General features: G+C 43.9%; 51 protein-coding genes, 1 pseudogene and 1 riboswitch. Of the genes and pseudogenes, 12 read left to right on the top strand and 40 right to left on the bottom strand.

Features of this window, described 5'->3' with window-relative positions; genetic code table 11:
* The 16 genes from AAC978_RS14210 to AAC978_RS14135 form a co-directional block, all read right to left on the bottom strand.
* A partial coding sequence (locus AAC978_RS14210; RefSeq protein ID WP_445900310.1) for a collagen-like triple helix repeat-containing protein occupies window positions 1–707 on the bottom strand: 707 nt, incomplete at its 3' end.
* A gap of 24 nt (window positions 708–731) precedes the next feature.
* Window positions 732–1,082 carry a hypothetical protein gene (locus AAC978_RS14205; RefSeq protein WP_341548731.1) on the bottom strand — a complete coding sequence of 117 codons (351 nt, stop codon included), beginning with the start codon at window positions 1,080–1,082 and terminating at the stop codon, window positions 732–734.
* Between the two features lie 76 nt (window positions 1,083–1,158).
* Window positions 1,159–1,845: a sugar phosphate nucleotidyltransferase gene (locus tag AAC978_RS14200; RefSeq protein ID WP_341548730.1), complete on the bottom strand. Its 687-nt coding sequence runs from the start codon at window positions 1,843–1,845 to the stop codon at window positions 1,159–1,161.
* A 19-nt stretch (window positions 1,846–1,864) separates the two neighbouring features.
* Complete coding sequence (locus AAC978_RS14195) at window positions 1,865–2,851, bottom strand: SDR family NAD(P)-dependent oxidoreductase (protein ID WP_341548729.1); 987 nt, start codon at window positions 2,849–2,851, stop codon at window positions 1,865–1,867.
* A gap of 182 nt (window positions 2,852–3,033) precedes the next feature.
* Window positions 3,034–4,299: an NAD(P)/FAD-dependent oxidoreductase gene (locus AAC978_RS14190; RefSeq protein ID WP_341548728.1), complete on the bottom strand. Its 1,266-nt coding sequence runs from the start codon at window positions 4,297–4,299 to the stop codon at window positions 3,034–3,036.
* 18 nt (window positions 4,300–4,317) lie between these two features.
* Entirely contained in the window at window positions 4,318–6,225 is a 1,908-nt protein-coding gene (gene cooS, locus AAC978_RS14185; RefSeq protein WP_341548727.1) for an anaerobic carbon-monoxide dehydrogenase catalytic subunit, read from the bottom strand.
* A complete protein-coding gene (locus AAC978_RS14180; protein WP_341548726.1) occupies window positions 6,218–6,718 on the bottom strand; it encodes a 4Fe-4S dicluster domain-containing protein in 501 nt (166 codons plus the stop codon). The genes cooS and AAC978_RS14180 overlap by 8 nt, the downstream gene beginning before the upstream one ends.
* Before the next feature lie 219 nt (window positions 6,719–6,937).
* On the bottom strand, window positions 6,938–7,642 hold the full coding sequence (locus AAC978_RS14175; RefSeq protein WP_341548725.1) for a Crp/Fnr family transcriptional regulator: 705 nt from the start codon (window positions 7,640–7,642) through the stop codon (window positions 6,938–6,940).
* 115 nt (window positions 7,643–7,757) lie between these two features.
* On the bottom strand, window positions 7,758–8,504 hold the full coding sequence (locus AAC978_RS14170) for an ABC transporter ATP-binding protein (protein WP_341548724.1): 747 nt from the start codon (window positions 8,502–8,504) through the stop codon (window positions 7,758–7,760).
* 58 nt (window positions 8,505–8,562) lie between these two features.
* Complete coding sequence (locus AAC978_RS14165; protein WP_341548723.1) at window positions 8,563–9,582, bottom strand: ABC transporter substrate-binding protein; 1,020 nt, start codon at window positions 9,580–9,582, stop codon at window positions 8,563–8,565.
* A 74-nt stretch (window positions 9,583–9,656) separates the two neighbouring features.
* Window positions 9,657–10,436 (bottom strand): ABC transporter permease, encoded by a 780-nt coding sequence (locus AAC978_RS14160; RefSeq protein ID WP_341548722.1) that lies wholly within the window; start codon window positions 10,434–10,436, stop codon window positions 9,657–9,659.
* The gene (locus AAC978_RS14155; protein ID WP_341548721.1) at window positions 10,408–10,704 is read right to left on the bottom strand and encodes a thiamine-binding protein; all 297 of its coding nucleotides are present in this window, start codon (window positions 10,702–10,704) and stop codon (window positions 10,408–10,410) included. Before AAC978_RS14155 ends, AAC978_RS14160 begins: the two co-directional genes overlap by 29 nt.
* A gap of 89 nt (window positions 10,705–10,793) precedes the next feature.
* A riboswitch (TPP riboswitch) is annotated at window positions 10,794–10,899 on the bottom strand.
* Window positions 10,900–10,952: 53 nt separating this feature from the next.
* Window positions 10,953–11,732, bottom strand: coding sequence for a TPM domain-containing protein (locus tag AAC978_RS14150; protein ID WP_341548720.1), 780 nt, complete (start codon window positions 11,730–11,732; stop codon window positions 10,953–10,955).
* 86 nt (window positions 11,733–11,818) lie between these two features.
* Window positions 11,819–12,376 (bottom strand): LemA family protein, encoded by a 558-nt coding sequence (locus tag AAC978_RS14145; protein WP_341548719.1) that lies wholly within the window; start codon window positions 12,374–12,376, stop codon window positions 11,819–11,821.
* Window positions 12,377–12,493: 117 nt separating this feature from the next.
* Entirely contained in the window at window positions 12,494–13,339 is an 846-nt protein-coding gene (locus AAC978_RS14140; protein WP_341548718.1) for an undecaprenyl-diphosphate phosphatase, read from the bottom strand.
* Between the two features lie 135 nt (window positions 13,340–13,474).
* Window positions 13,475–14,347 carry an MBL fold metallo-hydrolase gene (locus AAC978_RS14135; RefSeq protein WP_341548717.1) on the bottom strand — a complete coding sequence of 291 codons (873 nt, stop codon included), beginning with the start codon at window positions 14,345–14,347 and terminating at the stop codon, window positions 13,475–13,477.
* 122 nt (window positions 14,348–14,469) lie between these two features.
* Here AAC978_RS14135 and AAC978_RS14130 point away from each other — a divergent pair, with 122 nt between their 5' ends.
* The 5 genes from AAC978_RS14130 to AAC978_RS14110 all read left to right on the top strand — a co-directional run bounded on the left by AAC978_RS14130 (window position 14,470) and on the right by AAC978_RS14110 (window position 17,621).
* On the top strand, window positions 14,470–14,892 hold the full coding sequence (locus AAC978_RS14130; RefSeq protein WP_341548716.1) for a universal stress protein: 423 nt from the start codon (window positions 14,470–14,472) through the stop codon (window positions 14,890–14,892).
* A gap of 12 nt (window positions 14,893–14,904) precedes the next feature.
* Complete coding sequence (locus AAC978_RS14125; RefSeq protein WP_341548715.1) at window positions 14,905–15,828, top strand: diacylglycerol/lipid kinase family protein; 924 nt, start codon at window positions 14,905–14,907, stop codon at window positions 15,826–15,828.
* A gap of 159 nt (window positions 15,829–15,987) precedes the next feature.
* On the top strand, window positions 15,988–16,374 hold the full coding sequence (locus AAC978_RS14120; RefSeq protein ID WP_341548714.1) for a nitrite reductase: 387 nt from the start codon (window positions 15,988–15,990) through the stop codon (window positions 16,372–16,374).
* Between the two features lie 36 nt (window positions 16,375–16,410).
* Window positions 16,411–17,118: a sulfite reductase subunit beta (hemoprotein) gene (locus AAC978_RS14115; protein WP_341548713.1), complete on the top strand. Its 708-nt coding sequence runs from the start codon at window positions 16,411–16,413 to the stop codon at window positions 17,116–17,118.
* 89 nt (window positions 17,119–17,207) lie between these two features.
* Entirely contained in the window at window positions 17,208–17,621 is a 414-nt protein-coding gene (locus AAC978_RS14110; RefSeq protein WP_341548712.1) for a YkvA family protein, read from the top strand.
* A gap of 133 nt (window positions 17,622–17,754) precedes the next feature.
* Here AAC978_RS14110 and AAC978_RS14105 read toward each other — a convergent pair whose 3' ends face one another.
* The 4 genes from AAC978_RS14105 to AAC978_RS14090 form a co-directional block, all read right to left on the bottom strand.
* The gene (locus tag AAC978_RS14105; protein ID WP_341548734.1) at window positions 17,755–19,080 is read right to left on the bottom strand and encodes a PhoH family protein; all 1,326 of its coding nucleotides are present in this window, start codon (window positions 19,078–19,080) and stop codon (window positions 17,755–17,757) included.
* Window positions 19,081–19,703: 623 nt separating this feature from the next.
* Window positions 19,704–20,174, bottom strand: a complete 471-nt coding sequence (gene sixA, locus AAC978_RS14100) for a phosphohistidine phosphatase SixA (protein WP_341548711.1) — start codon at window positions 20,172–20,174, stop codon at window positions 19,704–19,706.
* A 19-nt stretch (window positions 20,175–20,193) separates the two neighbouring features.
* The gene (locus tag AAC978_RS14095; protein WP_445900311.1) at window positions 20,194–22,311 is read right to left on the bottom strand and encodes an RNA degradosome polyphosphate kinase; all 2,118 of its coding nucleotides are present in this window, start codon (window positions 22,309–22,311) and stop codon (window positions 20,194–20,196) included.
* 2 nt (window positions 22,312–22,313) lie between these two features.
* The gene (locus AAC978_RS14090) at window positions 22,314–23,843 is read right to left on the bottom strand and encodes a Ppx/GppA phosphatase family protein (RefSeq protein ID WP_341548709.1); all 1,530 of its coding nucleotides are present in this window, start codon (window positions 23,841–23,843) and stop codon (window positions 22,314–22,316) included.
* Window positions 23,844–24,083: 240 nt separating this feature from the next.
* On the opposite strand from AAC978_RS14090, the gene AAC978_RS14085 reads away from it, so the two are divergent.
* Window positions 24,084–25,577: a Ppx/GppA phosphatase family protein gene (locus tag AAC978_RS14085; protein ID WP_341548708.1), complete on the top strand. Its 1,494-nt coding sequence runs from the start codon at window positions 24,084–24,086 to the stop codon at window positions 25,575–25,577.
* On the opposite strand, the gene AAC978_RS14080 is transcribed toward AAC978_RS14085, so the two are convergent.
* The 13 genes from AAC978_RS14080 to cdaA form a co-directional block, all read right to left on the bottom strand.
* On the bottom strand, window positions 25,574–26,734 hold the full coding sequence (locus tag AAC978_RS14080) for a DUF2974 domain-containing protein (protein ID WP_341548707.1): 1,161 nt from the start codon (window positions 26,732–26,734) through the stop codon (window positions 25,574–25,576). The two genes, AAC978_RS14085 and AAC978_RS14080, sit on opposite strands and share 4 nt — an antisense overlap.
* A 29-nt stretch (window positions 26,735–26,763) precedes the next feature.
* Complete coding sequence (locus AAC978_RS14075; RefSeq protein WP_341548706.1) at window positions 26,764–27,402, bottom strand: PrsW family glutamic-type intramembrane protease; 639 nt, start codon at window positions 27,400–27,402, stop codon at window positions 26,764–26,766.
* Window positions 27,395–28,162 carry a hypothetical protein gene (locus AAC978_RS14070; RefSeq protein ID WP_341548705.1) on the bottom strand — a complete coding sequence of 256 codons (768 nt, stop codon included), beginning with the start codon at window positions 28,160–28,162 and terminating at the stop codon, window positions 27,395–27,397. Before AAC978_RS14070 ends, AAC978_RS14075 begins: the two co-directional genes overlap by 8 nt.
* Window positions 28,163–28,437: 275 nt before the next feature.
* Window positions 28,438–28,692: a hypothetical protein gene (locus AAC978_RS14065; RefSeq protein ID WP_341548704.1), complete on the bottom strand. Its 255-nt coding sequence runs from the start codon at window positions 28,690–28,692 to the stop codon at window positions 28,438–28,440.
* A gap of 155 nt (window positions 28,693–28,847) precedes the next feature.
* The gene (locus AAC978_RS14060; RefSeq protein ID WP_341548703.1) at window positions 28,848–29,357 is read right to left on the bottom strand and encodes a hypothetical protein; all 510 of its coding nucleotides are present in this window, start codon (window positions 29,355–29,357) and stop codon (window positions 28,848–28,850) included.
* A 107-nt stretch (window positions 29,358–29,464) separates the two neighbouring features.
* Window positions 29,465–29,896, bottom strand: a complete 432-nt coding sequence (locus tag AAC978_RS14055) for a hypothetical protein (RefSeq protein ID WP_341548702.1) — start codon at window positions 29,894–29,896, stop codon at window positions 29,465–29,467.
* A gap of 140 nt (window positions 29,897–30,036) precedes the next feature.
* On the bottom strand, window positions 30,037–31,080 hold the full coding sequence (locus tag AAC978_RS14050) for a GGDEF domain-containing protein (protein WP_341548701.1): 1,044 nt from the start codon (window positions 31,078–31,080) through the stop codon (window positions 30,037–30,039).
* A 180-nt stretch (window positions 31,081–31,260) separates the two neighbouring features.
* Window positions 31,261–33,132 (bottom strand): LTA synthase family protein, encoded by a 1,872-nt coding sequence (locus tag AAC978_RS14045; protein ID WP_341548700.1) that lies wholly within the window; start codon window positions 33,130–33,132, stop codon window positions 31,261–31,263.
* A 535-nt stretch (window positions 33,133–33,667) separates the two neighbouring features.
* Entirely contained in the window at window positions 33,668–35,491 is a 1,824-nt protein-coding gene (gene glmS, locus AAC978_RS14040) for a glutamine--fructose-6-phosphate transaminase (isomerizing) (protein WP_341548699.1), read from the bottom strand.
* Window positions 35,492–36,179: 688 nt separating this feature from the next.
* Window positions 36,180–37,517 carry a phosphoglucosamine mutase gene (glmM, locus tag AAC978_RS14035; RefSeq protein WP_341548698.1) on the bottom strand — a complete coding sequence of 446 codons (1,338 nt, stop codon included), beginning with the start codon at window positions 37,515–37,517 and terminating at the stop codon, window positions 36,180–36,182.
* Between the two features lie 202 nt (window positions 37,518–37,719).
* The gene (locus tag AAC978_RS14030) at window positions 37,720–39,324 is read right to left on the bottom strand and encodes an NAD(P)/FAD-dependent oxidoreductase (protein ID WP_341548697.1); all 1,605 of its coding nucleotides are present in this window, start codon (window positions 39,322–39,324) and stop codon (window positions 37,720–37,722) included.
* Between the two features lie 61 nt (window positions 39,325–39,385).
* Window positions 39,386–40,690 carry a CdaR family protein gene (locus AAC978_RS14025; protein ID WP_341548696.1) on the bottom strand — a complete coding sequence of 435 codons (1,305 nt, stop codon included), beginning with the start codon at window positions 40,688–40,690 and terminating at the stop codon, window positions 39,386–39,388.
* A 3-nt stretch (window positions 40,691–40,693) separates the two neighbouring features.
* Window positions 40,694–41,509 (bottom strand): diadenylate cyclase CdaA, encoded by an 816-nt coding sequence (gene cdaA, locus AAC978_RS14020; RefSeq protein ID WP_341548695.1) that lies wholly within the window; start codon window positions 41,507–41,509, stop codon window positions 40,694–40,696.
* 172 nt (window positions 41,510–41,681) lie between these two features.
* On the opposite strand from cdaA, the gene AAC978_RS14015 reads away from it, so the two are divergent.
* On the top strand, window positions 41,682–42,014 hold the full coding sequence (locus AAC978_RS14015; RefSeq protein WP_341548694.1) for a nucleotide pyrophosphohydrolase: 333 nt from the start codon (window positions 41,682–41,684) through the stop codon (window positions 42,012–42,014).
* A 16-nt stretch (window positions 42,015–42,030) separates the two neighbouring features.
* On the opposite strand, the gene AAC978_RS14010 is transcribed toward AAC978_RS14015, so the two are convergent.
* Window positions 42,031–43,179, bottom strand: a complete 1,149-nt coding sequence (locus AAC978_RS14010; protein ID WP_341548733.1) for a DUF362 domain-containing protein — start codon at window positions 43,177–43,179, stop codon at window positions 42,031–42,033.
* A 339-nt stretch (window positions 43,180–43,518) separates the two neighbouring features.
* On the opposite strand from AAC978_RS14010, the gene AAC978_RS14005 reads away from it, so the two are divergent.
* From AAC978_RS14005 to AAC978_RS13985, 5 genes are all read left to right on the top strand, one after another.
* Window positions 43,519–44,352 carry a CAP domain-containing protein gene (locus AAC978_RS14005; protein ID WP_341548693.1) on the top strand — a complete coding sequence of 278 codons (834 nt, stop codon included), beginning with the start codon at window positions 43,519–43,521 and terminating at the stop codon, window positions 44,350–44,352.
* Window positions 44,353–44,513: 161 nt separating this feature from the next.
* Complete coding sequence (locus AAC978_RS14000; protein ID WP_341548692.1) at window positions 44,514–45,215, top strand: hypothetical protein; 702 nt, start codon at window positions 44,514–44,516, stop codon at window positions 45,213–45,215.
* Between the two features lie 75 nt (window positions 45,216–45,290).
* Window positions 45,291–46,679: a hypothetical protein gene (locus AAC978_RS13995; RefSeq protein WP_341548691.1), complete on the top strand. Its 1,389-nt coding sequence runs from the start codon at window positions 45,291–45,293 to the stop codon at window positions 46,677–46,679.
* 8 nt (window positions 46,680–46,687) lie between these two features.
* Window positions 46,688–46,864 carry a hypothetical protein gene (locus tag AAC978_RS13990; protein ID WP_341548690.1) on the top strand — a complete coding sequence of 59 codons (177 nt, stop codon included), beginning with the start codon at window positions 46,688–46,690 and terminating at the stop codon, window positions 46,862–46,864.
* 4 nt (window positions 46,865–46,868) lie between these two features.
* The gene (locus tag AAC978_RS13985) at window positions 46,869–47,867 is read left to right on the top strand and encodes a glycosyltransferase family 4 protein (RefSeq protein WP_341548689.1); all 999 of its coding nucleotides are present in this window, start codon (window positions 46,869–46,871) and stop codon (window positions 47,865–47,867) included.
* On the opposite strand, the gene AAC978_RS13980 is transcribed toward AAC978_RS13985, so the two are convergent.
* From AAC978_RS13980 to AAC978_RS13955, 6 genes and pseudogenes are all read right to left on the bottom strand, one after another.
* On the bottom strand, window positions 47,864–48,628 hold the full coding sequence (locus tag AAC978_RS13980; protein WP_341548688.1) for an energy-coupling factor ABC transporter ATP-binding protein: 765 nt from the start codon (window positions 48,626–48,628) through the stop codon (window positions 47,864–47,866). The two genes, AAC978_RS13985 and AAC978_RS13980, sit on opposite strands and share 4 nt — an antisense overlap.
* Before the next feature lie 114 nt (window positions 48,629–48,742).
* Window positions 48,743–49,540, bottom strand: coding sequence for a cobalt ECF transporter T component CbiQ (gene cbiQ, locus AAC978_RS13975; protein ID WP_341548687.1), 798 nt, complete (start codon window positions 49,538–49,540; stop codon window positions 48,743–48,745).
* Window positions 49,541–49,602: 62 nt separating this feature from the next.
* Window positions 49,603–50,655, bottom strand: a complete 1,053-nt coding sequence (locus AAC978_RS13970) for an energy-coupling factor ABC transporter permease (RefSeq protein ID WP_341548732.1) — start codon at window positions 50,653–50,655, stop codon at window positions 49,603–49,605.
* A 292-nt stretch (window positions 50,656–50,947) separates the two neighbouring features.
* Complete coding sequence (locus AAC978_RS13965) at window positions 50,948–52,231, bottom strand: CapA family protein (RefSeq protein WP_341548686.1); 1,284 nt, start codon at window positions 52,229–52,231, stop codon at window positions 50,948–50,950.
* Window positions 52,232–52,301: 70 nt separating this feature from the next.
* Window positions 52,302–53,624, bottom strand: a complete 1,323-nt coding sequence (locus AAC978_RS13960) for a hemolysin family protein (RefSeq protein WP_341548685.1) — start codon at window positions 53,622–53,624, stop codon at window positions 52,302–52,304.
* A 176-nt stretch (window positions 53,625–53,800) separates the two neighbouring features.
* Window positions 53,801–54,498: pseudogene (locus AAC978_RS13955) on the bottom strand (collagen-like protein); the annotation flags it as partial.

Genomic DNA, 54,498 nt, shown 5'->3' with positions numbered 1-54,498 from the left:
CCTGTTGCCCCGGTCGATCCTGTCGGACCCACCGCTCCTGTTGCCCCGGTCGATCCTGTTGGACCCACCGCTCCTGTTGCCCCGGTCGATCCTGTCGGACCCACCGCTCCTGTTGCCCCGGTCGATCCTGTTGGACCCACCGCTCCTGTTGCCCCGGTCGATCCTGTCGGACCCACCGCTCCTGTTGCCCCGGTCGGGCCTGTCGGACCCACCTCACCTGTTGCTCCGGTCGGGCCTGTCGGACCCACCTCACCTGTTGCTCCGGTCGGGCCTGTCGGACCCACCTCACCTGTTGCCCCGGTCGATCCTGTCGGACCCACCGCTCCTGTTGCCCCGGTCGATCCTGTTGGACCGACTACGGGTTCCAGCGAATCGAGTTCAGCAGGGAGTACCCGATGGGCATCCACCAAATTCCCTGCAGCATCCTTACCCCAAGCAGAAATGACTACAGCTTCGGAGCTTGTAGAAAAAACAAACTCGAAGGCATTCAAATCTGCAAAGTATTCCCTGAGCACAACCTCGCCGGGATTGACACTGATGAGTTCCAAAACATATACATCTTTAAAAAGGCCATTGAGAGCATAGCCGATTATTTCAACCGTCTCCACAGAATCTCCATCATTGGTGATTCTGACTGATACCGATACCGAGGGGCGCACCCCATTCACTGGAAAATTTTCAATCAATCCAGTCGTTAATTCTGCCATTCAGTCATCTCCTTATTTCTGCTATTAAATACTCAGTTCATCAAATTCTTGTGCAACAACTCTGTGTGCTGTCTGTAAATTACTTTCCCCGTCTTTCCCCCATAGGGTCACATTAACTCCAGGCGAACTGACAAGAAACTGGAATTCAATACCATCAAATTCCCCAAAAAAGTCCCTTATCTTGACTTCACCCGATCCAATGCTGAACAACTCTTCCACGTACTGTATTTTCGTATTTCCATTCTGAAAAAATCCCTTCACCTCTACTGATTCTATAGTGTCCTCGTTATTGGTTACTAGAACACGAAGGGAGGTACTTGGCCGAACTCCGAAAACAGGAGTATTATCCAGCAAACCCGTAGTTAAAAAAGCCATGTTACACCTCCTTAATATCACTACACTCCATTCTATGACCCTTGTCCTAAAAGAGTTACACTTTATTGGTACCTTTTTACTTATACTGTCCTAATTGTTCTTTTGCTTTTTCCAGGTCACTTAAGGTTCCGATATCAAACCAGAGTTCTCGGCACTCGTAACCAATCACCTTTGCCCCTTTTTGGAGAAGGCACTGGACGAGATTCGGCATATCAAACCGTCCATTGTCTGGGATATAGGAAAGAACATTTTTATTGACAACATAGATGCCCATACTCGCCCAGTAATTATGGGTGGGCTTTTCCGCATAGGAAACAACCTGACCTTCTTGGATCTCTAGGACGCCGAAGGAGGAGTGAGTTGTCTTCATCTGAACTGCTACAGTCATATCAGCCTTTGAGGCTAAATGGTGCTCATAGAGGTCACCAAAGTCTAAAGCAGTTAACTCATCCCCATTGACCACCAGAAAATTATCTCTTAAGCCTTCCACTTTCTTCAAAGGCCCTGCGGTACCCAAAGGCTCTGACTCTATTGAGTAACGAATGGACAATCCAAACTCGCGGCCATCCCGGAAATAAGTCATCAATAAATCTGAAAGGTACCCTAAGCACATAATTACCTCATCTGCCCCTGCCTCTTTAAGCTGTTGAAGCAGAATGGCTGCTATGGGCTTATCCCCGATCGGAAAAAGGGGCTTGGGTAAAACTCGGCTATAAGGATCTAATCGCGATCCTCTTCCACCGGCCAATAATATGCTTTGCATGGCATCCCCTTCTTCATTGTTAAATTTGGTATTTCCCTATCTGAAAACGGTCCAAATGCTCTCCGATCCAGAGTCTTGTTCTTCCTATTCCTTCTTCTAAAGAAACATGGGGCTCCCACCCAAGAACGTCCTTTGCTAAACGATTGTCTGCTAAAAGACGGTTGACCTCACTCTTGCTCGGACGAACCCTCTCTTCATCAATAACCAACTGGGCAGTGCTACTAGTTGTCTTAAGAATAATCTCAGCTAGCTCCCCGATGGAAATCTCCTGACCCGATCCCACATTAATGACTTTACCCACAGCCTCAGTTGCCGTAGCGGCAGCCATAAAACCTGCTACTGTATCGGAGACAAAAGTAAAATCTCTTTTCGCATCTAGGTTGCCAAGTTTTATTACTTGGCTTACAAGGGCCTGAGTAATTAGAGTAGGAATGATAGCACGAGCGGATTGTCTTGGTCCATAACAGTTAAAGGGTCGAATCGTGACCACTGGAAGATTATAGGACGCATAAAAGCTCTCAGCTAATTTATCTGCCCCAATTTTGCTCGCCGAATAAGGCGACTGCCCTTGCAAAGGATGCTGTTCATCAATAGGGACATACTGGGCGGAACCATATACTTCACTAGTCGAGGTGCTGACAACTCGGCTAACCTCATGATCCCTTCCCGCGATGAGAATATTAAAGGTACCCAAAACATTGGTCTCCACCACTTCACGGGGGTTTTTATAAGAGTAGGGAATGCCCACTAAAGCAGCTAAGTGAAAAACCACTTCATTCCCTTTGACAGCTCGATCAATCACATCGGCATCGCGTAAATCTCCCGTAATGATTTCAATCTGATCCAAGACCGAAGATTTTAAGTCGTCCAGATTTCCTCGTCCATCTCGGGAATTATACCTTATAAATACGCGAACATCGGCTCCGGCCTGAACTAAAGCCTCTGTCAAATGACTACCGATAAAGCCACCCGCCCCGGTAACTAAAACTTTCTTTCCTTTCCACATCAGTCCTACCAATCTCCCTTCTATCGTATCCCTATATCCTATGTCCACCTCTTGAAGACTGACACAATTTTCCTATTTTTTGAAGAGAGGTACTGACAGGGAAGTCATTAAACAAAAAAAGTGACACCCACCATCATGAGTGTCACTTAAAAATTCTGCAGTTTTATATTAATATGCAACTTTCAGAGTACAAACCGCACTCGACCCCTTTTTCCTGCGCGAATTTGCTCACGTACCCGCAGAGAAAGCGGCTCGCGGGCTTGAACTAAGGCAGTGAGGATTCCTGCCTGCAGAGGATGACCAATTAGGACATACCCCTTCAAATAATCCCCTTGCAAGATCAGTGATTGATAGGTAGGTTGCTGAGAAGAGGGGTCCTGATAGAAATCTTCAGTCACCTGCCAAGTGAAGCTATCCCCACAACCTTCATTTCCTTGAGGGGGTTTGATGATTCCGGCTGAGATGATTCTGAGGCCAAAGAAATCTACCGAATTCATCCCCATGGAACCTTTATAGAACGTTCTCTTACCCGTCATATTCAAGGCCGCGATACGCCCTTGTTCCGTGGCATTTGGCCAGATAGCATTGATGCGCGGACCCTCGTGCAGAAAATCCCAGGCTTCCGCGACATCCCCTGCTGCATATACACCAGGAAGATTCGTCTCCAGATAGTCGTTAACAAGAATTCCATGCTTCATCTTGAGGCCTGTATCCAGAAAAGGCTCAGTATTGGGCCGAACGCCCTTGCCAATGATAACTAGGTCCGCTTCCAGCCTTTTGCCGCACTTTAGTTGAACGCCTTCGACACGGTCCTGACCTTCAATAGTAGTTACATCTGAGTTAAGGATAATGTCAATGCCATGATCACTCAGGTGTTGCTCCAACCTTTGCGCAGCAAGTGGATTGAGCATTTGGGAGAGGATATAGCCTGAGGATACGACCACATGGACCTCTAATCCCTGCTTCCTTAGTGCATATGCAGATTTTAAACTAACTAAACCACCACCGATGATGACCGCTTTCCCCCCCGGCTTGAGCAAGTGTCTTATGCCCTTAGCATTTTCTAAATGGCGGAGGGTGAACACTTCCGGCAAAGTGGTACCGGGAAGATCCAAAGTAACCGCGGAAGCACCAGTGGCAATTAAGCATCGATCAAAGTCAAAGGACCTACCGTCTGCCGTACTAACTCTTTGCTGCTCCGGGTTAAGTCCCGTCACTCGACAGCCATAATGGATATCTAAATTCAGCTTCGCCAATTCTTCCGGCGTGCGTAGAAAGATTTGCTCCTCCTCGATATCCCCGGCTAAGTAATAAGTAGTTAGGCAGCGGGAATAGGAAGGATAGTGATCGGCCGTGAGAACTGTTATCGCCCCCTGGGGATCAGCTTCTCTTATCCCTTCGGCAGCAAAAAGTCCTGCCGCACTGTTTCCAATGATGATATAGTTCATAGAGGTTCCCCCCAGTGCTTATTGGTCCAAACCCAGTGCCTGTCTTTTCTTGCGGATATCCTCTATAAGCCCATGGGCTGCTGTTTGGGGATCTGTTTCCACATAGAACTTTCCGCCAATGACGTCAGTGAGCCCAGCTGTAAGAAGCTCGCTCACCTGCTTGCTCCCTAAGACGGGAGGCACAACACCTAAGTGGGTGGTAAATCCCATGGTAACAGCCCAGGTCCCGATACTGAGGGCCTTTTCGTGCTGGGGTTCCGGAGCGCTGGCGGCTACAGGCAGAGCGGCAGTGTCTACCCCAAGGTAACCGGCTAATGCCGTCACTAAATCTCCGATCCGTGAGTTATCCACGCAGCTCCCCATATGCAATACCGGTGGCAGTGGAGCACCTAAGCCGGCAGCTTCACCAATCGCCGTAAGCACCGCCTTTAGGGACTCACCGGCATATTTCTCTGCTCCCTCCGAGTTCATCATTCCTGCTTTCGCCAAAGCATGAGCAGAGCAACCGGTAGCCACGACCAAAACATTGTTCTTTAAAAGCTCCTTGACCATTTCCACATGGAAGATATCTTGGGCTACTTTGACATTGTTACAGCCTACAGTGGCTACAACGCCGACTATATTACCGTTGACGATATTATCTACTAGGGGTTTTAAGGGCTGGTCTGCATCCAGCTTGGACAAGGCGCCGACAATGGCTTCCACGCTAAAGCCAGCCATAATCTTGGCCCGATAATCGGGGATATGAACCTTGTTGGGATCCCGTTTAGCATAGGCAGCGATGGCTTTTCTGACGATCTCTTGAGCGGCTTCATCGGCATGTTCTAGGGTAAAAGGTATATGAGTGGCGCCGGGAATTTTCACTATGGGCATGGTAGTAATCAATTCAGTATGGTAACAAGAAGCAATCTGCCCTAAGGAAGGCATAATGCATTGGACATCAACGACCATGGTATCTACAGCTCCGGTGACAATGGCTAATTCTTGGGCGAGGTAATTGGTTGCTAAAGGAACACCTTGACGCATAAGAACTTCATTACCGGTGCAGCAGATTCCGGCCACTTGTACCCCCTTAGCTCCTACTGCTTCTGCTTCAGGGGAGAGGGTCTTCGCCCATTGAACAATTTTCTCTGACAGAAGTGGCACATGACCGTGGACAATCAGATTCACATAATCTTCTTTTAGTACTCCTAAGTTTGCTTCAGTCACCACGGGTGCCGGTGTCCCAAACAAAATGTCCTGCATATCTGTGGCGAGCTTCAGTCCGGCATAGCCGTCCACCAATCCCTGCTTAGCAGTTGCTAAAATAAGGTTGACGGGGTCTGCATCCATACCCATGGTGGTCTGGTGCATCGCTTCCCGAATTTCTCGATCGGGATTGCGCGGAAGTATCCCCAAGGACTCCCAAACCTCTAGCCGCTGCTTTGGCGCATGGGCACTCACCCATTTCATGGGCTGTTTCTGATGGTTGCCCATATCCTCATAGGCTACTTGAACCACCTCTAAGGCCAATTCATTGGGCTCTTTGTTTTCCGTCTCTATGCCTAAACCAGTAGCGATGGCTTTTAATTTATTGAGATCTGCAATAGGGTAGTCGATCTTGCCTTCCGCGGCCAACTTTAAGGCCTCCACAGCCTCATAGGCGTGATCCACATGGGCTGCAGCACCGGCGGCTACCTGGCGCAGCAAATTTCGAGCAACGATTACGTCAGCTGTAGCACCGCAAATTCCCTTGTCCGGTCCCTTCCCAAAGGGGTCAATCCGGCAGGGCCCTTGAATACAGTGACGACAGCAGAGTCCTAAACTTCCGAACCCACACTGAGGCTGTTGCTTTTCGTAGCGATCCCATACGGTTTCAATACCATCCCTATCAGCCTTTTTTGCTAGATCCAAGGCCGCTGGATCAATACTGCGGATATTAAGCATGATGACTAACCTCCTTCAGTTGATTCATCCATGATTTACGGGTACCACTGGCAAACCCGTCTACTTCAACGAATTGGATTGCCTTCGTCGGGCAGGCCGAGACACAAGCCGGCTCATAGTCCAGCTCCTGGCAACGATCGCATTTCACTACCTGGCGGGATGACCCTTGGCTGATGACACCAAAAGGACAAACCATGACGCACATCCAGCACCCGACACATTTCTCCGACTTGACCTGTACCAAACCGGTAGCAGGATCAACTCGCATAGCCCCAGCCATGCAGGCGTGAACACAGGGTGTGTCAGAGCATTGGCGACACTGCAGGGGCATATTCACGACTCCGTCTGTCTCCACAAAGACACGCTTGTGAGGAAGCTCTCGTTCAAAGATAGCTGCAAACAACTGCTTCGATTGGGAATGGGCTACGGCACACGCCAGTTCACAGCTTTTGCATCCCACACAACTCTCTGAGCGTATCAGTAACTGTTTCACATTATCCCTCCTTACCAAAACATGCACTATTTTATTCTAATAAGTCCATACTATTATAATTTTCAGATAATTACTGTCGGCTTAGCGACATTACTTCAAATTGCAGGGATATTATCTGAGAAAAGCGAGGGCAAACAAAAAAGGCACTTTTACAGTACCTTTACAATCCAACTACTTTATAACGCCTACAATAAGATTCCGCTCCCTTACAGCGCTACCTTACGCATGGTCGTGGCTTACTTTTACCCATAGTTTTTCAGGTTTTAATAGTACCACATACCCTCGATGTAGTTCAAGAATACCCTGCTGTTCCCAATGACGCAATATTTCATTGATAGTTTGGCGAGTACTTCCACTTAATGAAGCTAATTCCTCATGGGTGAGATGAATGGTATCACGCTGTTGTTTCATTGTTATATTCTTGGCCTGCAAAGTTCGCCAAAACACGCGGGCCAAACGCGATGCTGTTTCACGAAATGCCAAGTCGGCAATCAAGTCATTGGTCAAGCGCAGTATCGTTCCCAGCAATCGAACTAAGCGTCGGGCAACTTCAGGTGATTCATCCATTATGCTACGAAAATCCGCCATATTAAGATAAAGAACCTCTGTTTTTTCAATTGCAGTTGCCATGGCTAAAGAATGTTCACTATAAACTTCCCCAGCTGAAAGAATAGTAATCGTAAACTCTTTACCATCCTCAGATGAATAAGCGATCTTCACCTCACCTGAGAGAACAAAAAAAATCACATCGGAGCCAGTAGAAGGAAAAACTAATCTCTGTCGCTTGGCAAAACTTTTCCGGTTAAAGTACTCTTTCCAAGACTCCAGCAAAGCTGGTGACAGTCCATTAAAAAAGGGGAATATTCCTAAATCAGGTATGTTCTTCGGGTTGGGCATGGCTCCACATCCCTTCTTGGCTGGCATACCAAAATGCACTTAATAATCTGACAATAATATATCTAGTTTTCTATGAAAATATAAAAAGTCCTTTATTAAAAAAACACCCAGACACTACATGTAGTACCTGGGTAATATAACATTATAGGCTCAAAAGCTTTATGATTTGTCGTTTGTATGCCATGAACTCATCAGATAATAGAAACTCATCCCCACGAGGTCGGGGAGTATCGATAAGAATTTCATGAGCAATGATGCCGGGGGGCCCAGTCATGATATAGACTCGGTCGGAAAGCAAGATGGCCTCATCAATATCGTGGGTGATGAACAAGGTGGACATATTAATGCGATCCATGAGGTCCAAGTACCAACGATGCATTGCACTCTTCGTGATAGCATCTAAAGCGGAAAAAGGTTCATCGAAAAGAGCTACTTCCTGCGAGAACAAATACGTTCTCAGCAAAGCTGCTCGTTGTCGCATCCCCCCGGATAACTGGGTAGGATACTTCTTAGCGGTCCCCTCGAGGCCGAAATCCCGGAAGTGGCTGGCAGCCTCTTCCCGAGCCAGGCTCTTCTTCACGCCCCGTATGAAAAGGGGTAAAGCCACATTATCCAAGACAGTTAAGTGAGGCTGCATGAGGTCCTTTTGCTGCATATAACTGACTTTACCTGTCTGCCCCGCGATGTCCTCCCCCTCCATCAGCACTTGACCAGAGTCGGGGACCTGCACACCAGCAATCACATTAAAGAGTGTGCTTTTGCCAATGCCGCTTACGCCGAGCAAGCTCACTAATTCGTTTTCACCCAAGCGAATATTAATATTTTTAATGGTTAACTCACCCGCATAACTTTTCGAAATGTTACGCGTTTCCAGCTTTATCTTACTCATTATAACTCCCGACTTTTTACGCGTTTTTCGCACCTACAATCTTACCTGAAAGAGCTGTCTACTTAGGCAGATAAGCATTAGTAAAGCCTTGGCCAGTCTCAATTTTCTTTGGAATGAGCTTGTTATCATACATCCAAGCATAGAAGTTATCCCAACGGCTCTGATCGATAAAGCCCCATTGCTCTATTTCAGCTTTATACTCCTCCGCTAAATACTCTTGGCTGGCGGTGACGAGTTCCGGATCCAATTCCGGTGCGTATTTAACAAGAATGTCTGCCGCTTCTTTAGGCTGAGCAATTGCATATTCATACCCTTTAGCAACAGCAGCTAGAAAGGCTTTAGCCGTTTCTTGGTTTCCTTCTAAGTACTGAGGGCTTGCTGCAATGACTGGTGTGTAAAAGTCCAGAACAGGATCGATATCCTTGAACGCGAAGTAGTTAGTTTCTAAGCCTTTAACCTGTGTAGCTACTCCGTCCCAACCATAATAAACCCAAATGGCATCTACATCGGTTTGTAAAGCTGAAATGACATCGGTTACTGTACTGGGAATCATGTTGATCTCATCAAAGTTGCCGCCATCTTTCGTGACAACTTGTTTAATAATGGCTTTTTCAACAGGGGAATCCCAGGTCGCGTAAACCTTGTTCTCCATACCTTTGGGGCTAGCAATGTTATCTTCTTTTAAGGAGATAATACCTGAGGTATTATGCTGTAAAATGGTCCCTACAGCCACCACATCGAGGGGACTGTCCGAGGTAAGTGCAGAGGCCAGTTCTTCTTGGAAGCTGACACCGAATTCCGCCTTTCCAGCAGCTACTAAAGATAAGGCTCCGCCCTCGGGTGGTTGCACAATTTCTACCTCTAAGCCTGCATCTTGGAAATATCCTAATTCTTTAGCTACATAGACACCGGTGTGGTTCGTGTTGGGCGTCCAATCAAGGACAAAGGTAATCTTCTTATTTTCTGCTGCCCCTTGTTGGTTACTCCCGGTGTTTTCCGCATTATTCTGAGAGCCACACCCGGCTAACCCAAAAACCATTAAAACACTGATCATAGTAGCAATAATATTCTTCTTCATCTCAAAATTCTCTCCTTAGCTTGGTTTAATAAACGATTACCTCGTTCAGAGGAGGATTAGACCCCTCTGAATGGTTATGCTTCTTTTTGTGCATCCTCTGTCTGCAGCCAAGGCATGACTCTTCGTTCGATGAGTTCCACGCATTTCATAAGCACTAAGCTCAAGATAATAATAAGAAAGATCACGGCGAACATTTTGTCAAAGGAATAGGATTTCCTGACCCGAGTCATATAAACTCCCAGACCACTATTCCCCCCAAGCCACTCGGCAATAACCGCTCCCACAATGGAATAAGACACAGATATGCGCAAGCCCGAAAAAAAACCAGGCAGAGCATTGGGCAGCTTAATATAGCGGTAGATGTGCCACTTCTTCGCCCCCATTGCTCGCATAAGATTCATGGCATTTTGATCCGACGACTTAAATCCTCCCAAAAGAGCGATCGTCATAGGGAAAAAGCAAGTCATAACGATCAAGGTAATCTTCGGCGCCATATCGTAGCCCATCCACAGCACCAACAGGGGCGCAATGGCTACCGTGGGAATGGTTTGAGTGATAACTAAAAGGGGATGAAGGGCTTTATAAAGGCCTTCGAAGCGATCCATCAATAAGGCAATCCAAAAAGCTAGCAGAATACTAATAGTTAATCCCACAAAGGCTTCAGTCAAGGTGATTCGTGCATGCTGCATCAAATCAGGAAAAGAGCGTAGCAGAGCCCGGACAACATCCCCGGGGGAGGGCAGCATGAATTTAGGCACGACTTCCAAAAAGGTCACCGCGTACCAAATTAAGAGTAAACCAATCAGTACCGCCGCGGGATACAGTTTATTGGTGATGCTTTGTAACCTTTTCATCGATGGTCAATATCCCGCCTTCCGGCCTATAGCTAATTTTTACATAGGACATGACGCTGGGTGCCCCTTCCTCGATGCAGATCAGTTGACAGCGTTTAACCATTTCCATCAATTGATCATACTCACCTTCAATGGTAGTCTCAAAAGGGCCCACATAAACGTTTAATCCCGAGGACTTTAAGTATTCAATCACCTTATCCACCACGCGGATCACATCTTTTCCTTCTACAGCGGGCAGCACTTGAATAGCAACACTGGCATTAATCATTTCACATTCTCCTTCTATAAATAATTTGTTAAATAAAAAACCTTCTGCAAGCAGAAGGTTTAATTAATAAATCATAAGTGCATAAGCGATACCTCATACATCTTAGTCCCTCCGCTAGCATTACCTAGATCAGGTCTACGGGTCGGAAACACTTGTTTCCCTCTCAGCCGTTCTCCAGCTCCCCTATACATATTCTCTTATTCACCATCATAGCACCTTGAGGACAAAAGTGTCAAGAAGCATCTATCCTACCAACGCCTAGTACTACCTCCGCCACCGCCGGAACCACCGCCGCCTCCGAAGCCTCCTCCGCCCCCACCGCCACCACGGCCGCCTCTCATCAGCATGCCGATAATCATGCCGAAGATGAAGCCGTCGAAATAACGATGATCAAGGTAGAAGAGTAAAATAAGCCCGATGATACCGAGGACTTTGACCCACAGGGGCAAGGCAGCTAATTGATCGAACTCATCTCCCGATGAGGATGAAGATGCGTAAAGAGCTTGGGGTGAGCCGCTATCCATCACAACCTGGTACTCCGCAGCCACTTCCTGAACGAAGGCAAGATACCCGTTCAGTATCCCCTGGTCATAATCATTCTCTTGAAAATACGGAATCATATATTCATCTTGGATCCGACCCGTCTTAGCATCAGGAAGAGCTCCTTCTAAGCCATAACCGACCTCAATTCGCGAAACCCGTTCCTTGGGAGATACTAAAATCAACAAGCCGTTGTTGAGCTGTTTATCCCCGATACCCCATTCCCTTAAGATGGCCAAGGCGTACTCCTCCGGCTCATACCCATCCAGATCATTCGTGGTAACCACCACAACCTGGGCTTTGGTCTTTTGCGCTAAGGCTGCTGAATTTTGGACAATGGTCTGTTCGGTACCGGGATTCAATACATTAGCTTGATCCAATACAAAAAAGTCACGAGTAGGTTGAGGGATAGAAGGGGCAGCTTGTAATGGAGCTACTAAGGAAAGGAAGAATAATACCAATCCGGCAAGCAGCTGTTTTCTCTTCATGTGCTTCAATCCCTTCCTCTAAGCTATATCAATCTCAAACCTATACCTGTTGCACACGTTGCCAATACCCTATAGGACATAGGACTCTATTTCGAAAAATCTACGGTCGGTGTTTCTTGGGCACTAGCATCTGCCTTGAAGTACTCACGTTCATCAAAGCCAAGGATTCCGGCGTAGAAGGCCGTTGGTAAGCGTTTAATCTTCGTATTGTAGGTTTGGACCACATTATTATAATCCATACGAGTTGTTGCAATTCGGTTTTCTGTTCCGGCCAATTCATCCTGCAGCCCCCGGAAATTTGCGTCAGCCTTGAGCTGTGGATAGCTCTCCGATATGGCTAATAAACGGCTTAAAGCACTGCTCAGTTCAGCGTCCGCTTCGGCAGCCTCACCCACGCTACCTGCACCAATCAAGCGTGATCTAGCATCCGCTATGTCAGTAAATACTTCACTTTCGTGTTCAGCATACCCTTTAACCGTGTTCACCAAATTCGGAATCAAATCTGCTCTGCGCTGCAGCTGGTTTTCCACTTGGCTCCAACTATTATCCACCGTCTCATTAAGAGTAACTAAGTTATTGTAACCCGACCCAAGAATCATAGCCAGAATGAGAATAATCCCCACTGGAATTAGCCATTTTTTCATTATGTTTCCTCCATTTCTATGTTTGCACTTTCAATTTCTTTTGTAATTACACTTTATTTTCATCTACACTCTATTATACCATTTTAAGGATACATTACCTATAGGACAGCAGGAGTCCTATCCTAACAGCGTTTGCATGGAAAAATATAAGATAACGATGATACCCAAGATAATTCGATACCACCCGAAGGCCTTAAAGTCATTCTTCTTGATGTAGCCCATTAAGAATTTTATGGACAGAATGGATACAATGAAGGCTACGACCATGCCAATCAACAGAATCATCATCTCTTGTCCGGTAAAGTTGAATCCAAATTTAACTAATTTAAGAGCACTGGCGCCAAACATCACAGGTACAGCTAAGAAGAAGGTGAATTCAGTGGCAACTGTACGGGATACCCCTAACATGAGCCCCCCCACGATGGTCGCACCGGAACGAGAAGTCCCTGGGAAAACTGCAGCGATAAGCTGGAAAAGCCCGATCATTAGGGCAACAGAATAAGTAATCTGCTCAAGATGATTGATGCGGGATCGTTTGCCCTTGTTCATATTTTCAATCATAATAAAGAAAATTCCAAACAAAATCAGCATAATAGCAACGGTCTGGTAATTGTAAAAGAGGGCATTCATCTCATCATCAAATAATAAACCAATCACCGCAGCAGGGATGCAGGACACGATAATCTTCATCCACATCTCGATCGTCTCTCGTTTTACTGAAACTCTATTCCCTGCAGCTCCCTTTTGAATCGAAAAGGGATTGAGCTTATGCCAATATAACAGCACAACAGCTAGGATAGCTCCTAATTGTATGACCACTAAAAACATCTCCATAAAAGCATCAGACATATTCAGCTTAATAAATTCATCTACCAATATCATGTGCCCGGTGCTGCTGATGGGCAGCCATTCGGTAACTCCCTCAACAATACCTAAAATAATAGCCTTCAAAATCTCGATCAATTCCGCTTATCCTCCCTAATCTAATTATTCCCTGCTCTCTAGGCAAATCTTAACCCTATTATAACTGATGAAATCTAGATATAACCCTGGTGCATTTCTTAAATTTTTCTTAAGTCATGATACTCTGAAAACATTCTAGTCCACTTTCTCAGCCTGAGACTTTAATATTGCACTAATCATACCTCGAGAATTAATCTGAAACGCAAACAGAGGTTGTTCTACATAGTATTCTTTACTGCGGAAAACGTTTTCATATTCCACTAAAATCTCTTCGAGAGTATAGCCTAAATTTGAGTAATGGAGAACTACTTTTCGAGAGTATTCTGCAACATCAAGGCATTCCTGCCAATAGTCCGGTTTAAGCTCTTGGTCGATGATTCCATAATGAGGAGAATAAATTACCGTCGGCTTGAGTGCTTGGCATTTAATAATTGACTCGATCGCTTGAAAATAATCAACGATAAAGGCCGGAACAATCCTTCCTGACTGGCTTACAACACCTAAGGATTCGCTCCCATAGAAAATCTCATTATCAATTAAAAAGGATAATGTACAACGGGTGTGTCCTGGTGTTTCTATGACCTTGATTTGTGTATCTCCTAGATCAATACAACTCCCCTCATAAATCACTGTATCGATCTTCATAAGTTCATCCTTGTATTCCTCGATTGGTTCTCCCGAATACATGTGGGCAGCTTCATTACTTAATTTTCGAATAGACTCGAGTGCACTTGGTCGTTCTAATATCCTTAAATCGTATTCAGAGCCCATAGCTTCTAGATTTGGCCATTCCTCTTTCAAATAGGGCAAAGCTCCCACATGGTCGTAGTGAGAATGAGTTATTAAAACATAGTCCAACTGACGCCCTTGAAGGACATCCTTTATATTATCAATTAGATTCGCAGCACTAAAAGCCATACCGCACTCAAGCAATGCCGTCTTTTTATCCCCTACAATAAGGTAAGAATCTCCACCGGTTCCACCCTTAACATCATATATATTATTCATCTTACAATCACTTCCATTTGAGATTTCATCCATTAGTATAGCAAAGATGACTTAACTTTCCCATGAGTTAATGTTAAAATGAAATGAAGTGGACAACTTAATGATAAGGAAGTGAAGTACATATGACCAAATTCTTAGTACCCGTTGATGGATCCGCTAATTCAGACAAAGCCATTCGCTATGCCCTTTCTCTAGCTGAAGGGAAGGCCGATTTACTTATCTTCATAAACATACAACCCAATTACAATACACCTAATGTAAAGCGTTTTGCAACCCAAGAGCAAATCAAGGCGATGCAGGAAGAAGCTAGCAAGGAAGTCCTCGATCACGCTCTGGAAATTGCCAAAGATTCCACGGTCCCCATCCAAACTATCATGCGCACTGGAGATCCTGGTCGGGAGATTTGTGCCGAAGCTGAAGAAAGCGCAGTAGATAATATTGTGATGGGTTATCGTGGTTTAGGTGCCGTTAAACGTGCCATTTTAGGAAGTGTCGCAACCCACGTACTTCATGAAACCCCTTGCCCAGTTACTATTGTCCCATAAGAGGCTATTGACATGAACAAAAGCCCCTGGTTTGCCATTGTGAATCCAGCATCCGCAAACGGCCAAACCCGCAAGATTTGGCCCAAAGTATACAAACGTCTTCTCGATCAAAAAATCGATCTCGACTATGCTTATACGAGTGGTCCAGGGGAAGCCACTACTTTAACTCGACAAGCCTTACATAACTATACACGAATCCTATCTGTTGGTGGAGACGGTACCCTTAATGAGGTAATAAACGGCTTTTTCGAGAATCAAGTGCCCATTAATCCGGAGGCTAGTCTCGCGATTTTCTCCCATGGGACTGGGGGAGATTTTCTCCGCTCTCTTAACCAAAAACGCGGGCTTCCTTCTCTTTTGGAGGTTCTTAACCGAGAGCAAATAACCCCGGTGGACTGTGGACTTGCTCAATACCAAGATGCTTCCGACATGTTGCACCACCGTTATTTTCTTAACGTAGCTGATGTGGGCCTTGGCGGAGAAACAGCTGATCGTGTCAATAGGCGCAGTAAGTTCTTAGGGGGAAAACTATCTTTCCTCCTCGGCAGTCTTATCAGTATTTTTGCTTATAAAAATAAACATATGAAGTGCGTTATTGATGGGAAAGTTGTCGTGAATGGTCCCACTAATAGCATTATGATCGCTAATGGCCGTTTCTTCGGTGGTGGGATGATGATTGCTCCCCATGCCGATTTAACCGATGGCCTCTTTAATGTTACAGTACTTGGAGACCTCCCCATTCACAAGGTTTTACGACATTTGCCCAAAATTTATCAAGGGAACCATCTTGATGTGTCTGGGGTCTCTGTCTATCAAGGCAAAGAAATCTCCATTATCGCTCAGCCTTCCGCTTTCCTAGAACTCGATGGAGAACATCCCGGATTTACACCCGTGCATTTTTCCCTGATTCCCCAAGGAATCAGACTCTGGACCTAACTGACATGAATGGCACACTTACTCAAGTGTGTCATCTTTTTATTTTGTGTTCCCTATCTTTGCTCTATTTTAGAATATTCGAAATAAATCCTAAAAAACATCCCCCTAGCTTCTTGTTGTATAATAAGTCTTGTAAAAAATTACATAAGAGGTGCAATCATGTCTTTATCTACCGCCGAAAAAGAGAAGATGATTAAAACTTGTCAAGAAATCATAGAGCTTTGTGATCAGCCCTTTGTTTGGGAAGATGATGGCATCTATGAATCCGAACAGGCCAAGCAACCCTTTAATCTTTTCTTACCCCATGAGCAGATAGCCCAAGAGTTAAGTACCCTTTTTGAAAACTTCTCAGGTACACCCTATATTTATGACCAAGTAAAAGCCGTCTGCAATTTAGAAGCGGAATGGTATGAATATGGAACCTACGGCTTAGATCGTGATTTTACAAGAGTATTAAGTCGCTATAGCCTCAAGCCCGAATACGTAGAACCTGTTAAAACATACTTCAGCAAGAGACTCCGCGAGCTTGAAACCAAAAGCAACTAACTCAATATTATAGAAAGCAAAGGAGATATTGCAGCGATGGTTGATATTTCTCAAATAAAGGAACAGGCCGCCTTTTTAAAAGGAAAGGGCTTTATTCTTAACAAGGATGGGGAGCATTTTTCCTGTAGAGTGGTCATTCCCGGTGGAAAAATGAGTGCCAAGCAATCTCAAAAAGTAAGTGAAGTCTGTGAGCAATATGGACAAGGTAACTTTTACTTTACCCAGAGACTGAATATCGAAATTCCCGGCATAGATTACTCCAATCTAGAAGCAGTTGCCGAAGCTCTTCGCGAAGTTGGACTAAGTATTGGCTCCACTGGTCCTAGACCTAGACCTATTACCACCTGTAAAGGTGCTGTTTGCAAATTTAGCCTCTATGATACGGAAGCCTTAACTAACCTCTTAAACGAAAAAATCTATCAGGGTTATTACGATATAACCCTGCCTAGCAAACTCCGGATTGTCATCAGTGGTTGTTCAAACAATTGCTCCATGCCCCATATTGGCTGCATCGGTATCATCGGTAAGAAAACAAACCAAGTTGCCATCACCCTCGGGGGTATGTCCGCTCGCAAACAGTATTTGGGTCGAGAAATCCAGGGATTATATACAGTAGATGAAGCTATCGCGCTTATTGAAAAAGCCATTAATTATTACAGGGATCATGGGAATAAGGGTGAACGTTTCGCTCAAATGATTGAGCGCCTTGGCTTTGAAACTGTAGAAAAAGCCTTAGTCAGCTAAAATGTAGAGATAGACCTCAGCAACTGCTGAGGTTTTTTCTATGTATTATAATCATGATATAATTACATAAAGCAAAGGAGGACACGTCGATGCATATTGGACAAAATCTTAAGGATCAGATTATGGAAAAGTTTAATACATTTCAAGATGAAGCCAAAAAGACACTCCTCAATGGCGAGGCAACCCAAGAAAAACTTAATGCTGTCTTTGCCAAAGCCGAGAAGCTCAACATTAACACCGGTCCCATCAATAAAGTCTACCAAGACATCCTCCTTCTCATCCAAATTGTCAAAGCTTATATTACCAAAGAGTATCGAGAGATTCCGATCGGTTCAATCGTCGCTATCTTTGCGGCTCTAATTTACTTTCTATCCCCCATCGATATCATTTTTGATTATATCCCCGGCGTGGGCTATGTAGATGACATGTTCGTTTTGGGCTTAGTACTCAAACAGCTGGACTCTGATCTGCAGAAATTTCGGGATTGGCAGGATAATCATTAACACAAGCCTTACAAACACTACGTTTTACATTAACACTGCTACGGTATAGTAAGGGTTTCCCTTTTTCCTGCCTCGTTTTGTATTGATAAGGATATCCTTATCGCCTTAAACCGCCATTTATGGCGGTGTTTTTTTAGAGTAGCTTTGCAGCGAGGGCTGCCAGTTCACTTCGTTCCCCTTTGAGCAGTCCTACTTGACCATAGAAAGATTGCCCTTTTAGGCGGGAAGCCACATAGGCTAACCCATTGCTTTCTTTATCCAAATACGGATGATCAATCTGATCCGGATCGCCGCAAAGGACAATTTTTGTCCCCTCTCCGGCACGGGTAATAATAGTTTTGATCTCGTGAGCTGTAAGATTTTGAGCCTCATCAATGATAATGAATTGATTGGCGATGCTTCGTCCGCGAATATAGGTAAGCACTTCGATCTCCAGTTGCTTTCTCTTTTTCAGTAAATCCACGGTGCTTTCCACCAAGGCTTCGCTGTCTTTATCACGAAGCTTATCCAGTTTAGGTCGCAATAAGAACTCCAGATTATCATAAATCGGTTGCATATAGGGACGTACCTTATCCTCTTTCTCACCAGGTAAAAAGCCAATATCCTTCCCAAAAGGAATAACCGGCCGAGCGCAGAGGATACGCGTATAGAGATCCTGATGAATCGTCTGCTCTAAGGCGCTGGCCAAAGTAATTAAAGTTTTTCCTGTGCCTGCAGGCCCCATGAGATTAACCAATTTGATTTGAGGGTTACTTAACATACCCAAAGCCCAAGTTTGCTCAATATTTTTAGGGACAATTCCCCAATAATCCTTATTGCGACTATGGAGATTGAGTAGCTTTGCTCCATCAGAGGAAACGATGAGGGGAATCTCTGTGCCGTCACTGAGCAATCCTTTGGCACAGCTATTGGGCAACTTAGTTTCACTTAAGCTGATATGACCTATCTGATAGAGTTCATTTACCTCATTATCCTTCAGTTCGAGCTTGATTACATCGTCATTTAAGGAAGTAAGGCTTATTTTATCATTGTAATAATCCTGGGTTTTGACAGAGAGGGCATCCGCTTTTACACGCATTGCGATATCTTTGGTTACCACAATGACTGGCCTCTCATCCTCATGGGCTAAATTCAAAGCCACTGCCAGTATCCGATTATCTGGCAGTTTGATGTCTGAGTAAAGTGGCAAAGGATTTTCCGTGCAATGGTTGAGTTCAATTCTAAATGTTCCTCCATTGGGTAGGCTTACACCTTCTGCAAGTTGGCCATTGTCTCTTAGCTGATCGAATAGGCGTATGGCTTCCCGGGCAGATCGACCTACCTCGTCGAGGAGTCTCTTTTTATTTTCTAGTTCTTCCAGTACGGCGTAAGGAACAATCACCTCATTGTCCTCAAAATTGAAGATTGCCTTAGGGTCATGAAGTAGGACACAAGTATCAAGCACAAACACCTTTTGCAAATTCTCCACCTCGCTAAATTATTCTGTATTCCTCAATTCGCCTATGTTGGTGTGTAGAGAGGGATCTCTACACTACACATTACTCCAATAAATGGAGAGCATGATTCTTTTATGACCTTAGTCGCAAATTTTATCGGCGATTATCCGATCGCCCTATGTACACTGGGGGCTATACATTTGCGTCCTCCTCGTGCTTATTCTTACCGGTCATTTTGGATGTTTCCTTCCTATACTAATATAAAACAAAAAGCGAGTCCTAATGCCACTAGGATACTCGCTTTTGTGTTTGCTTTTTTAATTGAATCTTATTCCGTTGGACATGGACAAAGGGACAGTTAATACAACAAGAGCAACAGGAGTTAGAACAGACGGATACATAATTTCCCCAAATTGCCTTAACTATCCGCTCTTCTTTCTCTGTCATAACCCCCCTCCCTTTCCTATTGAAAAGTTAACCTGTTTAGTTGCAGTTTGAGTAAGTCGTATCCTTATATGTAGACTAGCAGTGGATTGTAAACTTATAGGTAAAACAGCATGAAATCTAATCAGCATTAAAAAAACCCGGCTGTTATAATAGACACCGGGTTTTTGCGTATTCACTCTTCTCTTTAACCCAATTATCTTTACTTAGACCACACGCCAGGTTGTGTGAACCAGCGCAGTTCAGCAGTTAAAGGCAGCTCACCATTAAGCTTGTACCCCGCCATCGCCCCTTTTCTGAAGGGCAAGGAGGTATTGGCCAGTTTGAGACTCCAATCGGAGAGGTAGGGTTGATGCCCAACGATAATTAAGCAATCAGCTTTCTTTTGAGGAAGCCAGTCCCCGAGCAGTTCTAAGAGATCCCCGCCTGTTGAAAGGCAGTCTATTTTCTCAATATCCTTAACCTTTAGCTTATCGGCAATTATTTGGGCCGTTTGCCAAGCTCTTTCCAAGGGACTTGACCAAATACATATCGCTTTCTTACCATCCAACAAATGATCGATCCCGAAGGCCACCCTTTTTATTTTCTTCGCACCTTCTTTAGTTAAGGATCGTTCCGCATCATTCTCCATGTTCTCTTCAGCTTGTCCATGGCGAACTAATATGAGCTCCATCTCTATTCCTCCTCTTGTGCTATTCTAGCTCATTGGTTATAGGTTGAAAACTGCCATCGAGTCGTTCTTGGAGCAAATGCTTCGCTTTAGTGAATTGAGCCACCGCTCGTTCACATAGAACTTCTTGACTTTTTACAATCTTTTTACGTCGTTTATCTACCTTTTTGTAAGAGCCCTTTGAGGTTAAGATTCGAGCCTTCACTGTATCCTTTAGATTGATATCGAGTATTGCTTTCACTTCTTCCTTGCTGTCAGGATCCTCTACTGGGAAGAGCAGTTCGACCCTTCGGTCTAAATTTCTCGGCATCCAGTCTGCACTGGATAAATAGATGAGTTCATCACCGCCATGGTAGAAGTAGAAAATTCGACTATGCTCAAGGAAACGTCCCACAATGCTGCGAACCGAAATGTTTTCACTTACCCCCGGTAAGCCGGGTCTCAGACAACAAACCCCGCGCACAATTAGTTCAATCTCTACACCAAAGCTGGAAGCTTTATACAAAGCCAGGATAATTTCCTTGTCGATGAGGGAGTTCACCTTGACCGCAATCTTTGCCTTGAGCCCTTTTTGAGCATTACGTGCTTCATCCTCGATCAGCTGCAGGAATTTCCCTCGCAAACCTATAGGAGCCAAAGTGAATTTATTTAAATTATTCGGCTGGGATAACCCGGAAAGCATATTAAATAAAGCTGAAGCATCAGCCCCGAACTGAGGATTGGCGGTCATAAGTCCGATATCGGTGTAAATCTTAGCGGTTACGTCATTATAGTTACCAGTACTCATATGAACATAGCGCTTGATCCCATCCTCTTCTTGGCGTACAATCAACAGAACTTTACAATGAGTTTTCAGACCAACTAGCCCGTAGATGACATGACAGCCCGCCTCTTCCAAGTGCTTTGCCCAATGAATGTTATTCTCTTCATCAAAACGGGCCTTTAGCTCGACAAGAACGGTGACCTGTTTGCCCTGTCCCGCAGCCTGAGCCAGCGCTGCAATTATAGGTGAGTTCCCGCTCACACGATAAAGTGTCTGCTTAATGGCTAAAACTTGGGGATCTTGAGCCGCGGTTTTCACTAGCTCCACCACTGGGTCAAAGGACTGGAAAGGATGGTGGAGTAAAATATCTTTGTCTTGAATCGCTTTGAAAATGTCCTCTTCCATCATGACTGCTGGGACACCCTGCGGTTTGAAGGGTTCATAGCGCAAATGGTCATATCCCTGAAGCTTAATTATGCCCGAAATAAACGTAAGATCAACAGGACCATCTATCTCAAAAATCTTATCGTTATCGAGGTCCAGTTCCTCTTTAAGTATGCTAAGAAGGTTTTGATGGAAGCCCTTCCCAATCTCTAAGCGAATAACCGAACCCCACTTGCGTTGGCGGATAGACTGTTCAATCGTCTCCAGCAAATCCTCCGCGCCTTCTTCGTCGATATCTAAGTCAGCATTACGAGTGATGCGAAAGAAGCCTGAAGAGAGTATCTTATGTCCTTGAAAAAGCTCAGGAAGCTTAAGAGTAATAAGATCCTCCAGCAAAAGGAATTGCCTCTCATTTGACACTGAGGGGATTTCAATTAAACGAGAGAGGACTTTCGGCACTTGAACTGTCGCAAAAAGATTTGTCTCTGCACCTTTAATCAATAAGGCGATATACAGTCCACGATTTCGTAATAGGGGAAATGGGCGACCTTGGTCCACCACAAGGGGGGTGAGCACCGGAAATACTCTGCGCAGAAAGTAGTCCCTCAAATATTTCTTATGCTCCTTCGTGAGGGATTTGGGATGGAGAAGGTTAATTTTTTCTTTCTTAAGCTTCTTTAATAATGAGTAACGATAGCATCGATATTGATCCTCTACCATCCTATGTGCACGCGACAGAATTTTGTCCATACTTTCCTGGGGTAGTAAGCCTGAGGGATCACGCTTATCCAAATTAGCCAAGATCTGATCACCCAAGGATGCCACTCTTACCTGGAAAAACTCATCCAGATTAGAGCTGGTGATGGATAGGAAATTGAGGCGCTCAAAAAGTGGATTCGCCGCATCTAAAGCCCCCTCAAAAACTCGTTGATTAAATTCCAACCAGCCTAATTCGCGATTGATAAAGTTTTCGTTAGTATCAAAATTTCTCATAATCATAAGTTAAATCCCTTACTTTTCACAATTACTTGCATACCTGTGACTTCTTCAAAAAGTGAGACGCGATTACGAAATGTCCATTCTTCTAAAAGGGTGTCCTGCCAGGAATGTAAGGTAAAAATCAACTGCTCCCCTGCTTGACGTATCTCCAGTGATTCTACCTTACTCTTGTGGGAGCAATCCAATGACTCCGCCAACTTGAGGATAGCCGCCAGTTTCGAAACAATAATTTTATCATCATCATTTAAGCCCTCGTAATTTGGATGATGATGGCTTGGTGCTTCTTGAGTATTATAACGAGCTATATTGGCGATCAATGTAAGCTCTCGAGCGGATAGCCCCATAATATTGCGATGTTTGATGATGCCATAGGCATGGTCGTGGGGATCAGAAAAACTAACGTAATAACCCACGGCGTGTAAGATAGCCGCAACCTGCAAATACATTCTCTCTGGATTATCCAATCGATGAAGTCGCCTTGTCTGATCAAAAATCGCAAGGGCGAGTTTTTCAACTTGCTTAACATGCTTTTTGTCTGTGCCAAATCGATTGGCAATATACCAAACTGAGCTAATGATATCGTTTAAAGAATCCTTGCTTTGTGGACTCTCGATGAGTTGATCTGCCAAGTCATAGACCAGACCATTCTTTAAAGATATATCCGGAGCATAGATTTGCTGAGCACGAGTCATTTTCAAAAAACAATGCAAAATCAAGACTGTCGGCAAAAAGGTAGCTGCCTGATTCTGCGACAAACCATAGGTACGGGCAATCTGCTCGTCACTCAGCATTAAGATTTTATCGTACAGCACCGTAAAGTCATTAACCTCAATCCGATTTTCTTCCCCGCAAATATTCACCACGGTCCGAACTTCATTGCCTAGGATAATGAAGTTAGTAAAGTTGATACCCTGGAGAAATCGTTTCAATAAGGCAATCTTACTATCAATAAATTCTTCCATAACGGCAGGAAAATTAATCGTTTTTGACTCCAAGTCAGCTAATGTTTCCCGCAAACGCAAGGATCCTATTTTTAAATACTCAGTGAGGATAAGTGTCCCTTCCTGATATATGGAGGTCTCGACTCCACCAGAAGCTAAGTTAACGATTAAAGAGGTCTGCTTGTCCAGAAGGGGTGTAGGTTGGCTGCGAAGTGCTCTATACATAAAGTACCGCTCTTGAGCGCTGTTGATGATGGAAACAGTCACTTGTGTTTTTATCCGAATGAGATCCAATACATATTCGCGATTTTCAGCTTCACGAATCCCACTGGTTGCCACGGCGAGGTAACGCTTCACACGATAGTCCTTCATCAGTTGAGTAAAACCCTTCAGAATCTCACAGGTTTCCTGAATTGTTTTACGTTCAATCCGTCCGGTCGTGAAGCTATCTCTGCCGATAGAAGTCGGTTGGATAACATCTTCGAGTATTTTGATTTGCCGATCTGAGTAAACTTCTGCAATGACCATTTGTATGTAATTTGATCCTACATCAATGGCAGCAACAACCGGAATCTTCTGTTCCATCTGTTTTCTCCCCATTATAGCGATTTTCGACATTCGTAGGTTTTTGAGGCCGATTATAGCATATTTTGTTAATTATTATATCATATTCTATTTAGATTAGTTCTTTCCTTACATATTTTTCACAAAAACAAAAAACTATATCAATCATGTGAACTTGAAAGGCAAACCTAATTATGTCATACTTATACGGATAAAATACAAGCGAGCATTAATCTACTTGAATAGTTTAAGGGGTAAAGCATGAGAACTATAGGTATCATCGATATTGGTTCAAACTCAATGCGTCTGGTCATTGTTCAGATTTCCACCAATAATTCCTACCGCATTATTGATGATGTTAAGCACTCTGTCCGTCTGGGTAAAGATATGTTGCCGAATGGAAATCTACACCCGATACGAATGCAGCGCGCTATTGAGACTTTACAATTTTATAAGACACTCTGCGACGCTATCAAAACAGACTCGATCATTGTTGTCGCAACAGAGGCAATTCGTAAAGCCTCCAACCAAAAGGAATTTCTTGAGCTAATTTATAACTCAACCGGTTTATCTGTACGGGTTTTAGAGGGCGAAGAAGAAGCTTATTATGATTATTTTAGCATAGCCAATTCCTTCAACATGACAGAAAACCTCATCATGGATATCGGTGGATCAAGTACAGAGCTTATCTGGATGAAGGATCGAAAAGTCCAAAGGATGGTAAGCTTACCCTTCGGGACCATTAGCATCAGTGAACAATTAAACGAAGCTAAAGGAAATATCTTTGCTAGAGAAAAGACAATCACCAACAAGCTAATTCAGACCTACCATGAATTAGGATGGCTCCCCCACGGAAAAGCTCTGATTGGTATTGGCGGTAGCTTCCGTAACATTGCGAAAATCAACAAAAAGCGCAGTTTCTACCCTCTCGAGATGTCTCACAATTATTATCTTTCTAGCGAGAATGTGCAGGATATCCATCGCTTGGTCACGAATACTCCTGCCCACCGCCGCAAGGATATTCGAGGGTTATCCTCTGAACGTTCAGATATTATTTGGGGTGCCACCACTGCTATTAATGCTTTGATTATGTACTGTGGGATTAGTGATGTTTATGTCAGTGGACATGGCTTGCGTGAGGGAGTCATCTTCGAAGAAATACTCCATGGCCTCAATCCTGTGAAAGACGTTCTCGACTATTCCATTAACAATCTAATTTCAAATATTAATTTAAATAAAAATCATGCTTTCCACGTATGGGAACTCTGTAAATCTTTATTTGAACAACTCAAATCTCTTCATGAGCTTGAGGAGAGCACCTTAAGAATCTTAAAAACCGCTGCTTTATTGCATGACATCGGCATTAATATTAGCTATTATGATCACCACTTACATTCGTTTTACATTATACTTAACTCACAAATAAACGGTTTAAGCCAGCAGGAAGTACTAATGGCTGCCTATACAGCCGCCTCCCACCGCAAAGATAAGGTTAAAATAGATTCTGTGCACAAAGGAATTCTCCAGGAGAAGGAGATTGACACTATTCACAAATTAGGAGTTATGTTAAGAATTTCTGAAGCCTTGGATCGTCAGATGAATAAAAATATCACCGCAGTGGATTGTTTGATCGAAGAGGATCGCGTCACCCTTAAGTTAACCTCTACTTCTCAACATGAGCTGGAATCCAAGGAAGCACTTGATACCTCCGGCGAATTCCAAAAAGAATTCGGAAAAAGACTCTTTGTCCTCTAGTTACCACTTTTCTTTTTGTGAGATCCATGCCCTAGCAAAGAGGCTACATCTTTTTCTAACGAGGAAATCCAGACCTTTTGAGTTTTATCAAAGAATATTTGGATAACCTTCTTTAAGTTCGCTTGCGCTAGCGGATCCAAAGTTTTATAGCTTTTAATCATATCATTGGCAAGAGACAGGTTTCTTCGGGACAAATCACTGACTGTCATTGCTCCAGTAGCCTGAAGAATATCAAATAAAGCGTCCACAAACTCCTCCCTTTGCCCCATAGACAACTGATTAAGCCAGAGTCTCACTGTCTTGTTGAAGTTTTTGCTCCCCTTGGTTAAGCCCTTTTCATACGCAAAGTGGTTTCCCTTTACTTCCCAGAAGAAAGCATTATGTTGCATAAAGCCCATACCGTTACTGTTAACAGTGATATACTCTTCACCATGTTCAAGAAGCATCCCCACTACAGAGGATTTCGGAATAAAGGTATGTATGCGATCGATAATCCTTTGATACCCTTCTCTTTCGATGACGTGTGCCAAGAAGCCGGGACCATCATTGTTATAAACCCCAATAATGCGTTCCTGAAGATCATTTGGCATAGCAGCAGCGCCATATACCGCTAGATTCCCGCCCTTGGAATGGCCTCCTAAATAAAATTCCCCCTGGTAACCGGTTAGGATTCCTTTCACATAGGATACCGCATCTCTTTGTGCTTTGACTTCATCTCTAAAACTCATTTGAAAATCCTCTTTCCAGCCGGCGAGGGTATCGTCCGTACCGCGGAATGCAATAAAATGCTCAGATGGATTGATGGAAAAGACCATTGCTGAAAATTGATTGCTCTTTTCATAATCGATTTGATCGACATAGCCAGATAGCTCTATGTTCTTATAGCGATTCGTCAAAGCCGCTTTCAGGAGTAATTTCGGCATGTCTCTAAAAAAAGGATTATTGATGTTCTTCGGAATGCGTTGCTCTAGGGACTTCATGTAGAGATCTGCCGCTACCCCCAAGGATATCGACTCTCCCTCTATATCCTGAGGGACAATTCCTTCGAAGTTGAGATAGGCAAGAACAGAGATGATTAAGTTGTCCACCTCATTAAACTCATCTCGAGCAAAGGGTAAATCTCCACGCCACTCAAGATAATCAAAGACGTTTTGCATAAATACCTCTCTATCGCTGATGACTTCAGCTAAACCTTTTTGTCATTATTATCTCCTTTAGAGCTCAGTACTGCAAGTCCCATCAGGTAAAGTACCAAAGGCATTAACATACCAATGTGATGATAACTGGAAGTTATATATAGATTATACAACGCATGGATCGTTACTGATAAAGTGAATAACCCAAAAAGGATGGGCAAAATCGAACCATTGAATTTCTTTGCCATAGTCAGTCCGAAGCCAACCGTTCCGGTGGCTATTGCATGAATCAAGCAAGAGGTCACGCTGCGTGTAATAACAAAGAGGACGGGCGACCCATCCCCTGTCATATGATTAAAAAGATACACGTAATTCTCCTGGATAGAAAACCCGATCCCTACGGCAATCCCAAAATAGGCATAGGGAATGTTCGTTTTATCCGGTCTTAAGATAAAATAAACCAAAGGAAGAGCTTTGGTAAATTCCTCAATGATAGGTGCCCAAGTAATAGAAAGTTCTCGTGTGTCAATCACCAAAAGCCTTACGAGAGCGTTGTTCAGGGTTAAAGAAAGAGCAAAGGCAATCAAACCCCAAGTGAAAAACAGCATCAACTGTCTGTTTTCCCCTTTTAGAATAATGATTAAAAAGGCAAGTGGCAAAAGAGTTCCTACAAACATTGCTTCACCCATCAGGCATCTCCTCAACCTTCATTAATCCATAGGTAATTAAGGAAAGGGCTATCGGGAATAAGGCATCCGTCGTAAGGGTATATCCTTCAGGAAATAAGACCACACTCAGCATGTAGATCATATCACTCAAACAAAGCAAACCAATACCCGAGAGAAACAACTGATATTTCGGCAGAGCGGAAATGGGCTGAGCCTTCCAAAGCAGATAGACAATGGTTAATGCCGTAGCAAAATTACAGAGGTTATGTACCAGCGAGTTTTCACCAACAAGGGCTATAAAGATTGGAACGACCAATAAAGCAAAGGGCCAAAGATCTCGGTATCTTATGACAATGGTATACTTAGGTATTTCCCTTGTGATTGTGCTTATTACCCCAATTAAGAAGAAATAAATACTGATGAAGCCTAAATCTGCAATAGATGGGCAAGGCAAAATTGGTCCTTCTAACAAAAGATAAGAGAACCAATAGAGTTGCCCCAATGTCCAACTCAACACCCCTAAAGCGATGCCCAACACTAAATAATACTCTCGGCTAAACTGAGCATACACAAGAGTTTGGACCCCGATGACTAAACCACAAAACAATTGTATAGCATTCGCAACCCTATTAAGCTGTGCGAAAGGCATAGCATGGTACAAGGCATAAATATAAAAAAACACTGCCCATAGCACCGTAAAAACAAGAACAGCTTTGACGGTAAGAATCAACCATTCTTTTCTTTTCAGGATCCTTTCTGCGACTTGATCCCGTGAAATCATGATAATCCCCTACCTTGATAAATCTATAGAAAATACATATCAATCATTATTCAACAATATTCCCTGATTCCAGGGTCAAATTCCCTTATCTTTGGGTTCAAATTTACCTATCTCTACTTTATATTATGGCATATAAATTATAAGAATGTTAAAATTTTCACAGATTTCTAAATATAATTTTTGAATTATACCATAACAATTTCTTATAATTAAAATAAGCCACCTCCCGATTTGGGAGATGGCATCAGTAGCATTCCTATACACTTAACACAATCTTAGCTATTTACAGCGATACTTTGGCTGGTCCGGTTTGTAACATGACTCATAACCTTCATGATGGTAGCAGGTGAATTCGTCAATTTTACAACACGGTATTCTCTGGAGGTTTCCCCAAATAATGCTTTGAGGGCGTTCAAAACTTGTTCTTTTAGATTTAAAAATTTGCTCTCAGCATTAAAGTTATGCTGATCAAGCTTAGCAAGCTTCTTAATCTCGCCATGAAGGGTTAGAAAATCATTTTGGAAACTCATAACAACCTCTTTCTTTCTCACACAAATATCAACCTATAATTTACAAACAACATTTACACACAAGGGGTATTGTAACAAGAATGGATATTGTTGTCAATAGGTTTTCTCTGTTTTTTACAGATTTTTAATTATTTCGGGTGTTGAAAGAAATGGCTTTATGGAGTTTCATTTACATAGTAGTTTTCAATTAGCCACTGTTCACGAACCTTTTTAACCTCAACAAGATAATTCATAGTTTGGGTGAAAGCTACCCCATTTTCAGTCCCTGATCCTTGAACAACACACTCAACAGTACCGGAAGTCTCAGAATCAAAGGATATAGTTCCAACCTCTATTGAGTCAAATTTTTCAGTGAGCTGTATTTCTGTAAATGATTTCTTGTATTCCGGAAAAATCATTTTTAATTTCTCAGCAAATCTATCCGTCGCATATTGAAGCTCAGCTGTACCATCCCAACTTTTATAATCAATAGTATAAGATGCTTGAAAGTAATCTTTCACCAACTCTTCAATAGCGGACTTTTCTACCTCTGCTGAAAAAGTGGTTTTTTCAGAATTACATCCGGTAAGTGCTACAACCAAAAATAGTATGGTGAGCATAAAAAACACAATTTTCTTATTAATGATATCCCCCCCTATAATGTAGTTATTTCTTGTCTTTTCCATTGTTTGTGAACATTTACATTATATCAAGTAATTCTTTGCTAATCAATGTCAGCAAAAAACTGGACTCCGTCATTGACAGTGTCCAGTTTTAACATGCTAGAAATTATTTATTGAACAACATATTTACTAATTAACCATTTTCCATCTGTTTTTTGGATTTCTAGAAAGTATTTACTTTTCTGAGTGAAAGGTGTCCCACTTTCTTCCCCAGATGCTTGGACTAAGCAAACGACATAACCGGTTGTTTCCGTCTTTAACGATATTTCGTCAATGACAAGAGAATCTAGCTTCTCAACAAGTTGCTTTTCCGTAAATGAAGTTTTGTATAATGGAAATGTCTCCTTTAGTTGTTGTGAAAGCTCCGGAGTTGTATATTGAAGCTCATTCTCACCGGTCCAAGTCTTGTAATCTAGTGTTTGCGATGCTTCAAAGTAATCTTTCATCAATTGCTCGATAGCTGGCTTTTCTGTCTCCAGAGTAGTAGTAGATCCTGAATTACATCCGGTGAGTGCTACAGTTAATATTAGAAGGGTCATCATAAAAAACGTAATCTTCCTTTTAATGGCAATTACTCCTCCCTATTAATCTTAATGAATTATTTGTGAAATCTATATCATTATATCAATAGGTATCGAAATATTCAACGTCTTCAGGGATTTCATTGATTTAACTCCATCTTTTACGATAAGACAGTCTCGGATCTGTTTCTACCTTCATTCTTAGCCTTATATAGCGCAATATCCGCCCTCTTGTAGATAGTGTCCATAGTGTCACCCTCAATATATTGAGCTAGTCCTAGGCTTATGGTGATTTCCCCAACATATTTGAAGGTATGACCTTCGACAATTCCTCTAATCTTCTCAGCTAATCCTAAGGCATCATCTATGGATTCAGGAACGAGTATTGCGAATTCCTCTCCTCCAATTCTGAATAGAAGATCAGACCTGCGAATATTTGCCCCCACGAGGTTGGTTAGTTCTATTAAGACACAATCACCTACATCGTGACCAAATTTATCGTTTACTCGCTTGAAATAATCAATATCATAGATAATAAGTGAGAATGGCTTAGCGTATCGTTGGGATTTCGAGATTTCCAGTTTGAGACATTCGTTAAAATGGCGACGATTATACACATTGGTCATTTCATCTTTATTGACTAAATGTTCTAGTTTATCTTTGACGTATTTTTTAATCAAAAGGATGATTGCCAATCCCAGTACTAGATTCATTGCAAAAAAAGCATTGCTAACCTGGTAATTGATGAGCTTCCTTTCACTGACAATCTGCGATACCAGGACCATACTATTGGATTTTTCCCAAATTTCCTCGCTATGCTCAATCAATGCTTGAAGACTGTCCTTAGATGGATTGCTTCTGTAATCATAGATTTTCTGCTTAAATTGCAACCAAGATTGAAATAGATTGTCTACCGCCTTATTGATCTCATGATTATCGTCATATAAGACAATTTTATTATCCTTAAATTCTTGAATTCTTGAATCAATGTCACCAATTAGATCGTCTCTTTCCGTGCCTTGAGCTTCAAGCTTGACCAGACGCTGAAGCGATCCTCGAATAATACCCAATTTATTGATTATTTGAGCGTCAGACCTAATGGTATGTGTTATATAGATTGTGTAGATTCCTCCACTGCTCAGCAAAACGATTAAGCACATGACGGCAATAATCAGTATAGAGGATCTCGTTGTCTTACTTCCCATGGGTCATCCCCCCCATTTTTGGCAGGTTAGTCCTAACATTAATAATATTCTGATATAATTCATCTTTTCCTTTGAATTATCCTCTAATTTCGACTAAATCCTTTTTTATTTTCTAAATAAAAATGGCTGTCCCCCTGAGGGAACAGCCCTAAGACAGCGTCTTTATTGATAAAAAGAGAATCAATATCCCTCATTGCAATAATAATTACTTCGAATAATTAAATCGGAAATATCAATTCCCCTAAGCAGAAATTCCTTTTCAGTATTATTCAATGCGGTTCCAATAAAATCTCTATTGGCTAGGATGGCAAAATCTTTTTTTGTATTCAAAAGATTACGACCTATAGCCGTTCTTTGATAACTTTCGTCTAAGTCAAATAGGTAGGACAGAGTAGGCATCAAATCTATTTGTCCCCCATTAGTCTCAAACACTTGCCCCTCGATATTCTTACTATAAATAATGAAGGGAATCCGCTTACTATCGTCTAACCACCATTGTTCTCTTGGCTTCAGCTGTTGGATTTCATCGTTATAGTACTTATGCACCCCAGTGTGGTCACCATAAATCACGACTACAGTATTGTCAAGCAGTTTACTTTTCTCCAGCTTCTCCAAGAAGTAGCCAATTTCCCGATCCGTATAGCGTATAGACTGAAAATATCCTCCTAGCTTCGAGTTCGCTAATGAGTCGTCTAGGTTAAGTTCTTGATATTTTTCTGGCAGCTCAAAGGGGCTATGGCTAGTAAGCGTTACCATGAAAGCATAAAAAGGTTCTTTTTCATTAACGAGAAGTGAAGCCACCTGAGAAAGATAACTTCCGTCGCTCAGTCCAAGACCAATTATCTCATCTTGATTGAAATGGGATGAATCGAATGTCTTATTAAATCCTATAGAATTAAGCGCCTGCATCCAATTCCAATAAGACCCTTTATCAGGATGAATCCCTAAAGTCGTATATCCTTCTTTTCCCATAAGGTTAGGTAAGGAGTTATACGCATTCATCGGAAAGCGAAAAAAGGTTGACCCACTCCTCACAGGGTATACCGAGGTATTGAACATTAAATCGGCATCAGAGCTATTTCCGTTATATACTTGTTCATATATATTCGGAAAGTAAAGGCTATTTTTGATTAAACGATTTAAGTTGGGTGTGATTTCTTGATCGTTAACCCTTTGATTAACTACGAAGTTTTCCAAGGACTCCACTTGAATAACCACAAGATTTTTTCCTTTAAAAAGTCCCTGAAACTCATTATCTGGGAGGTCTTCTTCCGTTTGTGCAAGCCAAAGTTTGATCTCCTCAAACTCAGCAGGTTTGAGTTCATAAGTTTGGTTTTCTAAATAATAGTTATAAAGGTCGTACAAATGATATCCTGCCGGCGAAAGGTCTGTCATTGTTTGATTCACTACCCAATCCACATGGAATAGTGAGTTACCTTCAAGATTTTGAATGTCTATTTTATAATGCTGATAGTAAATTGTTGCAATGGAAAATATAAAAAGTGCTAGAAAAGCTATGACACTTCTCTTAATCTCTTGATAGTAAACTATCCTTTTTTTCTTAAGGAAGAGTAGAAAAAAAATATCTAAGCTGAACAAGGCATCGATGGGTCTTAACATGGAAAACAGGCTTTGTGATAAATTGTCGAGATTGGAGGTCTGACCTAATATATAAGGCGAAAGGAAATTTCCGAAACTGCGATAATACATTAAGTCCCCGACCATTAAGAGGGATAGTAGGGCATCAAGAGTGAATAAATACCAAAAGTGTAACTGTCCTTTGAATAAGTAGGAAAAACTTAAGATGGCGATGACAAAAGCAGAATACGTTATTAGAGAAGGAGGAGCATCAAAACTATAGAACCCCTTGATAAAGCTATAACTAGATAGATCAGTATTATTGGCAATTCCCAAAAAGAACAGAGATTTTATAACTAACACAATATAAATACAGACAAAAGCGAAATGCTTTCTAAAATCACGCGCATCCGAAATTTCTGGATCGCTTATTGTCGCCTTGCGAATATCTACATTCAACTTTAATTCTGACAAGTTTATCGCTCCTTTATTTATTATAAAAGAGTTCTGTCATGATCATAAAAGATATTCTCTAATATTACAATATCAAAATTCTTCCTACATTATCAGATGATAATGTAGGAAAAAGCCCCCTCCCTCCGCCAACCTTCAACCCATGTGATTTACTTAGTGCCCATCTATTTCCATGGAATAGAGCTATACCGTGAAAAAGGATAGAGGATTACATGAAAATGGAATAGAATCTTACCGTGGATTTAGGGTAAAGGATGATGGAATAAGGTTATTCCGTAGCCCGTAAGCCTTGGTACATAAGGCTTCCAGCGTTTGAAATAAAGTGTTACCGTCCATATTACACAAAATATCAGCAAAAAAGGGTAGAGTCAGGATTTTTCTTTCGTTAATCCTTCTCTACCCCTTTATTTTCAAGGGTTTCGGGCTTTCTTCTATTCTATTTTTTTCTTCCCTTTTCTACTCTTTACGGTAAAGCTTTCGTCGGAGGGAAAGGGTTTATTGGGGGGAAACAACATTTAGTATCTTAGTCTCTTCCCTATTCAACAGTAACGCTTTTCGCCAAATTCCTCGGCTTATCTACGTCACAACCTCTAGCTACAGAAACGTAGTAAGACAACAATTGCAGAGGTATTACCGTGAGTATCGGGGCCAGCTCGGCGATGGTCTCCGGTAGATAGATTACATGGTCAACAGATTTAGCTAGGTCTTTATTTCCTTTGAAGGTAATGCCAATGACGCGAGCTTCCCGGGCTCTGACTTCGATGATGTTTGAAACAGTTTTTTCATAGACATCCATTTGAGTTGCCAAGGCGATGACGGGTGTCTTATCTGTAATCAGAGCTAAAGTTCCGTGCTTTAGTTCGCCGGCGGCATAGGCTTCAGCATGGATATAGGAGATTTCCTTTAGCTTGAGAGCTCCTTCCATAGCCACATTCCAGTCTAGACTACGACCGATGAAGAAGGTGTCTTCTACATCCACGAAGGATTGGGCAAAATCTTTAATATGCTCAGCTTCATCTAATACCTCTTGGGCTTGAGCAGGAATTTTCCTTAAAGCGCCAATTACTTCCTTGATTTTCTCGGGGGCCAAGGTGCCGCGAATCTGAGCAAGATAAAGCCCAAGAAGAACCATACCTTCCAGCTGAGTTGTATAAGCCTTGGTTGAGGCCACAGCAATCTCAGGACCAGCCCAAGTGTAGATGACATCATGAGCTTCTCGAGAAACGGAGCTACCGACTACGTTGGTGACTGCTACCACACGGGCACCATTTCGTTTTGCTTCCCTCAGAGCAGCTAAGGTGTCAGCGGTTTCCCCAGATTGACTGACGACCACCACTAAGGTGTGCTCATCCACTAAGGGAGAGCGATAGCGGAATTCTGAAGCAATGTCTACTTCAACTGGGAGGCGAACCCAACGTTCAATCAAGGTTTTGCCTACTAAGCCCGCATGCCATGCAGTGCCACAAGCCACAATAAATATCTTTCTGAAGTTCTTTAATTGCTCAGCTGTAAGATCCACTTCTTGAAGGACCACCCTTTGGTCCTCCAAGCGGCTGATGAGGGTATCACGCAGCGCCCGTGGCTGTTCATGAATTTCTTTGAGCATAAAGTGCTCATAACCACCTTTTTCCGCTGCTATGGCGTCCCATTTCACTTCATAGAGCTGTTTCTCCTTCGCTTGACCCTGGAAATCCATGATCTTAACTCCGTCTTTCGTCAAGACAACCATCTCACCATCTTCGATGATATAGGTTTTACGAGTATAGTTGAGAATTGCCGGAATATCACTAGCCACAAAAAATTCGTTCTCTCCCAACCCAACGACCATGGGGCTATCTTTGCGAGCAGCCACGAGGATATCCGGGTTTTGGCGGCTCATTACGAGGATGGCGAAGGACCCTCTCAGATGATTAAGTACTTCACGAACGGTTACGACTAAGTCCCCCTGATAGTAATGTTCCACTAAGTGCGGCAATACTTCAGTGTCTGTTTCCGAGATGAATTGATGTCCTTGCTCGATTAACCATTCCTTTAACTCCAGATAGTTTTCAATGATGCCGTTATGAACGACAGCGAATTTAGCTTCTGTGTCCATATGTGGATGAGCATTTATATCTGATGGGCGACCATGAGTTGCCCACCGAGTATGCCCGATGCCCATGCAGGTCTGAGAATAATTTGCGCCTAATTTTTCTTCTAAGTTGACTAATCTACCTACTGCCTTGCAGGTGCTAATGCCCCCCTGATCAAGAACGGCGACGCCGGCAGAATCATACCCACGATACTCCAACTTTTTCAATCCATCCAAAAGGACGGGAATAGCCGGTCGATGACCAATATATCCAACGATACCACACATATTTTCTCTTTTCTCCTCTCAAATCATGTTTCTCATGCATACTTACGCAAAGGAAACATTTATAGTGAATTTTTTAGTTAAAATGTAAAATAAAAAACCGCTTTTCTGAGCGGTTCGAACTATTCTGGCCATATGAACAGAGGGAAGCCCAAATGGATAGACTACTCCCGTCCCTTGATGCTTACCCTTTGTGCCGTAAATTACTTCACGGTTTTGTGATAAGCCTTCGGTGCCAAGACACCGAGAGGGCATCCGCCGAATCTTTCGATAACCCTCTTCCTCGTCAACCGTACTCTATACTACGGTCCAGGCGCTGTATTAACTTGCCAGATTTTCAAACCATACAGAATTCAAATACTCCGCTCACGCTCAGTGTGACTAAGCCAAGCTCAAGCTGGCAGAAATTCGACCTCTCGCCTCTCGCCTCTCGCCTCTCGCCTCTCGCCTCTCGCCTCTTGCTTCGATCATGGCATCCCTCCCCTTAAAGGTGTTCATGTACGCTCTTGCGCTCATTAGGCTCCTTACTTTTGCTTATCAAGTTTGCAACAAAGATAAAGTTAGAGGTACATGAACATTATACGTCATTTTTTTTAAATAGCTACAGTTAATATTTACTTTGGCCGGATTTTGACCAAAAATTTTTCTTCCTTAGATTACCCTTGCATTCAAAATCGATATTTATCTACTACTATAGCTCTTCACGCTTAATAATATCCACTACGGATTGTGCAAGTCTCATAAGTTGTTCTTGATCCTGTCCTTCAACCATGACCCGGACTAATGATTCGGTGCCTGAAGGCCGAACGAGCACTCGGCCTCGGTCTCCAAGAAAACGTTTAACTTCCTCAACCTTTTGCAAAACATAGGGGTTCTCCATGGATTTCTTTTTATCCTTGACTTTAACATTAATAAGCACCTGAGGCAGCCGTTGCATTTGAGCCGCTAGCTTGGAGATAGGTTTGCCTTGTTCCTTGAGGACTGCCATAAGTTGCAAGGCTGTAAGTAGACCGTCACCGGTGGTGTTGTAATCTAGGAAAATAATATGACCGGATTGTTCCCCACCCAGCTTAGCTCCTGTATTCAGTAGTTCTTCCATCACATAACGGTCTCCCACTTGGGTCTCATAAATCTTGATACCCGCATCCTTTAACGCAATATACAGTCCCAGATTGCTCATGACCGTGACCACTATCGAATCTTTTGCCAGCACTCCTTTGGCCTTTAGAGCAAGGGCGCAGATGACCATGATGAAATCACCATCAATGATTTCACCCTTTTCGTCTACGGCAATCAATCGGTCCGCATCACCATCATTGGCTAGTCCAAGATCGGCCTGATGATCAAGGACAGCTTGTTGAAGAACCTCAGGATGTGTTGACCCGCAACCTGCATTGATATTAACCCCATCGGGACTTACGGCGAGGGGGATAACCTCTACTCCTAACTCCTGAAGCACCTGGGGACCCACCCGATAAGCAGCACCATTAGAGCCATCATACACTACCTTGAGACCTTCAAGGGAGCCTACTGTGGCTTTAAGAAAATCTATATACTGACGCTCGGCGTCGGCGATTTCAATAACTCTTCCGACTTCTCCCCCAATGGGTAGGCTCCAAGGTTTTTTATCATTCAGTACCAACTCTTCAATTTCTTCTTCCAAGGTGTCGGGAAGCTTGTAGCCGGTGGATGAGAAAAATTTAATACCATTATCTTGAACCGGATTATGAGATGCTGAGATGACCACCCCAGCACTTGCGTCTAAAGTGCGAGTTAAGTAGGCTATTCCTGGTGTAGGTAGAATGTTGACCCTTAAAACATCAGCTCCCACAGAGCAAATTCCTGCCATGAGGGCCGCTTCTAACATATCTCCAGAAATCCGGGTATCCTTACCAATGACAATGCGAGGGTGGGGATGTTCTTTGCTCAAAACATAAGCACCAGCCTGGCCTAAGCGAAAAGCCAAATTCGGCGTGAGCTCTTGGTTAGCGATACCACGTACCCCATCGGTTCCAAACAGTTTACCCAAGACATCTTCTCCTTCCAGACTTCTCTCTATCTTCAGGGCATACTATACCCTCAGCTCTCGTTAACATCCTATTCCAAATGAGTAGACTATAAAACTCTACCCAATCTGATTCTAGAGTGCTAATAAGTCATTTTTTCTAGTTATTCACTTGACTCAAAAAATATTCAACACAAACCATTGTTATTGTACCACTTTTTCATATTTATTCAGCAGGATAATATTGCGCCATTAGTTGCTCAGCACAACGGATACCATCCACTGCAGCACTCATTATCCCTCCGGCGTATCCGGCCCCTTCTCCCGCTGGAAATAGTCCTGGGAATTTCAATGCTTCCCCGGTCTTATCCCGGGTCATGCGTACAGGGGCACTAGTACGTGTCTCAATCCCTGTCAAGGTTCCCATATCTCCTGCAAAACCATGTATCTTTTGATCAAATGCAAGAAGGGCTCGTTCCAAAACATCCCCTACTTCCTGAGGCAAGACGGAATGCAAATCCACAGCCTTGATTCCTGGAGCATAGCTTGATTGCAAAGGAAATTCTCCGCTTACTCGTTTCGCTAAAAAATCCCGGACACTTTGGGCCGGAGCGTTATAATTTTTACCCCCTGCCAGGAATGCCTGGTGCTCCCAATATTGCTGAAACTCCACTCCTGATAAAGGATCATTACCTCGAAAGTCCTCTCTGCCCACAGTCACCACCAAAGCACTATTGGCCACACCCGAGTCTCGCCGGAATTCACTCATGCCGTTAGTCACGACCCGACCTTCTTCCGATGCTGCCGCTACCACTTTGCCACCGGGGCACATACAAAATGCATAGGCTCCTCGCCCGGTCGATGAGTCTTGATATGTGAGCTGATAATCAGCCGGACCTAGCTTATCATGATGCTCTACTCCATATTGAGAAAGGTTGACCAGCTCCTGAGGATGTTCTACCCGGAGACCGATAGCAAAAGGCTTTGACTCTAAATGAACACCTTGTTTCAGTAATAACCGATAGGTTTCCCGAGCGCTGTGTCCGATTGCCAGAATTAAAGCCTCTGCCGGAATCACTTCCGAGTGATTAATCTGGACGCCGGTAATTCTACCATTCTGAAGTTGTAAACCTGTAAACTGAGTGCGAAAACGAACTTCTCCTCCTAAGGCTTTGATCTTTTCCCTTAAGCCTTGGGTAACTACTCTTAATCTATCTGTTCCGATATGAGCCTTTGCTAAGAAAAGAATTTCCGGTGGTGCACCTTGTTCCACAAAGGCCTCTAATACTTCCGCGATTCGGGGATCTGCAATGCGGGTGGTTAATTTGCCGTCAGAAAAGGTTCCCGCTCCTCCTTCACCAAATTGAACATTGCTTTCACAATCTAGCTGGCCTGTCTTCCAGAAAGCCTCTACTTTCTTGGTCCGGGTCTCTACATCATCCCCGCGTTCCAAGACAATGGGAGCATAGCCTTTTTTTCCTAAAGCCAGAGCGGCAAAATATCCGGCAGGGCCAGCACCCACAATAATGGGGCGATGACCCAGCTTTTTTGTAGGTTGAAATAATGGCACCGGCTTACCCTGAGGTTCAGGCTTGAGATCCGGCACCCGCCGCAGAACACGGTTCATTTCTTTATACGGAATTTCCAAGGAAAATCGAAGGGTATAGGAGAAAAACAGCTGAGGTTTCTTCCGAGCATCGACTGAACGACGCAAAATCTGTAGATTGCTGATGCTCATTTGAGGAACTTTTAGCTTACGGGCCACCAACAGAGTGAGCTCACGCTCATTCTCCTCTACCGGCACTCGCAAATTAGTCCATATGAGATTCAAGGGGTATTCCTCCACTTTTCTTAGGGTATATGGCAAACTCTAGACCCAAGAGTACTATGGCTTATTCCACAGATGGCTTAGTATCTGGAGTAGTGGGTTTATTCGGGTCACCCGGCTCATTCGGATTCCCAGGATTCTCCGGAACCACCTTCGTCTTTAGAGTATAGGTTATATCCGGCACAGAAACTACTTCGACGCCCGCGGGTAGCTGCCAATAAGGCTTGACTGTATACTCCCCCGTAGCTTTTCCGGTCGCATCAAGCCAGAGGGCTATTTGCTCATGGGTCAAGGGCTCGAGGACTTCCGGATAGGCTCTTACTGTAATGCTAACGGGAGGGAGGGGCTGCTCAAGGACTAAATCTTGAGGAAGGTTTTTCATGGCGATGGGAAGATCATAAAAGGTCTTATCTTGGATCGCGTTGCCTATTTCGACAATGACGGAAAAGCTAGTTCGAGAAACGTAACTCAAACCGTCGGGCAAGCTAACTTTATCTGAGGAAATCTCATAAGTCGTCGTACTCGAAATCCCATTGATGTTCACAGGACCTATGTTTAAAACATTAAAGTTATCCAGCGCCTCGGGTTCACCAAATACTTGAACCCCATTCGGAATCACCCGAACCGAGCGTACTGCTTTTCCTTCAGCCGGTGTCCCTGTGGTGGTTGCATTTAAGGGAACTCTTTTGCTTTCCAGTTCTTTTGCCACGATGGGGACAATAATATCCACACTGGATGGGCTGGAGGTTATGGTTTCCACACTAGGATCTGGACCGAAGATAGCCGATCCATTTTGATCACGAAAAAGAAGCGGTCGCGACACCTGAAAAGTATCGCTAGCACCGGCCACACTAAGCTCAACGAGAACTTTGTCTACAACATTGAGCAAACTGCTCGGTCCTCTGACATTGACCATGCTGGGCTTAACAATCGGTTCTTCTACTCTATTGTTCGGAGCAGGTTGATCGGTAAGATCGACGGTCACCGGGAGCATTTTCTCTTCCACTGTATCTAATTGCAAAGTGACCACTCGTGGGGTAATCTCGACAATCTTCATATTCGGTATAGGATCAACCTTCACCTCAAACTCATGCTCACCAGGCTCGCTGCCGCTAAGATCTACATAAGCGAATATTTCGTTGACATTGATACTGGGGTTATATCCTTCCGTCTTGACACGTACGGAGGGTAGCTTAGTCATAATCACGGAGTTAGCCGGTGTATTCTTAGTGACCAGGGAAAGAGTCAGGGTTGGGTCACGATCTAAAGTCTGACTCGTTCCTTGGCTGGTCACCCAAAGCCAAAAAAGAATGGCTAAGACCAATGAGATTAACTTATATCCTAAGTTCCGTTGTAACAACTCTTTCATTGCTTAAGACCTCCAGAATGGCACATAACTTTTGGCCGTGGTATCCACTTGTAGCTCTCTAGACAATAATTCCTTAAGGCTCTTTTCATCGAGAAAACGAGTAAGAACCCCATCAATAGATACCGATATTCCGCCCGTCTCTTCTGAGACGACAACGACCACTGAATCCGACACCTCCGTGAGCCCTATGGCAGCTCGGTGACGGGTTCCAAGTTCTTTCTGGATTGAATTATTCTCGGAAAGGGGCAAAAAGCATCCTGCTGCTGCCACACGATCACTACGAATAATGACGGCACCATCATGGAGCGGTGTATTCGGAATGAACACGTTCAGTAAAAATTCCGAGGAAACCACGCCGTCGATTTTGATCCCGGTCTCCACATAATTTTGCAGACCTGTCGTACGCTCGATGACGATAAGGGCACCAATGCGGTTCTTTGATAGAACTTGAGTACACCGGACCAATTCATCGATAACTTGAATCATGGCCTCATTACCAATCGTCTGTGGATGGCGGGTGAAAAACTTACCACGTCCGATTTGCTCCAAGGCCCGACGCAACTCCGGTTGAAAGACCACCGGCAAGGCAACAAATAACATAGCCCAAACTTGATCCAGAATCCAACCAATGGTAGATAGCTTGAAAAACTGAGTAATATTCGAAATAATAAGTAGGACAAGAATGCCTTTAAGAAGCTGGACAGCACGAGTTCCCTTAATCAGCATCAAAAGCTGATAAAGTACAATAGTAACGACCGCAATATCTAGAATGGTCCGCCAATCAAATGATGATTGTAGTTGTGAAAGAAACTGGCTCACGGTCTACCTCCTCTGCTTTCTAGCTCCCCATTCAATTCTTCGTAAGGGGCTTAAATCCCTTGCATGTCCTAAGAAATTATTTTACACTTTAATAGGTGTAAATAAAAGGTATTTACTTATTAACATTTTATTAATATTTCCAATTCATCAAAACAACAGGAGGGTTTTCATCATGGAGATTAAAGATTGGCAAAAACAAGTGGATGACTGGATTTCTCAATTCGAAGAAGGCTATTGGCAACCCTCTTCCATGATGCTCCGGCTGACGGAAGAAGTGGGAGAATTGGCCCGCGAAGTCAACCATCGTTTTGGAGAAAAGCCAAAGAAACCCAACGAACCCGAAGGGGATTTGGCCTTGGAGATGGCCGACATCCTCTTTATCATTATATCCATGGCCAATTCTTTAAATATTGACATGGAGGAAGCCTTTGCTCGAATGATGGAAAAATATCGCTTGCGGGACAGCGACCGCTGGACACGCAAGGAACAATTCATCGAGGAGTAACGGCTAAGTTCCCCTACTACTTAAATAACCTTCTGCCCAGTCCTGGCTTACGAATTTCTACTGCCTGGCGGGGACAAAGCTCTTGACAACAAAAGCAACGTATACAGGCCTCGAGATCAACCTCGGGTCTTTTTTTATCATTAAAGACTAACGCCTTAGGCGGGCAATTATTAATGCAATCCGCACAGCCCACGCATTGGTCGAAGTTAAATACCGGTTGGGGCCGAACTTGGTTGAGAATAAATTTCCTCGCACCTTGAGGAAGGGGCACTCGATCAATAAAGTTAACAGACATGGATTTAGGGATCTTGAAGCTCTCAACACGCCACAAGGATAATGGATCCCCTACAAGACTTACTTCCTCCAACCGACTAGCAAGACCTCTTTGCCGTGCAGCCACGATGGTTGGTACGCGCTCAGGCTTTAGGCCGATGAGGTGGGTAGCTACTACATCTAAAGCGAAGGGATTCTCACTGATGAGTAAAGCGCCTACAGTTCGAGGTTGTCCGGCAGAGGGACCATCTCCCTCCATTCCGACGATTCCATCCATAATACTTAAAGCCGGTTTGACCCAGGTGGCAATATCCACGAGAAGCTCAGCAAATTGCTTCACATCAGGCATCTTGAAATGATATTCTGCCTTCAGTAGCCCGGGTATAACCCCAAAAAGGTTTTTTACTGCACCAGTAAAGGTCATCATAGCGTGAGTCTTTAATTTAGACAAAGAAATAACCACATCCGCATCATAAACACTTTTGGTCACCGTTAAGCTTTTGACTAATTGTCCAGTGGGATGCGTCACAACTTCCTGCCCGACGTCAAAATTGAGTTCAGCACCTGTGCGTTCGGCAACGTCCTTAAGTCCAGATCGTGCATAAATCCCTTGCAACGCTCCCACTGTATAGGGTCCTCCTGGGCTATCCCCGATAATCGGAATTCCACCAGCTTCCTGTACTAGGCGGACAACAGCCTCCACCACCGTGGGATGGGTAGTGACAGCTTCATCAGGGCGTTTTTTCATCAATAAATTAACTTTAAGGAAGACTCTCTGACCAGGCTTAACAAAAGCTTCCATGCCTCCTAATTCTTGCAATCCAACTCTTAAAAACTCTTCGACTCCAGAAGTATATTCCGGACAATATTTCATGACGACTTTGGAGCCCACCAGCTCACGACCTCTCCGAAATATTTTTGCATCTTTATTATTAAATGTTACGGCAATCCTTTTCATTATGTAGTTATCAATATATTATACCCTTTTTGGCTTGCTTTGGGAAATCTCCAGAGTCGATGTGATACATCCAAAAATAACCTGACAACTCCTATACCTAAACAAAGTTGGAAAGATATACTAGTGGGTTTCTGCGGCCTTGAGTGCTATACTCAATTTGTACTGAACTGGACAAGCCAAGTAAAGCAAAGAGAATTCTTTTTTGGCTGGATTCATTTTCTAAGAAAAGTAATCTTCAGCATGAGATTTCAAAAATGATTTGGAGGGATCTTTATGAGAAAGACAAAAAAACTCACACTTAGTGTGTCTTTAGTCGTCTTATTGGCAGTCGCTGCTTCCACTCCTGTTCAAGCAGCGATTAAGGTAAGCAATACCTATTCTTCAAGTAATTCCGCCGGCTCAATCGTCTCACTACGTTCCTATACACCCCTGGTAGATGGCGCAACAACTAGTACTCCTAGTACTCCTAGTACTTCTGGTACTCCTAGTACTTCTGGTACTCCTAGTGCTCCTGTAACTCCTAGTGCTCCTGCAAATAGCAATTCCACTACAACAGGGTATAACAAAGTCGTTTCTTTAAAGAATTACAAATACTCTATCCCGTCGACGCCAACTACGCCTACTCAACCAGCTCCGACTCAGCCTGTCCCAACTCAACCCAGTTCTCCTGCTCAACCTACTACTCCTACTCAACCAGCAACACCTCCTACTAGCGGAACTACTACAGTAAGCACCCAAGAAGAAGCAATGATCAATGAGATCAATAAAGAAAGAGCAGCTGCAGGTCTTGCTCCTGTGAAGGTAGATCTTCGCTTAGCGGAAGTCGCTCAGTTAAAAGCTAATGATATGAACACTAATGGTTACTTTAGCCACACCTCACCAACCTATGGTTCTCCTTATGATATGTTAAGAGCTGCTGGCATTCAATACCGGGCTGCTGGCGAAAATATTGCTCGCAATAGATCTGTAGATTTTGCTATGGCTGCTTTCATGAGCAGTGATGGACACCGTAAAAACATCCTGAACCCTGGCTACACCCACGTCGGTGTCGGTGTTGTCAGCAATAGCTCGGGGAACTACTACGTACAAATCTTTGCTTCGTTGTAAGACACCTTTTCACAATAAGGAAGATCAAATGCAAAATGAAGACGATGACTAAGCCTATTAAAGTTTAAGTCATCGTCTTTCTTCATGAGAAGATCTTATTTATAAAAAATAAAAACAGGTATCTGTCCCCTTTATTTAACCTGTAACACTTAAGACGATACTTGAATAGAATACCCCGAAAATACAAAAAAGGAGGGAAACAACTCATGGCCGACCTCTATCCATACGACCCCACTCAAGAAAGAGTATGCATAATCGTTGAGAAAGTCTTCTTCAGTTGCCAACAAAGAGAGTGTTTTCCAAACTTCCCAATCGACTTGCCTGATACCGGCGGTCCTTTCACCTTCGTCGACATCCTTTTCCAAAATGGGGTCATACTCCCCGAGAGTATTGTCATCACTCCTATTCCCAGTCGCCCCAATTTCGCTCGCGCTCAATTCACCGTGCGTATTTGCTTCACCGCAACCGTAAGAAATGGCGCAGGGCAACTCATCTCTGTACCAGGTTGTCTGCCGGATATCTTCAAGGACATCGTCATCTATTATCCGCCTACTCGACCTGAATTCGATTTCAACTTGAGAGTTGAAACACGGAGTGAAATTCTGGTTCCAGCCATTATCTCCGGAGATGATCTTATTGTCACCGTTGGTACTTTTGTCATCACCAAACTGACAGGATTCGTGCAACTGGCCATTGATGCCTTTGGCTATTGCCCAGAACCCCCATTCTGCGAAGAATTCCCAAGCGAAGAACCTTGTATCGACTTCTTGAACCCGAATCTCACTCCATTTCCCACCGATTTCTTCCCACCGCAGCTGCCTAGTCCAGTTCCTGGCCGGACCATGTATGTAAATCTCAGCTAAACATCTTTGAGTAGACCAAAACACTAGGGCTGTCTTTTGACAGCCCTAGTCAATCACTTTAGGAGGTGTAGCACGTTGCCTTCTTTCACGATCATACCTAAACCCAGTTTTTTACTTAATGAAACCTCTTTCTTTACCTTGGACCAGTACAAGGATGGCATAGCCTTAAGGTCCTCAACCGCCCCGCGATTGCTATTTGAGCTGAAGGAACCCGTTCTCCTTGCCCAAGGAATCATGGATGATGCCAATCAGGTTCATCTGGCATACATAAAAGAATCTGGAGAGCTCTGTTATTCTATCATCCTGACCACAGGGGATCAACAGACTATGACCTTAGGAAAGCTAGATATTCGTAGCCAACGTTACGATCGCCTTCTTCTTTTCCCTATGGGCAAAGTGATTCACCTCTTTTACGCCAGTTCCCATAATAGCCTACCGGATGTTTGGCGCATCACTCATCTTTTTTGGAACGGGCAAACCTGGAAGTCCGCTCAACTGGGGGAAGTCGTCCACCCTCGGTATCCCCTGTACCAAGTGCTGATGGACTCAAACTCCAATCTCCATGCACTGATGATGACCTTCTCTGGAAGTCGATCAATCTTACTCACCAGCGTGTTTAATGGAAGCTTCTATCTCTGGTCCAAGCGCCAAGAAGTTTTGTCTATTCCTCGCGAGGTGATAGACATGACTGGCATTCTTTCAACTCAAGATCAGGGCCATTTGTTTTGGGCAGCCAAACAGCCGGGAAGTGATGCCATCGAGATCGGTCACGGGATTCTCGATAAGATGAATGGGTTTAGAAGCTCCTGGCGTATTGAGTCCGCACCCGCTAACAACCTTGAGGGACCATGGCAGGGTATTGGGGCCCTTCAGTCCCGGGGTGTAATCAACCTCTTAGTGCATTGCAATCAAGCCATACTCATGCAGGCCCATGGCTCGGACTGGAAACCTGTTAGAGCCCTCTCGGGGAGCTTTTCTCCCTTGCAGATTGCACAGAAGTCCGAAGGAATAACCACCTACACCCATTGGCTGTCCCAGCAAGATCAACAATTACCCTTATATGCCGACCTTTTGGGATTACCAATATCCCCTGCTTCTCCCACTATTGCTCCACCTATTGCTCCACCTATAGATCCCTTATCAGGACCAACTAATGATTACTCCAACTCACAGCAGCCACGATCAGCTCAAGACATTCCTTCTGATAACTCTCCTGAAATTGATGATCTAAAATCTTGCCTTAGTAAGCTTCAGGAAACGGCTTCGCCACTCCCCAGCAATCTTGAAAATTGGGGTGAGAAAATCAATTCCCTTCCTGAGATGCTGGATATCCTAAAAAAATTGAGAGTCCAAAACGAACAAACCTTAGATGTCCTACAAGACCTAGAAACAAAAATCTGCGACATACAAACTCAAAAAGAAGTTGCAAGCAAGAAAGGATTCTGGCAACGATGGTTAACATAAACAGTCTGATGAAATACGGGGATGTTCTTAAGCAATATCCCCAACTCAAACCTCTCTTCCGCAGACTGGGTATTCCCGTCTCTGGGTGTGGAATCTACTACTTACTGGATATGACCCTAGATCAGCTTGCTCAACGCTACAATCTCGCAACAGAGACCTTGCTGAAAGTCTTGCAAAGGGGATAATAATGTGAAGGTTCTTTTTCAAGCTCGTCAAGATTATCGCAAACACCCTGCAGGGGATACCATTCAGCTCTTGGCTACCGCCCAAGCCCTTAAAAACCTTGGCATCCAAGTCTTTTTATCTCTAAATCCCAGGATCCAACTTGATGAATATGACTTGGTACATGTATTTAATGCCACCCCGGTAGCAGACGTGTCTATGTTCTTCGAAAATGCCAAGAAACAAAAGAAGCCCCTCGTAGTTTCCCCCATCTATTGGAATATGGAACATTACCTAAAAAGAGACAATACACATTCGCTCGTCTTCGATCAATGGGAGTCCTATCAACCCTGGCGGGGACAATTACTACGAGAAAGCAATCTACTCCTTCCGAGTAGTCAGCTGGAAATGGAGCAAATCCAAAAGGATTTTCAAGTGGTAACACCCTACAAGGTTATCCCTAATGGATTCCCCACCGAATACCTTGGCATCGACGAAACCTACTTTCGAGAGCAATGTCCGGGGCTCCCCGAGGAATTTGTACTATCGGTGGCTCGTATCTCCTCCCGTAAAAATCAAAAATGGCTTGCCCAGTGCTGTCAGGAACTGGGACTCACCCTCGTTTTAGCCGGTCCTATCGATGAACCCCAATACTTTGAAGAAGTGCAGGCTTATCCACATGTAATCTACCTGGGTACACTCCAAGGAAGACTTCTTGCCTCTGCCTTCGCGGCAGCCAAAATCCATGCTATGCCGAGTTGGTTTGAAACTACGGGCTTATCCAGCTTGGAAGCCGGAGCTTGTGGGGCTATGGTCCTTACCACGAATCAAGGATGGTCCAAAGAGTATTTTCAAGATATGGCCATATATGTGAATCCCTTTGAGGAGACTAGTCTTACCCCTGCCTTAGAAAAGGCCTTGACGATCTCGCCAAGGCCTTTAACAGAGCATATTCACAAGCATTATTCTTGGGCTAGGGTCGGAGAATTGACTTTAACTGCCTATCAACATCTACTAGAGAGCTAGCCATTTTCACGATTTAATCCACAGACTGGGCATCCCTGCATAGCCAAGGGCATCTCTAAGCCACAGGCATCTAGTAATTTTGCATTGGCCAAGATTTCCGCTGTTGGCCCGTCGGCGGCAACGACTCCCTGATGAATAATTATGATTCTGTTACATAATTCATAGACCATATCCATATCGTGACTTGTAATAATCTTGGTATGGTCGAAGGTTTGGAGCATTTTCATAAGTCTTCGCCTAGATTTCGGATCAAGAGCAGATGAGGGCTCATCCATGATTAAGATATCTGGTTGCAGGGAAAGCACAGCGGCTATAGCGGCCGCTCTTTTTTCTCCGCCGGATAACTTATAGGGTGCTCGATCCTTTAGATGAGGAATTCCCACCATCTCTAGAGCTTGAAGCACTCGTTTCTCCACCTCCTGTTCATCCAGTCCATAATTGCGAGGTCCAAAGGCCACATCCTCATAGACTGTATTCATAAACAACTGATCATCGGGGTTTTGAAATACCATTCCCATCCGTTGTCGGACTATGGGAAGGGTTTTTTTCGTCACCAGAACCTCCCCTACCCGAACCTCCCCTCGACTAGGGAACAACACTCCCATAAGTAGCATAAGTAAAGTAGATTTCCCCGCACCGTTAGCTCCGATAATCCCTACCGACTCGCCATGATGAATAGTGAAGGTCATCCCCTTAATTGCCTTATGCCCATCAGGATAAATAAATTCTAGATCTCTAACTTCTGTCATATGGTGACTCATAAGGTCCCTCCTGTTAATATCCACCAGTCGTTCTTCCTTCAAAATGACAAATAGTGCAAACCATAGTCATCCTGAGCAAGGAGAAATATCTTGGGCTATATGCAATCGCTTAAATTAATTTAATAAACTACCTAACAGCATAGGAATGTTGAAACTTTTCGTAAGGATGAAAAAGACACCCCAACTCAACATATAAACAAAATCCTTGCCTGCAGGTTTCTGCTGCTCCCCCGTGTTATACTCCCCTTTAAATCCTCTTAAACACATAGATTGATAGACCCGTTGAGCTCTCTCATAGGTCCGTAGCAACAGTTGTCCGATTAGGGGCCCCCAAACCTTACGATTGATCCCCTTCTGCTGAGGGGCGCGCAAGGAATAAGCTCTCCAAATCGTCGAAACCTCTTCTAGTAAGACAGAGATATAGCGATAGGTTAAGAGGAGCTGAAGGACAAACAATTTGGGGATTTTGAGCAACCGCAAAGCAGAGCCAAGTTTATCCATGCCCGTGGTAGCTATCAGTAAAAGGGCTGCACTTACTGTCAGGACGCATTTAATGAGAATTGACATAAAGGTGATCCAACCCCTAGACAGGGTGATTCCGCCAACCATAAAGACCTGCTGGTCAAAAAAGGGGTTGAGTATTCCTATTCCCAAAGCGAAGGGGGCAGCCAGGAGCATGCGCTTCATAATGGGTGCAAGGGGTAGCTCCCCCAAGGAAATCACGAGCACCGGAAAGAAAACCAAGGGCAAAAGGCCTAGGATTTCAAAGCGATCAAAGGATACAACCACAATAATATAGAGAAGTGTTGTGAGCAGCTTTGCTAAAGGGTGAACTCTATGGATGACCGTATCTTTGCCGGACAAGTCATCCAAAAGCCGCATATCAAAAACCGTATCCATCATATTGGCCATAAACTCTATCCCTCACAAAGCCCACAGGCGATTTCCAATTAAACTGCTTCATTGGACTGGTACTATCTCGCTGAATTAGAATTCCTTTTTTTGAGTGATGTTACACCAAATCCGACTATTCCCGCCAATGCGAGAGTCAAGCCTGCACCCACGATGCCCGCTGTGGAAGTACCACTATCAACTACCGGCCACACGTCGCTGCTTTCGGCAGTAGCCGGTGTGCTTTCTTCCTCAGAGGCTTTGAAGCCATAATCCGGCAGAAAGGCGATTTTACTTTGAAGATCAGCAAGGACTTGATGAATCCCTCCCGGTGCCTCCAGCTCTTCTAATCCAGAGGTTTTATACATAGACCATTCCAACCCATCGGGATTGGACGAAGCAAACCAAGAGAATACTCCACCGGTGAGAACCGCTGCTAAAGCAAGGACCGTAATAACTCGCTTCAAAGAGATGCTCCCCAACCTTTCTCCACGACTAGCATTATCAAGAATCTCCGGACGCTCCTTCCAAACAAATGTAACTACTGCCGCTATCACCAGACCCTCGACAATCCCAATCGCCAAATGAATGGGCTGCATGAGTAGGAGGAAAGTGTTAAACGGCAATTCGGTTTTCCCGGAAAAAAGCGTCTCAAGGACAACGCTAAAGGAACCCAATTGAAGACCGATGACTGCCGCTAAAAGGGCCACACCTAAGATCCGTTTCGGACTATACTCTCTAGCCATCAGCGGTTTATAAATAAGGGGATAGACTAAAAAGCAAGTAAAAAAGCCGAGATTAAATATATTCGCCCCTAAGGCCAAAAGCCCTCCATCGGCAAAGAATAAGGCCTGTATGGTCAACACTGCGGCCATGGTCAGAAATCCTGCATAAGGACCCAAAAGTATGGCCAGCAACAAGCCTCCACCGAGATGACCGCTGGATCCTGTACCGGGTATGGTAAAGTTAATCATCTGAGCGGCAAAAACAAAGGCCCCCATCACTCCCATCAAAGGAATCTTCTTCTCATCCATATCATCTTGGATTTTCTTAATAGAATAAGCCGCGACACCTGCGGTCGCTGCCCACATGGTCACCCCTACTGCCGGTGAGATCAGAGCGTCTGCCATATGCATATTAATCATCTCCCTTTCCAAAAATAAAACCATGAAAATCCGCCCATTTCTTCAGGCAAGACCTTCATGGCCATATCCATAGTTTGAAATTATCACTGATAATAAACCTAGTTGTCCTACAGAACAAGCAGTATCTCCATGATACTTTTATACTATGTTGTAGGCTATAAATAGATATATTCTAGGTTACTAATAAAATTCCTTCCTAGCAAACCGTAAATGTCAAAATCTTTACATAACGTTTATAAGTATATTAAGATAAATTATTAATCATAAATTTACTAATCGTAAATTACAGCTCGTTTGTCGTGAATCGGCTCAGACGATCCTGGGTCGTTTTTAAGACATTTTCCAGAAGCGGTAGATTCGCACCGGTGAGGATTTTCTCTTTATTCGTCTTGATTTTCTCGATGGTTTCTTCCACGGGGATGACGCGGAATTGTTGCCTGCCTTCTTTGGTATAGCTATGGGAGAAGGTAGGAATAAGCTTGACCTCGTCAAGCTTTACAGTGTGTGAAATCAAACGAGCATCGCTCTTCATTGCCTTGGTTGACGTTACAGATTCCGTCACGCTTGGCTGCATTACTTTTTCAATACTAAACTTTAATTGGAGAATGACCCCACTGTTGCGTTCTTGACCTCGTTGATCTCCAATAAGGTTCCCGATGGAATAGGCTACAAATTTCTTTTTTCCATCAATAGTAAAGTACTCAACGGGCTGGATAACATGAGGATGGCTACCCACGATAGCATCAGCTCCTGCTTCCAGAAACTCTCGGGCTAGGCTTCTCTGCTCTGCCGTAGGCTCTGTACTGTATTCCACTCCCCAATGCAGGACTAAAATCAACAGGTCAACTTGGGGTCTAAGTGCATCAATATCTTGGAGAATGCGCTCTTTTTCCAGCATGTTTACAAAGTAAGTATGCTCGGTAGGGAGGCTTAAGCCATTGGTTCCGTATGTATAGGATAGATAACCAACCTGAGCGCCGCGAATATTCTTGATCAGAAATCCGGGATCTTCGGCGCTTTTCTTGATCCCAATAGTATCTAAGCCAGCCTCTTCAAGGACTTTCACTGTCCTTAAGGCCCCTTGGTAACCCCTATCAAGCAGATGGTTATTAGTTGCCACTACTCCATCCACTCCATACTCCTTGAGATGATCAGCAACAGGGTCGGGACTATTAAAAAGAGGATACCCGGTATAGCCTGTTTCCGGTCCGGCCAAAGCCGTCTCTAAATTCGTAGTGCAATAATCCCCCTCCTCCATCAGATCTCGAACCTCTCCAAAGAAGTCAAAGGCATAATTTCCGTCAGGCTGTCCACCTGACCAGATCAAGGTATTATGCATCAGAATATCCCCTAAAGCAATTAGGGTAACGGTGTCCTTCTTAGTGATGTACTCAGGCTTGGTCTCTGGTTTGGAAGCAGGCACAGTATTGTCAGCTTGCCCAATTGGCGCTCCCGAGGTAACCGATTGACTTTGGCAGCCTGCTAAGCACAATAATAGAAAAAATAGCGAGAGAAAAACAAGAAAGGACGTTAAAGGAATACGTTGCGGGGAGTAACCCTTCTTCATGTTGAACCTCCACCAATTTTTACAGCGTTTTCCTTTTTATTCGCCTTCTTTTTTCCAATATCCTTTAATCTTAGATTTGGTATTCCGGTTCCTCTTTATTGACCTTTGTAATCATTACCTTGTCGACGCGCACATGGTCCATATCCACCACTTCCAAGCGCAGATTACCAACATAGACCTTCTCCGTCACCTTCGGTATATCCCCAATCTCATTGGTGATAAAGCCCCCTAAGGTATGATAATTTCCAGTGTAAGGCATTTCTTCATCCTCTAAGTCAAAATATCGCCTGAAGGTATCGATATCCACCAAGCCATCGGCCAACCAAGAAAGCTCGTCCTTTTCGATGATTTCCGGGTAGCTCTCTTCTTCCCTTAAGGGCATATCCCCGATGATGTTTTCCATGATGTCGTGTAGGGTTACAAAGCCCTCAATACCACCGTATTCATCGATAACCATAGCTTCGTGGCGACCAGCTTCTTGAAAGGTCTTCAAGGCTTGAAAGACCTTCATAGACTCAGGGTGGATGAGTGTATCCTTAATGCAGTCAGCGATAGCAAATTCCTCCCCAGATACCAACTTGGCAAAAACGTCTTTGGTATGAAGCACTCCTTGAAAATCATCTAAGCTGTCCTTACCCACGGGGAACTTGGAGTGGGGACTTGAATTCATTTGACTTATAATATCCACGAAGGAATCTTCGATATCAATCCAGACGATCTGGGTACGAGGAGTCAGAATATCTGATAAACGCCTATCGCTCAGGTCAAAAATCTGTTCCACCATGTCCTGTTCAATCTCTTCGACAACCCCGCTATAAACCCCTTGCTCAATAAGCGAGGTGATCTCTTCCTCAGTCACATCCGGTTCAGTACTGGGCTTAATGCGCAGGAGCTTCAAGACGAATTCTGTGGATTTACTGAGAAACCAGATTAGGGGGCGTCCAAATTTGGAAAAGTAATACATCGGTTTGGCTACCCTACAGGCGACTTTTTCTGGGTTGCCCATACCGATTCGCTTGGGGACAAGTTCACCGATGATTAGAGATAAATAGGTCGATAAGCCAACCACTAAGATAAAGCTGAACTGGTAACTTATCGGTGCCAGAATTGCATTATCATCCACATATTCAGCCAGCTGTCCAGCAATAGTTGCACCACCATAGGCCCCGGTAATTACCCCAATGAGGGTAATACCGATCTGAATGGTTGAAAGCAACTGATTCGGGTCTTCCGTCAGCTTTAACGCATAGGCTGCCCGGGAATCTCCTTTTTCCTTGGCACTTACCAACCTATTCTTTTTAGATGTCACAATGGCGATCTCTGTCATGGCAAATAAACCGTTAGCCATAATGAGAATGAGCACGATCATAATCGAGGTTCCTAGACTGCCCAAAAATATCTTCCCCGTTTCTTTGCTAAATCAAATCGTATCAGTAGTATTTTTTCTTATTAGGGTAATTATATCCTAGATTGTAGGATTTTGATATTTTGATTTTGATAGTCGGCTAAACTCCCAAAATAGAGAACAGAACCACAATTCTCTCGCGGTTCTGTTCTCCCAGCTAAGGTTTAAGGTGTAAATGTGATGATATTCTCGGTGATACTAGTTCCAGTAGCTGCTGAAGTGATGCTTGTTGCCGTTGTTACAAGAACTCTTATACTGTAGGTTGAGCTTGCACTCGTTGCAGGAACTACATCGGTATACGTGCTTGACATTGGAAATCTTTGATTGCCCGCAGTTTGACCAATTCTATTAAATGTCCGAGTATTGATCAACGTTGCATCTCTGTATAGTCGAACTTCGCACACGAAAGACCAGTTAGAAGTTACAACAAAATCGATGGCAAAAGCGTAATCAATTTTGAGTCGTTGGCCTATCTCAACAGGTTGAGTGACACTCGCGACTGTTACTTCGGCTGATGGCGGGTAAACAGCGATAGGGCCTGTTGCGTCAATAAACGCATACCTCTGTGCAATACCCGTTCCTGTAGCCCCGGTAGCTCCTGTAGCCCCCGTCGCTCCTGTCGGTCCGATTGCTCCGTCTGCCCCGGTAGTCCCTGTGGCTCCCGTCGTTCCTGTCGGTCCAATTGCCCCGTCTGCCCCGGTAGCCCCTGTGGCTCCCGTCACTCCTGTCGGTCCAATTGCTCCGTCTGCACCGGTGGCCCCTGTGGCTCCCGTCGTTCCTGTCGGTCCAATTGCTCCATCTGCACCTGTAGCTCCTGTAGCCCCCGTCGATCCTGTCGGTCCGACTGTTCCATCTGCCCCGG

The organism is Desulfitobacterium sp. THU1 (genome assembly GCF_038181555.1).
Classification (GTDB): Bacteria; Bacillota; Desulfitobacteriia; order Desulfitobacteriales; family Desulfitobacteriaceae; genus Desulfitobacterium.
This window is presented reverse-complemented; position numbering and strand designations above follow the sequence as displayed.

Bases quoted from the DNA above. Each gene is read 5' to 3' on its own strand.
- AAC978_RS14205 (WP_341548731.1), bottom strand. From the start codon at position 1,082: ATGGCTTTTTTAACTACGGGTTTGCTGGATAATACTCCTGTTTTCGGA.
- AAC978_RS14200 (WP_341548730.1), bottom strand. From the start codon at position 1,845: ATGCAAAGCATATTATTGGCCGGTGGAAGAGGATCGCGATTAGATCCT.
- AAC978_RS14195 (WP_341548729.1), bottom strand. From the start codon at position 2,851: ATGTGGAAAGGAAAGAAAGTTTTAGTTACCGGGGCGGGTGGCTTTATC.
- AAC978_RS14190 (WP_341548728.1), bottom strand. From the start codon at position 4,299: ATGAACTATATCATCATTGGAAACAGTGCGGCAGGACTTTTTGCTGCC.
- cooS (WP_341548727.1), bottom strand. From the start codon at position 6,225: ATGCTTAATATCCGCAGTATTGATCCAGCGGCCTTGGATCTAGCAAAA.
- AAC978_RS14175 (WP_341548725.1), bottom strand. From the start codon at position 7,642: ATGCCAGCCAAGAAGGGATGTGGAGCCATGCCCAACCCGAAGAACATA.
- AAC978_RS14170 (WP_341548724.1), bottom strand. From the start codon at position 8,504: ATGAGTAAGATAAAGCTGGAAACGCGTAACATTTCGAAAAGTTATGCG.
- AAC978_RS14165 (WP_341548723.1), bottom strand. From the start codon at position 9,582: ATGAAGAAGAATATTATTGCTACTATGATCAGTGTTTTAATGGTTTTT.
- AAC978_RS14160 (WP_341548722.1), bottom strand. From the start codon at position 10,436: ATGAAAAGGTTACAAAGCATCACCAATAAACTGTATCCCGCGGCGGTA.
- AAC978_RS14155 (WP_341548721.1), bottom strand. From the start codon at position 10,704: ATGATTAATGCCAGTGTTGCTATTCAAGTGCTGCCCGCTGTAGAAGGA.
- AAC978_RS14150 (WP_341548720.1), bottom strand. From the start codon at position 11,732: ATGAAGAGAAAACAGCTGCTTGCCGGATTGGTATTATTCTTCCTTTCC.
- AAC978_RS14145 (WP_341548719.1), bottom strand. From the start codon at position 12,376: ATGAAAAAATGGCTAATTCCAGTGGGGATTATTCTCATTCTGGCTATG.
- AAC978_RS14135 (WP_341548717.1), bottom strand. From the start codon at position 14,347: ATGAATAATATATATGATGTTAAGGGTGGAACCGGTGGAGATTCTTAC.
- AAC978_RS14130 (WP_341548716.1), top strand. From the start codon at position 14,470: ATGACCAAATTCTTAGTACCCGTTGATGGATCCGCTAATTCAGACAAA.
- AAC978_RS14125 (WP_341548715.1), top strand. From the start codon at position 14,905: ATGAACAAAAGCCCCTGGTTTGCCATTGTGAATCCAGCATCCGCAAAC.
- AAC978_RS14120 (WP_341548714.1), top strand. From the start codon at position 15,988: ATGTCTTTATCTACCGCCGAAAAAGAGAAGATGATTAAAACTTGTCAA.
- AAC978_RS14115 (WP_341548713.1), top strand. From the start codon at position 16,411: ATGGTTGATATTTCTCAAATAAAGGAACAGGCCGCCTTTTTAAAAGGA.
- AAC978_RS14110 (WP_341548712.1), top strand. From the start codon at position 17,208: ATGCATATTGGACAAAATCTTAAGGATCAGATTATGGAAAAGTTTAAT.
- sixA (WP_341548711.1), bottom strand. From the start codon at position 20,174: ATGGAGCTCATATTAGTTCGCCATGGACAAGCTGAAGAGAACATGGAG.
- AAC978_RS14095 (WP_445900311.1), bottom strand. From the start codon at position 22,311: ATGAGAAATTTTGATACTAACGAAAACTTTATCAATCGCGAATTAGGC.
- AAC978_RS14090 (WP_341548709.1), bottom strand. From the start codon at position 23,843: ATGGAACAGAAGATTCCGGTTGTTGCTGCCATTGATGTAGGATCAAAT.
- AAC978_RS14085 (WP_341548708.1), top strand. From the start codon at position 24,084: ATGAGAACTATAGGTATCATCGATATTGGTTCAAACTCAATGCGTCTG.
- AAC978_RS14080 (WP_341548707.1), bottom strand. From the start codon at position 26,734: ATGCAAAACGTCTTTGATTATCTTGAGTGGCGTGGAGATTTACCCTTT.
- AAC978_RS14075 (WP_341548706.1), bottom strand. From the start codon at position 27,402: ATGGGTGAAGCAATGTTTGTAGGAACTCTTTTGCCACTTGCCTTTTTA.
- AAC978_RS14070 (WP_341548705.1), bottom strand. From the start codon at position 28,162: ATGATTTCACGGGATCAAGTCGCAGAAAGGATCCTGAAAAGAAAAGAA.
- AAC978_RS14065 (WP_341548704.1), bottom strand. From the start codon at position 28,692: ATGAGTTTCCAAAATGATTTTCTAACCCTTCATGGCGAGATTAAGAAG.
- AAC978_RS14060 (WP_341548703.1), bottom strand. From the start codon at position 29,357: ATGGAAAAGACAAGAAATAACTACATTATAGGGGGGGATATCATTAAT.
- AAC978_RS14055 (WP_341548702.1), bottom strand. From the start codon at position 29,896: ATGATGACCCTTCTAATATTAACTGTAGCACTCACCGGATGTAATTCA.
- AAC978_RS14050 (WP_341548701.1), bottom strand. From the start codon at position 31,080: ATGGGAAGTAAGACAACGAGATCCTCTATACTGATTATTGCCGTCATG.
- glmS (WP_341548699.1), bottom strand. From the start codon at position 35,491: ATGTGTGGTATCGTTGGATATATTGGTCATCGACCGGCTATTCCCGTC.
- AAC978_RS14025 (WP_341548696.1), bottom strand. From the start codon at position 40,690: ATGAAAGAGTTGTTACAACGGAACTTAGGATATAAGTTAATCTCATTG.
- AAC978_RS14015 (WP_341548694.1), top strand. From the start codon at position 41,682: ATGGAGATTAAAGATTGGCAAAAACAAGTGGATGACTGGATTTCTCAA.
- AAC978_RS14005 (WP_341548693.1), top strand. From the start codon at position 43,519: ATGAGAAAGACAAAAAAACTCACACTTAGTGTGTCTTTAGTCGTCTTA.
- AAC978_RS13990 (WP_341548690.1), top strand. From the start codon at position 46,688: ATGAAATACGGGGATGTTCTTAAGCAATATCCCCAACTCAAACCTCTC.
- AAC978_RS13980 (WP_341548688.1), bottom strand. From the start codon at position 48,628: ATGAGTCACCATATGACAGAAGTTAGAGATCTAGAATTTATTTATCCT.
- cbiQ (WP_341548687.1), bottom strand. From the start codon at position 49,540: ATGGCCAATATGATGGATACGGTTTTTGATATGCGGCTTTTGGATGAC.
- AAC978_RS13970 (WP_341548732.1), bottom strand. From the start codon at position 50,655: ATGCATATGGCAGACGCTCTGATCTCACCGGCAGTAGGGGTGACCATG.
- AAC978_RS13965 (WP_341548686.1), bottom strand. From the start codon at position 52,231: ATGAAGAAGGGTTACTCCCCGCAACGTATTCCTTTAACGTCCTTTCTT.